The organism is Streptomyces sp. CRN 30, from assembly GCF_034105845.1.
Genome location: NZ_JAVRHI010000196.1, coordinates 1 through 56272, shown reverse-complemented (window position 1 = coordinate 56272; position 56272 = coordinate 1). Strand labels below are relative to the sequence as shown.

The 56272-nt window shown below is 71.9% G+C and carries 53 protein-coding genes and 3 pseudogenes (1 of these 56 cut by a window edge); 31 read left to right on the top strand and 25 right to left on the bottom strand.

All coding sequences use genetic code 11. The features are described from left to right. Window positions 1-25, top strand: the final stretch of a protein-coding gene (locus UW392_RS20755) for a RidA family protein (protein ID WP_320776547.1). The gene continues 383 nt to the left of window position 1, outside the view; the window shows 25 of its 408 coding nt (coding positions 384-408); its start codon lies off the left edge, out of view; the stop codon is at window positions 23-25. A 284-nt stretch (window positions 26-309) separates the two neighbouring features. Here the strand turns inward: UW392_RS20755 and UW392_RS20750 are convergent, their stop codons facing one another. The 6 genes and pseudogenes from UW392_RS20750 to UW392_RS20725 all read right to left on the bottom strand — a co-directional run. Then, window positions 310-711 carry a nuclear transport factor 2 family protein gene (locus UW392_RS20750; RefSeq protein WP_320776546.1) on the bottom strand — a complete coding sequence of 134 codons (402 nt, stop codon included), beginning with the start codon at window positions 709-711 and terminating at the stop codon, window positions 310-312. 5 nt (window positions 712-716) lie between these two features. Further along, the gene (locus UW392_RS20745; protein WP_320776545.1) at window positions 717-1415 is read right to left on the bottom strand and encodes an SDR family oxidoreductase; all 699 of its coding nucleotides are present in this window, start codon (window positions 1413-1415) and stop codon (window positions 717-719) included. Window positions 1416-2125: 710 nt separating this feature from the next. Next, window positions 2126-2494, bottom strand: a complete 369-nt coding sequence (locus UW392_RS20740) for a hypothetical protein (RefSeq protein WP_320776544.1) — start codon at window positions 2492-2494, stop codon at window positions 2126-2128. 241 nt (window positions 2495-2735) lie between these two features. Beyond that, window positions 2736-3848: a DNA alkylation repair protein gene (locus UW392_RS20735; protein WP_320776543.1), complete on the bottom strand. Its 1113-nt coding sequence runs from the start codon at window positions 3846-3848 to the stop codon at window positions 2736-2738. A gap of 11 nt (window positions 3849-3859) precedes the next feature. Then, window positions 3860-4162, bottom strand: coding sequence for a hypothetical protein (locus UW392_RS20730; RefSeq protein WP_320776542.1), 303 nt, complete (start codon window positions 4160-4162; stop codon window positions 3860-3862). A 167-nt stretch (window positions 4163-4329) separates the two neighbouring features. Beyond that, window positions 4330-4694: pseudogene (locus UW392_RS20725) on the bottom strand (NAD(P)-binding domain-containing protein); the annotation flags it as partial. A gap of 415 nt (window positions 4695-5109) precedes the next feature. On the opposite strand from UW392_RS20725, the pseudogene UW392_RS67030 reads away from it, so the two are divergent. The 5 genes and pseudogenes from UW392_RS67030 to UW392_RS20700 form a co-directional block, all read left to right on the top strand. Further along, window positions 5110-5157 (top strand): annotated as a pseudogene (locus tag UW392_RS67030) (hypothetical protein); the annotation flags it as partial. Between the two features lie 42 nt (window positions 5158-5199). Then, complete coding sequence (locus UW392_RS20715) at window positions 5200-5613, top strand: TetR family transcriptional regulator (protein ID WP_320776540.1); 414 nt, start codon at window positions 5200-5202, stop codon at window positions 5611-5613. Between the two features lie 60 nt (window positions 5614-5673). Next, the gene (locus tag UW392_RS20710; protein WP_320776539.1) at window positions 5674-6513 is read left to right on the top strand and encodes a helix-turn-helix transcriptional regulator; all 840 of its coding nucleotides are present in this window, start codon (window positions 5674-5676) and stop codon (window positions 6511-6513) included. A gap of 333 nt (window positions 6514-6846) precedes the next feature. Next, complete coding sequence (locus UW392_RS20705; RefSeq protein ID WP_320776538.1) at window positions 6847-7875, top strand: saccharopine dehydrogenase family protein; 1029 nt, start codon at window positions 6847-6849, stop codon at window positions 7873-7875. Window positions 7876-8499: 624 nt separating this feature from the next. Continuing rightward, a complete protein-coding gene (locus tag UW392_RS20700) occupies window positions 8500-9645 on the top strand; it encodes a hypothetical protein (protein WP_320776537.1) in 1146 nt (381 codons plus the stop codon). A 57-nt stretch (window positions 9646-9702) separates the two neighbouring features. Here UW392_RS20700 and UW392_RS20695 read toward each other — a convergent pair whose 3' ends face one another. Further along, entirely contained in the window at window positions 9703-10284 is a 582-nt protein-coding gene (locus tag UW392_RS20695; protein ID WP_320776536.1) for a hypothetical protein, read from the bottom strand. A 473-nt stretch (window positions 10285-10757) separates the two neighbouring features. Between UW392_RS20695 and UW392_RS20690 the strand changes: the two genes are divergently transcribed. Then, a complete protein-coding gene (locus UW392_RS20690) occupies window positions 10758-14030 on the top strand; it encodes a BTAD domain-containing putative transcriptional regulator (RefSeq protein ID WP_320776535.1) in 3273 nt (1090 codons plus the stop codon). A gap of 52 nt (window positions 14031-14082) precedes the next feature. On the opposite strand, the gene UW392_RS20685 is transcribed toward UW392_RS20690, so the two are convergent. Both UW392_RS20685 and UW392_RS20680 read right to left on the bottom strand, forming a co-directional pair. Further along, entirely contained in the window at window positions 14083-15807 is a 1725-nt protein-coding gene (locus tag UW392_RS20685; protein ID WP_320776534.1) for a bifunctional 3'-5' exonuclease/DNA polymerase, read from the bottom strand. Between the two features lie 108 nt (window positions 15808-15915). Continuing rightward, window positions 15916-16770 carry a Clp protease N-terminal domain-containing protein gene (locus tag UW392_RS20680; RefSeq protein WP_320776533.1) on the bottom strand — a complete coding sequence of 285 codons (855 nt, stop codon included), beginning with the start codon at window positions 16768-16770 and terminating at the stop codon, window positions 15916-15918. A gap of 92 nt (window positions 16771-16862) precedes the next feature. Between UW392_RS20680 and UW392_RS20675 the strand changes: the two genes are divergently transcribed. Next, on the top strand, window positions 16863-18089 hold the full coding sequence (locus tag UW392_RS20675) for a DUF2786 domain-containing protein (RefSeq protein ID WP_320776532.1): 1227 nt from the start codon (window positions 16863-16865) through the stop codon (window positions 18087-18089). A gap of 122 nt (window positions 18090-18211) precedes the next feature. On the opposite strand, the gene UW392_RS20670 is transcribed toward UW392_RS20675, so the two are convergent. Further along, on the bottom strand, window positions 18212-18778 hold the full coding sequence (locus UW392_RS20670; protein ID WP_320776531.1) for a DUF4232 domain-containing protein: 567 nt from the start codon (window positions 18776-18778) through the stop codon (window positions 18212-18214). A 302-nt stretch (window positions 18779-19080) separates the two neighbouring features. On the opposite strand from UW392_RS20670, the gene UW392_RS20665 reads away from it, so the two are divergent. Continuing rightward, on the top strand, window positions 19081-21399 hold the full coding sequence (locus UW392_RS20665) for an FUSC family protein (protein ID WP_320776530.1): 2319 nt from the start codon (window positions 19081-19083) through the stop codon (window positions 21397-21399). Here UW392_RS20665 and UW392_RS20660 read toward each other — a convergent pair. The 3 genes from UW392_RS20660 to rpmB form a co-directional block, all read right to left on the bottom strand. Then, window positions 21355-21915 carry a hypothetical protein gene (locus tag UW392_RS20660; protein ID WP_320776529.1) on the bottom strand — a complete coding sequence of 187 codons (561 nt, stop codon included), beginning with the start codon at window positions 21913-21915 and terminating at the stop codon, window positions 21355-21357. The genes UW392_RS20665 and UW392_RS20660 overlap by 45 nt on opposite strands. A gap of 120 nt (window positions 21916-22035) precedes the next feature. Further along, window positions 22036-22341 carry a 30S ribosomal protein S14 gene (gene rpsN, locus UW392_RS20655; RefSeq protein ID WP_320776528.1) on the bottom strand — a complete coding sequence of 102 codons (306 nt, stop codon included), beginning with the start codon at window positions 22339-22341 and terminating at the stop codon, window positions 22036-22038. 25 nt (window positions 22342-22366) lie between these two features. Continuing rightward, on the bottom strand, window positions 22367-22603 hold the full coding sequence (gene rpmB, locus UW392_RS20650) for a 50S ribosomal protein L28 (RefSeq protein WP_320776527.1): 237 nt from the start codon (window positions 22601-22603) through the stop codon (window positions 22367-22369). Between the two features lie 63 nt (window positions 22604-22666). Between rpmB and rpmG the strand changes: the two genes are divergently transcribed. From rpmG to UW392_RS20625, 5 genes are all read left to right on the top strand, one after another. After that, on the top strand, window positions 22667-22831 hold the full coding sequence (gene rpmG / locus UW392_RS20645) for a 50S ribosomal protein L33 (protein ID WP_030573688.1): 165 nt from the start codon (window positions 22667-22669) through the stop codon (window positions 22829-22831). Window positions 22832-22840: 9 nt separating this feature from the next. Then, window positions 22841-23089: a type B 50S ribosomal protein L31 gene (locus tag UW392_RS20640; protein ID WP_320776526.1), complete on the top strand. Its 249-nt coding sequence runs from the start codon at window positions 22841-22843 to the stop codon at window positions 23087-23089. 3 nt (window positions 23090-23092) lie between these two features. After that, window positions 23093-24307 carry a GTP-binding protein gene (locus tag UW392_RS20635; protein WP_320776525.1) on the top strand — a complete coding sequence of 405 codons (1215 nt, stop codon included), beginning with the start codon at window positions 23093-23095 and terminating at the stop codon, window positions 24305-24307. A 1-nt stretch (window position 24308) separates the two neighbouring features. Next, a complete protein-coding gene (rpsR, locus tag UW392_RS20630) occupies window positions 24309-24548 on the top strand; it encodes a 30S ribosomal protein S18 (protein WP_320776524.1) in 240 nt (79 codons plus the stop codon). A gap of 321 nt (window positions 24549-24869) precedes the next feature. After that, a complete protein-coding gene (locus tag UW392_RS20625; protein ID WP_320776523.1) occupies window positions 24870-25142 on the top strand; it encodes a DUF397 domain-containing protein in 273 nt (90 codons plus the stop codon). 91 nt (window positions 25143-25233) lie between these two features. Here UW392_RS20625 and UW392_RS20620 read toward each other — a convergent pair whose 3' ends face one another. Further along, entirely contained in the window at window positions 25234-25728 is a 495-nt protein-coding gene (locus tag UW392_RS20620) for an ATP-binding protein (RefSeq protein ID WP_320776522.1), read from the bottom strand. 355 nt (window positions 25729-26083) lie between these two features. Between UW392_RS20620 and UW392_RS20615 the strand changes: the two genes are divergently transcribed. The 6 genes from UW392_RS20615 to UW392_RS20590 all read left to right on the top strand — a co-directional run bounded on the left by UW392_RS20615 (window position 26084) and on the right by UW392_RS20590 (window position 31974). Further along, complete coding sequence (locus tag UW392_RS20615) at window positions 26084-26908, top strand: helix-turn-helix transcriptional regulator (protein ID WP_320776521.1); 825 nt, start codon at window positions 26084-26086, stop codon at window positions 26906-26908. Between the two features lie 135 nt (window positions 26909-27043). Beyond that, window positions 27044-28504 (top strand): aldehyde dehydrogenase family protein, encoded by a 1461-nt coding sequence (locus UW392_RS20610; RefSeq protein ID WP_320776520.1) that lies wholly within the window; start codon window positions 27044-27046, stop codon window positions 28502-28504. Window positions 28505-28594: 90 nt separating this feature from the next. Continuing rightward, window positions 28595-29143, top strand: coding sequence for a DinB family protein (locus UW392_RS20605; protein WP_320776519.1), 549 nt, complete (start codon window positions 28595-28597; stop codon window positions 29141-29143). 25 nt (window positions 29144-29168) lie between these two features. After that, complete coding sequence (locus tag UW392_RS20600) at window positions 29169-29810, top strand: PadR family transcriptional regulator (protein ID WP_320776518.1); 642 nt, start codon at window positions 29169-29171, stop codon at window positions 29808-29810. A gap of 80 nt (window positions 29811-29890) precedes the next feature. Next, window positions 29891-30652 (top strand): MerR family transcriptional regulator, encoded by a 762-nt coding sequence (locus UW392_RS20595; protein WP_320776517.1) that lies wholly within the window; start codon window positions 29891-29893, stop codon window positions 30650-30652. A 230-nt stretch (window positions 30653-30882) separates the two neighbouring features. Continuing rightward, a complete protein-coding gene (locus UW392_RS20590; protein ID WP_320776516.1) occupies window positions 30883-31974 on the top strand; it encodes a DedA family protein in 1092 nt (363 codons plus the stop codon). A gap of 9 nt (window positions 31975-31983) precedes the next feature. Here UW392_RS20590 and UW392_RS20585 read toward each other — a convergent pair whose 3' ends face one another. Further along, window positions 31984-33681, bottom strand: a complete 1698-nt coding sequence (locus UW392_RS20585; RefSeq protein ID WP_320776515.1) for a threonine/serine ThrE exporter family protein — start codon at window positions 33679-33681, stop codon at window positions 31984-31986. Window positions 33682-33809: 128 nt separating this feature from the next. Then, window positions 33810-34301 carry an inorganic diphosphatase gene (locus UW392_RS20580; protein WP_320776566.1) on the bottom strand — a complete coding sequence of 164 codons (492 nt, stop codon included), beginning with the start codon at window positions 34299-34301 and terminating at the stop codon, window positions 33810-33812. Between the two features lie 79 nt (window positions 34302-34380). Here UW392_RS20580 and dacB point away from each other — a divergent pair, with 79 nt between their 5' ends. The 6 genes from dacB (at window position 34381) to folE (ending at window position 42056) form a co-directional block, all read left to right on the top strand. Further along, on the top strand, window positions 34381-35931 hold the full coding sequence (gene dacB / locus UW392_RS20575) for a D-alanyl-D-alanine carboxypeptidase/D-alanyl-D-alanine-endopeptidase (protein ID WP_320776514.1): 1551 nt from the start codon (window positions 34381-34383) through the stop codon (window positions 35929-35931). Between the two features lie 93 nt (window positions 35932-36024). After that, window positions 36025-37149 carry a zinc-dependent metalloprotease gene (locus tag UW392_RS20570; RefSeq protein WP_320776513.1) on the top strand — a complete coding sequence of 375 codons (1125 nt, stop codon included), beginning with the start codon at window positions 36025-36027 and terminating at the stop codon, window positions 37147-37149. A 194-nt stretch (window positions 37150-37343) separates the two neighbouring features. Continuing rightward, window positions 37344-38426, top strand: coding sequence for a tRNA lysidine(34) synthetase TilS (gene tilS / locus UW392_RS20565; protein WP_320776512.1), 1083 nt, complete (start codon window positions 37344-37346; stop codon window positions 38424-38426). An 82-nt stretch (window positions 38427-38508) separates the two neighbouring features. Next, complete coding sequence (gene hpt / locus UW392_RS20560) at window positions 38509-39069, top strand: hypoxanthine phosphoribosyltransferase (protein ID WP_320776511.1); 561 nt, start codon at window positions 38509-38511, stop codon at window positions 39067-39069. A 211-nt stretch (window positions 39070-39280) separates the two neighbouring features. Continuing rightward, window positions 39281-41308, top strand: coding sequence for an ATP-dependent zinc metalloprotease FtsH (gene ftsH / locus UW392_RS20555; protein ID WP_320776510.1), 2028 nt, complete (start codon window positions 39281-39283; stop codon window positions 41306-41308). A 142-nt stretch (window positions 41309-41450) separates the two neighbouring features. Then, window positions 41451-42056, top strand: a complete 606-nt coding sequence (gene folE, locus UW392_RS20550) for a GTP cyclohydrolase I FolE (protein WP_320776509.1) — start codon at window positions 41451-41453, stop codon at window positions 42054-42056. 570 nt (window positions 42057-42626) lie between these two features. On the opposite strand, the gene UW392_RS20545 is transcribed toward folE, so the two are convergent. From UW392_RS20545 to UW392_RS20515, 7 genes and pseudogenes are all read right to left on the bottom strand, one after another. Beyond that, on the bottom strand, window positions 42627-43115 hold the full coding sequence (locus UW392_RS20545; RefSeq protein ID WP_320776508.1) for a DUF3180 domain-containing protein: 489 nt from the start codon (window positions 43113-43115) through the stop codon (window positions 42627-42629). A 74-nt stretch (window positions 43116-43189) separates the two neighbouring features. Continuing rightward, a complete protein-coding gene (folK, locus tag UW392_RS20540) occupies window positions 43190-43801 on the bottom strand; it encodes a 2-amino-4-hydroxy-6-hydroxymethyldihydropteridine diphosphokinase (protein WP_320776507.1) in 612 nt (203 codons plus the stop codon). After that, window positions 43798-44157 (bottom strand): dihydroneopterin aldolase, encoded by a 360-nt coding sequence (gene folB / locus UW392_RS20535; RefSeq protein ID WP_320776506.1) that lies wholly within the window; start codon window positions 44155-44157, stop codon window positions 43798-43800. Before folB ends, folK begins: the two co-directional genes overlap by 4 nt. 222 nt (window positions 44158-44379) lie before the next feature. Further along, on the bottom strand, window positions 44380-44886 hold the full coding sequence (locus tag UW392_RS20530) for a nuclear transport factor 2 family protein (protein WP_320776505.1): 507 nt from the start codon (window positions 44884-44886) through the stop codon (window positions 44380-44382). Next, entirely contained in the window at window positions 44883-45749 is an 867-nt protein-coding gene (gene folP / locus UW392_RS20525; protein WP_320776504.1) for a dihydropteroate synthase, read from the bottom strand. The genes UW392_RS20530 and folP overlap by 4 nt, the downstream gene beginning before the upstream one ends. A gap of 83 nt (window positions 45750-45832) precedes the next feature. Beyond that, a pseudogene (locus UW392_RS20520) lies at window positions 45833-46924 on the bottom strand (phosphatidylglycerol lysyltransferase domain-containing protein); the annotation flags it as partial. Between the two features lie 107 nt (window positions 46925-47031). After that, the gene (locus UW392_RS20515) at window positions 47032-48195 is read right to left on the bottom strand and encodes a betaine/proline/choline family ABC transporter ATP-binding protein (protein ID WP_320776503.1); all 1164 of its coding nucleotides are present in this window, start codon (window positions 48193-48195) and stop codon (window positions 47032-47034) included. A gap of 171 nt (window positions 48196-48366) precedes the next feature. Here UW392_RS20515 and UW392_RS20510 point away from each other — a divergent pair, with 171 nt between their 5' ends. From UW392_RS20510 to UW392_RS20495, 4 genes are all read left to right on the top strand, one after another. Continuing rightward, the gene (locus UW392_RS20510; RefSeq protein ID WP_320776502.1) at window positions 48367-49092 is read left to right on the top strand and encodes an ABC transporter permease; all 726 of its coding nucleotides are present in this window, start codon (window positions 48367-48369) and stop codon (window positions 49090-49092) included. Then, a complete protein-coding gene (locus UW392_RS20505; protein ID WP_320776501.1) occupies window positions 49089-49802 on the top strand; it encodes an ABC transporter permease in 714 nt (237 codons plus the stop codon). Before UW392_RS20510 ends, UW392_RS20505 begins: the two co-directional genes overlap by 4 nt. 62 nt (window positions 49803-49864) lie before the next feature. Then, window positions 49865-50872, top strand: coding sequence for an ABC transporter substrate-binding protein (locus UW392_RS20500; RefSeq protein WP_320776500.1), 1008 nt, complete (start codon window positions 49865-49867; stop codon window positions 50870-50872). Window positions 50873-51287: 415 nt separating this feature from the next. Beyond that, entirely contained in the window at window positions 51288-52793 is a 1506-nt protein-coding gene (locus tag UW392_RS20495; RefSeq protein ID WP_320776499.1) for a hypothetical protein, read from the top strand. Between the two features lie 96 nt (window positions 52794-52889). Here the strand turns inward: UW392_RS20495 and UW392_RS20490 are convergent, their stop codons facing one another. Both UW392_RS20490 and UW392_RS20485 read right to left on the bottom strand, forming a co-directional pair. Further along, on the bottom strand, window positions 52890-54284 hold the full coding sequence (locus tag UW392_RS20490; protein WP_320776498.1) for a PH domain-containing protein: 1395 nt from the start codon (window positions 54282-54284) through the stop codon (window positions 52890-52892). Window positions 54285-54319: 35 nt separating this feature from the next. Beyond that, on the bottom strand, window positions 54320-54874 hold the full coding sequence (locus UW392_RS20485; protein WP_320776497.1) for a PH domain-containing protein: 555 nt from the start codon (window positions 54872-54874) through the stop codon (window positions 54320-54322). A gap of 31 nt (window positions 54875-54905) precedes the next feature. Here UW392_RS20485 and UW392_RS20480 point away from each other — a divergent pair, with 31 nt between their 5' ends. After that, window positions 54906-56057, top strand: coding sequence for an NADH-quinone oxidoreductase subunit D (locus tag UW392_RS20480; protein ID WP_320776496.1), 1152 nt, complete (start codon window positions 54906-54908; stop codon window positions 56055-56057). Window positions 56058-56272 lie beyond the last annotated feature (215 nt).

Sequence of the window (56272 nt, the reverse complement as noted above, 5' to 3'; positions counted from 1 at the left end):
AGCGATGGCCGTCATCGCTGGGTGACCCCCTGCGTGAAGAGCCCCATCAGTCTGGATGCCGCACGTTCAGTCTGGTGGGGCTCTTCACGCTCGGAGACAACCGGGCGGGCACCGATCAGGTGACGCTGATGAAGGGCGGTGATCTCCATCTGTTTCCGAACGTCTCTCTCTTCCGGGTGCGCGCCGGGCCATCGTGGCCGGCAGCCGACGCGGGGCGTCCTGGCTTGCGCGGAACGGTTACCCGCGCAGGCCAGCACGGATGAACGGCGGGGGCTGGACAAAGCCCCCGGGCCATTCCCCGCAGCTGGATCAGGGGTCAACGAGTACCTCATGCCGGATCGTCGACCAGCGGCCGTCCTGCAGGGCGAACCGGTCGAGGTAACGCCCGGTGGCGGCGATGGTCTTGGGTTGCGGAGTGCTGGTCCCCGGCAACCCGATTCCGCTCAGCAGGACAAAGTAGCTCTCGGTCTCGACCTCCTGGCCCGCGATGTGTCGGAAGCGATGATTGGTCACCAGGTGCCGTATGGGTTGCGGACCGGACTCGATGAGCCGGGCGATGTCGGCCCCGATCACCTCCTGGGAGCCGGCGACGAAAGTCGCGTCCTGCAGCAGTGTGGAGAATGCGTTCCTGTCGCCGTCGTCGACGGCCCGGGCGCGGGCCAGGATCAGTTCCTGGATGGCCGCCCGGTCTTCTGCGGGGACGGTCGGCACCGGGTCTACCACGGCACAACACCCTCTCGGCTGAGGAAGATCCCGGTGGGCCCCTCGGAAGTGAGGGTGGCCAAGTGCACGATCGCCTCGGAACCCTCGGCGACGGTCTGGGTACCCATGTGGTTATTGATGTCGGTGTCGGTCGGGCCGGGGTCGGCGATGTTGATGCGGAAACGGGGGTACGCCTCGGCGTACTTGAGCGTGAGCATGTTGATGGCTGCCTTGCTCGGCTGATAGAAGGGCAGCGGGTTCGCATGCTCGATCGTGCTCGGGTCCACGGAACGGGTGAACGACCCCATGCTGCTGGAGACATTCACGATGCGCGGGGCCTGCGACTTCTCCAGCAGCGGCAGGAACGCACGCGTGGTGCGGAGCGTCCCAAGGAAGTTGGTCTGCATCACTCGCTCGGCGTGCTCGGCAGTCACCCCGAGCATGCTGGTGACACGCGGGCCCGGAATGCCGGCATTGTTGATGAGGACGTCAATGCTGCCCTCTTGGGCGAGAACATCCGCAGCCGCGGCCTCAACCGACTCCTGGCTGCTCACATCGATCTCGACGAAGCGCGCGCCGAGTTCGGCAGCGGCCGTCTCGCCCCGCTCCGGATCGCGAGCCCCGAGCAGAACGTGGTGGCCCAACTCGACGAGCTGGCGTGCAGTTTCATAGCCGATGCCCTTGTTGGCGCCGGTGATGAAGGTCGTGGTCATTTTGGTTCCTTGCGAGCGGTCTGCGGACAGAAGCCTGAACACCCAGACCAATGCCGATGGCTGGCATTGGCGCTTGCGGGAGCTGCCCCCGGAAGCCGGTGTTCACGGCGGCTTGTCTGACCCGGAGAGGCGGGTTGTTCTTCCTTCGCAGACAACGTTCGCCGCTCATGCACCTGCGTAGAAGGCTGTGCGAAAGGGGGTGTGCGACGCCCAGGAACGCAGTCGCGCCTTTGGGAGAACCCAGTTGAGGCCGGTTGGTATCGCGTGTGGTGCTCGCGTTCCCCCGGGCGTGACAGTCGTCAGTCGCTGTCGACGGCCCGCATCAGCGACTGGACTGCTCGCCGATCTGTGGTGGGAGGACGCGAGACGGAGCGATCAGCCTGTGTGATCGACGCGCCGGCTGGCGAGGCATCCATGTGGGCAGCGCGCGCAGATAGGCGTGCGCGTGTCAGAACCGCTGACCTGCGACGCTCCGTGAAGGGTGCAGCGTGTTCGGCTGCAGGAGACTTCCGCCGTGCGCGAGGAGCCTGACGTGCTGAAGCGTGAGCCGCCGGCTCGTCGCGCGAAGGCGGCGGCTTTCCTCGATCAGGTCCCGAACTGTCCGCCGCTGCTCACTAGCGAGTTCGCGGGTGCTCTCGCGCAACTTTTCCTGAGAGATATTGCCTTGATACGGCTGTTTGCGATTCAGACCGGATCGCACGCATCTGCTCTCAAGCGCTCATGCCGCGCAGGGTCCGCTCCAGACCGGCGTTGATGCGGTCCATGGTGGCTGCGTAGGCCTCGGGCATGTCGACGTCGAGGCGGTCGGCGAGGACGAAGACCCACCACAAGCATTCAGCCAGCTTGTGTTGCAGCTCAGCGTCTACATCTCCGTCGATGCCCCAGGTGCGCTCGGCGGCCAGAACCAGACGCCCGACGTAGGCGGCGTCATTGGTGAAGCCGACCGCGAGTTCCGGCAGGGTCCAGGTCCTGCCGAGAACACGCTGTTCGATCTTCTCGTACTGGGCCCGGACTTCCAGGGCCCTGTCGTCGGCCTCTCCAAGTCCAGCCTTGTTGTCGCGTGCCGGTGTCTCGCTCATCTGGGTTTCCTCTCGGATGGATTCCTGTGTCATCACCGACGCTAGAAGCAGATGCGGTCGGTATCGGTCCTGGTTTGCCCATGGGGCCGTCGGATGTGTCGGCATATGGGTGACAGTCTGCGCACGGCAACGCTCGGGGTGGTCATCGAGCGCCTCGGCGCGACGTCATTGGTATGGCCCCGTTGCGACGCGTGTCCTGGCCGGGGTTGCGATGAGCTCGGTGTGTCTCCCGCGCTGGAGGTCATGGCATGACCGGGGGTGTCAGTTCGAATGAGGCGCGGGGCGATTCGATCCCGTTGATCTGGAGGGAGACCGCATGCTGACCTGGGTAGTAGCGGCGTGTGGTGATCGGCCGGAAGGAGTGCTCGCGTGCCACCTGGATCTGTTCGTCCGGAGCCAGGGTGCGGGTGGTGAGTTTGAAGGTCTTGCCGCGCTGTTGCCCGTTGGCCTTGCGGTGGTGCACCACGTAGTCGACCGTGAGCCGCGCCGCGGCTTCACCGATGTTGCGGATCGACGCCGTGAAGCGGACCGTTCCGCCGAACGGGACGGTCTCCTTCTCCAGATGAGGTCCATCGACCTCCAGGGCTGCGGGAGCGAAGCCGAGCAGTTCCAGCGCACCGGGGTGCCCCCGCTTGACGAGGGTGCGCAGCCCGCGGCGCACCAGGCGTTCGGTGGTGGCCGCCGGGTGGTTCAGCCACCGGCGGGCTGCGTCGAGGACGACCTCGGGGTGGTCGCGGCTGAGGTCGTTGAGATGGTTGGCGACCGAGCGACGCACGTACTCGCTGTCGTCCCGGTAGAGGGCGTCCAGGACGGGCACGGTCGCTCCGGGACGGGCCAGGATGTCCGGGACCCGCATCGACCAGGGCAGGTAGGGGCGGGTTCCCTCTGAGGCGAGCCTGCGCACATCGGCGTCGGGCGAGCCGGTCCAGCCGCTGACGATGATGTCGAGGGCCCGGTCCAGATCGTGCCGGAGCAAGGTCCGGATGGCGAACTCCGAGGACAGGCGCCCGGTGAGGCTCGCGAGCAGGTCCATCGCGTCGTCGAAGGCCGCCGGCTCGTCTTCCTGGACGGCGCGGGCGGCGAGAGCGCTGGTGACCGGCCAGATCAGCCAGCCGGTGAACTGTGCGTCCTTCCGGGCGATGCGCACGGTGCGTGCCAGTGTTGCGTAGCTGCCCGGAAGGTCGGCGAGCAGCGCGTCGCGCAGCAGGTCGGCGCGCTCACGCAGGGACAGTGCGTCGATCTGCCGGGGTGCCGCGCGCAGCGCCGCGAGGTGGGCGTCCGGGGCGGCGGCGCGGATCGCGCGGGTGAGGCTCCGGGCGGTGTGGCGGCTGATGAGCTGGTCGGCGAAGGGCATGGGTGGGGTTCCTAGGCGACGTGCTGCAGGATGTTGGTGATCTGCCAGTCCACGCTGTCGTGGTCGATCGTGGCGTGGACCGGGGAGTCAGCCATCTCTCCGGTGATGCCGGCCGCTCCGGCGCGCGCGTGGGGCAGGCTGTCGTAGGCGACGATGTCGATGATGCGTCCGTCGTTGGTCTCGACGATGCGTCGCCACAGGAATCCGGGCCGGCGGTGGAGGTAGGCGTTGATGTCGGCGTTCGCCTCGACGAAGTCCTGGGCGGTGTGACCCGCGGCGGGACGCAGGGTGGTGATTTCCAGTGTCTCGGCCATGATGAGTTCCGTTCTCGTAGCGCGGTGTCGTTCGGCACCGGCGATGGTGGTCTGCCGGGTGTGGGGGCAAGCGGCAGTGGCTCGCTCCGGGGCCGGGGAGTCAGGCTCGTCTCTGCGGACGAGCGCGGTCGGACGTGGCCACCCAACGTGCTGACGGGAGCCTGGATCTGTGTGCGAACCACTCCCTTGCGCCGCTGGGTCGTTCGGGAGGCACAGAGGGCGTTCCCGCCATCAAGGATCATGTCGCCGCTCTCCAGGAGCGGGGCGAACTCGTCGATGACGACGTCCGTGGCGGCCCCGCCTGCACCATGATCACGAGCCGGCGTGGGCGCTGCAGCGCGTCCGCGAAGCCCTGCGCTGTTTCGGCCGGCACGAAGGTGCCCCCGTGGCCGAACTCCTCGACGAGGGACCGGGTCCGGGCCGCGGTCCGATTGTGGACGGCGACGGTGTAGCCGTGGCGCGCGAAGTCGCGGGCCAGATTGCGGCCCATCACCGCGAGTCCGGTGACGCCGATGTGCGCTTGCGCGTTCATGCTGATCTCTTCCTGTGCTGCCCGCGCGACGTGGAAGGAGTGGGGCTGACTGGGGCGGTGCCGATCAGCAGCCACTGTTCCGGGGCGTGACCCGTATCGTCGTAAGCCGCCCGCAGGCGAGGACCCACGTCGCCCGGTGATCCCTGGCCGCGGCCAGCCCGCGCCTGAGTCTTCCTCTGCTGCGCGGGGCCAGGAAGGTCGTGTGAACCTGGGTGTGCGGCACCCAGGTAGCGGTCCGGCCGAGGCTTGATCAGCGCATCGCAGGCCGTGGGCGGTGGCAGGGCCTCGCAGCCCACGGCCTCGCGCGCTCGACGGTCCTCCAGAGCGGGGCGCCCCGCCGCGCAGGAACAGTGGGCCCGTGACAGCGGGGCGGGGGCATGGCCCGTGATCCCGGTCAGTTGTTTACGCCGACGGCATCCACCATGTCGGCGTCGACCGCATCATCGCCGAGGCCCAGGTCGCCCGGGCCACCTTCTACCGGCACCTCCCCAGCAAGGAAGACCTCGTGCTCGCCCATGTCGAGCAGCGCGACCAGCAGATCAGGACGGCGATGACGGAGTCCTTCCGGACGACCGCGGACCCCGAAGCCCTGCTCATGAAGCTGACAGCCGGGATCGGCGAAGAGATCTGCGGCCCCGGCTTCAGAGGCTGCCCGTTCATCAACGCCGCCGCCGAGTACCCCGTCCCCGATCACCCCGTCCGGCAGGCCGTCCAGGCAGACCGGTCCTGGTTTCGTCAGACGGTCCACAACCTCGCCGCCGTCGCGGGCTGTCCGGACAGCGAGCACACCACCGCCGTGCAGGTACTGCTGCGGGACGGAGCGATGGCCGGGGGCAACCTGGACGTTCCCGGCTCCGTACGCGACCACCTGATACGGATGGGGCGTACCGTCCTGACAGAGAGGCACAGAGCCCAGTAGCACCGGCAGCACCGCCACCCCCTCGTCACGTCCTTTCCCCACCAGCCAGTAGGTCGGAAAATGCAGCAAGCACAGAACGAACTCGGCGACTTCCTCCGGTCGAACCGCGCCCGTACCGAGCCCGCCGACGTGGGCCTGCCGCCCGGCGGTGGTGCCCGCCGGGTGAAGGGTCTGCGCCGGGAAGAGGTGGCCGTCCTGGCCGGAGTGAGCGCCGACTACTACGCACGTCTGGAGCAGGGCCGTGAGCGGAACCCTTCGCCGCAGGTCATCGAGGCGGTCGGGCGGGCCATGCGGCTGACGCCGGATGCGCGCACCCATCTCTTCCGGCTTGCGGGTCTGCATCCGGCCCTCACCTCGGCCGCGGACCGCGACCTGGTTCACCCCTCGCTGCTCCACCTCCTGGATGCCTTCCCCGCGGCCGCCGCCTACGTGCTGAGCCCCGCCTTCGACGTCCTGGCGAAGAACGCCGTGGCCGCAGCTCTCCTCGCCCCCTTCGAGGGCACGCCGAACATGGTCCGCGTGCTGTTCCAGCACACCCGCGCGCGCGAGGTCTTCGTCGAGTGGCCCACGGTGGCGCGCGCCACGGTGCATGCGCTGCGGCTGCACGCGGGCAGGTTCCCCGACGACCCGGACATCACCGACCTCGTATCCGAGCTGTCCCGGACATCGGGAGAGTTCCGCACGCTGTGGCAGGAGAACGAGGTGGAGAACATGGCCCGAGCGTTCAAGGTGTTCGTGCTCCCCGAGATCGGCCGCATCGAACTGACCTATCAGACCTTTGACGTCCATGACGCTCCCGGACAGCAGCTCCTGGTCGGCGTTCCCGAGCCCGGCAGCGCCAGTGCCGCGGCGATCGAGTCTCTCCGGACGCCGGCCGGGCGGGACGTCGCCACCGCGTGATGCCCCATCGGCATACCAACGCCGGAGTGGCGCCGGCTCGCCTTGAGGTTGCCGATCACCTGCCGAACCAGCGCCCCCGTGAGGGGCTTCACCGCTCCTGCCGCTGAGGACTGCCTTCTGGTCTCAGCGCCTCGTGCACGGCGCCTGCCCGCCGCGATCAGCTTTCGGGTCGGCTCGATGCATCATCCGCCCCCTCCCCGAAACGGCGGCAAAAGACAAGGACCGTAGCTGTCCGGATCTGCTTCTAGCCTGAATGAGAGGCACACACCGCCGAGAGTCGAACCCCTCGGACGGACCCTCCCCTTCAGCCGTACATCTCACAGGAGCACCCCCATGGCAGCCACTCCCCGCCTGCTCGTCTACGGAGCCACCGGCTACACCGGCAAGCTCGTCGCGCAACACGCACAGCAGTCGGGACTTGACGTCGTCGTGGCAGGACGCAACCGCGAGCGCATCACCGCGCTGGGCGAAGAACTCGGCGTCGAAAGCCGAGCGTTCGCACTCGACGACCCGGAGATCCTGCGGGCCGCGCTCGACGACATCACCGTGGTCCTGAACGTCGCCGGCCCCTTCCGCCACACCGCGCGCCCGCTGATGGACGCCAGTATCAACGCACGGGTGCACTACCTCGACACCACCGCCGAGTACGACATCTTCGCCGCCGCACGCTCCCGGCACGCCCAGGCTCAGGCGGCCGGCGTGATGATCATGTCCGGTGCCGGGTGGGACGTCGTACCCAGCGACAGCGTGGCCACCCACACCGCCGCACGCGTCACCGACCCTGTCAGTCTCCGCCTCGCCCTCAAACTTCTCAGCGCCACCCCAGAGGAAGCGGCGGGCCTGAACCTCTTCTCCCGGGGCTCCATCATCAGCGCCACCGAAGGCATCGGTGACCTGGGCGTGCTCGTCCGCGCCGACGGCGACATCGTCGCCCTGAAGGAACCGAAGGTCGCCTCCTTCGACTTCGGTGACAGCGGCCCCGAGGAGGCCGTGTCCGCGTCCATGGGCGACCTGGTCACCAGCCACTTCGCCACCGGCATCCCCTCGATCGAGGTCTACGTGCAGGCCGGACAGCCGCTGCCCATCGACCTCGACCTCTCCGCACTGCCCGACGGCCCCACCGCCGAGGAACGGGAAGTGGGCCGTAGCAAGGTCGTCGCCGAGGTCACCGGCCGGGACGGCAGCGTGGCCCGCTCCCTCATCGACACGCCCACCGGCTACCGGTTCACCCAGCTGTCGTCCGTGGAAATCGCCCGCCGCGTGCTGGCCGGTTCCTTCACACCGGGGTTTCAGTCACCTTCCTCCGCCTACGGTCCCGAAATCGCTCTCGCGATCGCCGATACGCAGATCAAGGACCTCTAGCCCGGGCTCGCAGGCCGCCGTGCCTGGGCCCAGAGACGCGAGTTGCTCTTACCGCACCGGGATTCGAGGCACGCCGACGAAGCGGACAGCGAACTTGGCACAGAGGTGGAGTGACTCGCTGCTGCCCATGTCGGCCGCATGACCGGCCACCGGCAGGAGCCAGAGTGGCGACTGTGGGGCCCTGACAATCACGTCGGACGACACACCGCAATCGGTACCGGCCGCTGCATCAGCGCAAGCAGTTGGTCACTGACAGGCGCATGGGGCGATCTCCGGTGGACAGCCGGTGGACAGACGCCTTTGGAGGGGCCAGTACGAGGCCGCACGCGGCAGACTGACGCGCATCGCCTGATCAGCTAAGACGTCACCAGACGACACTGTGCGGCACCACCCGACATGAACGCTTTCGGTCTCGTAATGCGTAGGTCTCGGGTTCGAATCCCGAAGGCGGCTCCGATGGAGGCCAGGTCACATCTTCGGTGACCTGGCCTTTCCGCTGTCCGGACGGTGGGCCGGACGCGGGGCCGAGCCGGCGTGCGGTCGTGATGCGGATGTGATCACTGGCCCGTAGCCTCCGCTGGGTCGGCGTTCAGGGGGAACGCCGTAGGGGGCGGGGGACTTCACATGACCTATCGACGCGCGGTGCTGCCGGCCGTGACCGGCGGGCTGCTGGTCACGCTGCTTCTGTGGTGGGCGGGGGCGAGTGCGCAGGCGCTCACTCTGCCGGGAGCCGTCGACACGCTCGGCGGCCGGATCGTCGCCGATCTCCAGTACTGGCTCCTCCCCTGGTCGTACGACCCGCCCGCCTCGATGCGGTTCGCCGCCGAGAACGCGGGCGCGGCCGGGAGCGGTGGTGACGGGTACCCGGAGCTGTACCGCACGGCCATGCAGATACGGTTCGTCGCGGTCTTCGCCTTCTTCGTGCCCGGGGCGCTGCTCCTGGTCCGCAGGCTGCCGCCGGTGCGGGGCCGCATGCCGGCCACGACGCTCGCGGTGTGGGCCTGGGGCCTGGTGGCCGGCACCCTGGCGGCGACCGTCTCCGCACCCTGGATGATCGCCTCCCAGGGGCGCGGCAGCTACCGCTTCCTGCCCCAGCTGGCGGGCGCGGTCTCGTCGGGCCGGCAGGTCCTGGTGGTGGCCGCGCTGGTGGCGGCGGTGGGGACCGTGCTGGTGGCGCGGATCACCGCCAAGGGTGCGGGCCCGCTGCCGCGGCGGGACGTACCGGTGCGGGGCGCCCGCCTGGCCGCCTCCGCCGGAACCGCGGTGGTCGCGCTGTCCCTGGTGGTCCTGTCGTACCAGTCGGTCGCCGCCGCTCTGCAGACGGCTTTCGTGGGCAGCGGGTTCTTCGCCGAGCCCGGCGACCTGCTGCGCCAGTGGCTGTTGCTCGGTGGCTGGGCGGGCCCGGCGGGCGTGCCACTCGGTGACTGGCTCCTGGCGCGTGCCGTGGACGCGATTCCGCTCGTCGTGGTCTGGTGGTCGCTGCGGTGGCTGCCCGGCCTGCTCACCCGGCCGACCGTCCCGGCGATGGCGGTCTGCGCGGTCTGCGCGACCGTCCTCGGGCTACTGGTGAGCCAGCTGCTGCGGATGGCGACGGACGGAGGGAACCTGCGATGGGGGCTGACGTACCTGTCCGGTGACCTCGGTGGCGGCGTCCCCGCCGCCCTGACCTTCGGTCTGGTGGCGGGAGCCGTGGCGGCCGTGACACTGCGGCTGAGCGCGGGCCGTGCGGAAGGCGGCACGGCCCGGCGGGAAGCTGCCCGGCGGGCCTAAGGCACAGTGTCCGCGCGGCAGAGTGTCCGTGTGGCAGAGAGTCCGCGCGGCCGGGCGTCATGATGGCGGCGACTGCGCCGGGTGCCCGAGTGACTGCTCCACGGCGTCGAGCCGGCGTTCCTGGCGGCGGAGCGAGACGGGGGTCAGCAGGAGGAGCAGGGCACAGGCCAGCATCAGGACGGTGAGCCAGTATCGGCCGTCCAACGTGTTGAAGACCGTGTTCACCAACCACAGGCCGATCAGGAAGATGCGCAGCCAGCGGTACGGCTTCCCTCGTTGCCGGTCCAGCCCTTCCCGGTGCCGCGCCGCGAGATCGAGCAGCGCCGGCCGTAAGGCGGGATCGGCAGGCGCTCTTACGCGGCGTACCTCCCGTTCGAGCCAGAGGAAACGGCTGAGGCCGATCCCGAAGTGGCGCGCACGACGGCGGCTGTGCAGCAGGACCGTGGCGAGGACGACCGCCCCGATCAACACCATGGACGCGGCTCCCAGGATCCCGTAGAGCCAGCCGTCCGCACCGCCGTTCAGGACACCGACGACGAAGCCGCACAGCGCCGCCATCCCGAGGAGCTGGGCGGTCATGCGTAGCCAATAGCGCTGCATGTACGGGTGCTCGTCCTGCGCCTGCGGTGTGTCCGTCATCCCGATCGCCCCCCGGTGCTCACGTCGCTCGCGTCACTGGGGAGACCGCTTACCCTGCGGGTCACGGGTCATCGCGGTGCTGGCTGAGGAAAAGGCAGGACGTGCGGTGCGCGGCGCGGGACTCGACCTGGTGCGGCGCGGGGGCCGGCCGGACGGCCTCGGCGCAGCCGTCGAGGGCCTCGCGCCCCCGCGCGAGGTCCTCCCCCCTTTCGCCGACGCATGAGGTCCCCACCCCGTCGGCGCACAAGACACCGGTCGGTCACCTCTGCCGACCGGGGCTCGTGGACTCCCGGACCCGGCCGCGGCGGCGACACTCCCCCGAGCAACGCGTCACGCGCGCGCCGTCGGGCCGGATCCGATGAGGTGATCCCATCAGACGGCGCCAACGGATCGCTAACATGTGGCCAATGGGCGGCGGGCAGCCGTCATGGGGCACGGCCCGGAGGCCGGGCGGAGGAACTACGGGCGGTGCTATGCGGTACGGGCTGCGGTTCGGACTGCTGGGTCCGCCGGTGCTCTACGACGCCGACGGCGGCGTACGGCCGATCGGCAGCGGGAAGATGCGTGCCCTGCTGGTCGCGCTGCTGCTGGAACCCGGCCGCGCGGTCCCGGTCGAGTCGCTCAAGGACGCGCTGTGGGGCGGTGCGCCCCCGCCGTCCGCGCAGGCCTCGCTGCAGAACCACGTGACCAGGCTGCGGCGACTGCTGGACGACCCGGAACGGTTGCGGGCCGTGCCGCCCGGGTACCTGCTGCGCGTCGACGAGGGCGAGCTGGACGTAGGGGTCTTCCAAAGCCGGGTGGCGGCCGCGCGCTCCGCGCACGCGGGCCGGGACTGGGCGGGCACCGTGCGCGAGGGCGCGGGAGCGCTGGCGCTGTGGCGCGGGACTCCGCTCGGCGCGCTGCCGGAGAGTTTCGGTGGGCAGGCCTTCGTCCAACGGCTGGAGGAGGCGCGGCTGCTGGTTTTGGAGTGGCGGTACGAGGCGGAACTGGGACTGGCCGAGGACGCCGGGCGGGAGCGACTGGCGGCCCTCGCGCCGGAGTTGGCCGCCCTGGTGGCCGAGCACCCGCTGCGGGAGGCGTTCCACCGGCTGCACATGCTGGTGCTGCACCGCACCGGGCGTCAGGCCGAGGCGCTGGCCGTGCACCGCGACCTGCGCGCACGCCTCCTCGACGAACTGGGCGTGGAACCGGGGCCCGCGGTACGCGACGCCCATCTGAAGATCCTCCGGGAGGAGCGCGAGGGAAGGCGCACCAGGGAGCGAATGGGGAAGCGAGCCGGGGAGCGAACTGATGGGGCTCCCGGGGGCGTCGGCGGTTCCCGTACCGCCGAGAACCGCACCACCGGCTCCGACAGCGGCTTTGGACCCAGCGACCTCAACAGCTCCAGCAGCAGCAACTACTCCACCAGTTCCACCACTTCCACCGGTTCCACCTGTTCCACCACTTCCACTGGTTCCACCAGCTCCGACAGTCCCACACGGGCCGGCGCGCCTGGCGGCCGTCCGCGCCCCGCCCAGCTCCCGGCCGCCCCCGCGCACTTCACCGGCCGGGGCGACACGCTCGCCGCCCTGCGCCGCGCCCTGGGTGTCGGGACGGTGTCGGCCGACCGCTCCCCGGCGGTCGCCGTCGTCAGCGGCATGGCCGGCGTCGGCAAGAGCGCCCTTGCCCTGCACGTGGCCCATGAGCTGGCGGAGCACTTCCCCGACGGCCAGCTGTACGTCAACCTGCACGGCGCGACGCCCGGCATGACGCCCGTGAAGCCGGGCCAGGCGCTCACCACCCTGCTGCGCGACCTCGGTACCGAGCCGCGTCTGATCCCCGAACAGCAGGACGCGGCGGCCGCGTTGCTCCGCTCCACGCTGGCTCCGACCCGCACGCTGATGGTGCTCGACGACGCCGCGCACGCCGCGCAGGTACGGCCGTTGCTGCCCGGGGGCGCCGGATGCGCGGTGATCGTAACGAGCCGTTCCCCGCTCACCGCGCTGGACGGTGCCCGGCGCTTCCCGCTCGCGCCGCTGTCGGACGAGGACAGCGCGGCGTTACTGCGGGCGGTCTCCGGCCGCGACGGACTCGACGGCGCCCACCCGCTGGTCGAGCTCGCCGGCCGTCTCCCGCTCGCGCTGCGGGTCGTCGCGGCCCGTCTCGCCGCGCGCCGTGCGCTGACCCCGGACGCGCTCGCCGGACAACTGGCGGCTACGGCGGGGCGCCTGCACCACCTGGAGTACGACGACCTGAGCGTGCGCCGGTCCCTCGCCGTGGCCCACGACGCCCTGCGCGCCTCCGGCCGTGAGGCGGACCGGGACGCCGCCCTCGCCCTGCACCGCATCGGCGCGCTCGACGTCCCGGAGTACGGCGCGCCCTTGATCGCGCGTCTCCTCGGCACCGACGAGCGACGCGCGGAGGCGGCCCTCGACCGGCTCGTCGACGTGGCGCTGCTGGAGGAGACGACGTACGGCCGGTACGTCCCGCACGATCTGGTACGGGACTTCGCGCGAGAGCTCTCCGCCGACGGCGGCGGGAGCGACCACGTCGTCGCGGACGCCCTGCGCTGGTACGGCGACCGGGCGCGCCAGAGTCTGGTCGCGCTGCTGCCGCCCGGGTACGAGCGCGACGAACGGCTGCGGCGGACGGCCGGAGAGGTGCCCCCGGCCGACTCCCGCCCCTTCCCCTCGGCCGAGGCGGCCTTCGCCTGGGGCGACGAGGAACTGCCCACCGTCGTCGCCCTGGTGGAGCGGTGCGCGCGGACGGCCGTGACCCCCGCCCAGCCCGAGCCCGAGCCCGAGCGCGAGCCCGAACCCGTGAACCCCACCGATTCTGCGCGTACCGCCGGTCCCGGGCACCACACGGACCCCGTCGGCGTCGCGCCCCGGGCGCTGGTGCCCGCGCTGGTCCGCCACCTCTTCCCGTACCTGCAGCGCAGCGGCCGTCTCGCCGAGCTGGAGGTGCTGGGGCGGGCCGCCCTGGACGTGGCCCGGTCGGTGGGGGACGACGCGGCGGAAGCGTTCGCCCTGACCGACCGGGCGGGACTGCACTTCCTGTCCGGCCGGCTCACGGAGGCCCTCGCCCTCAACGACGAGGGGCTGGCGCTGTGGCGCGGGCTCGGCGCCGTCTCGTGCATCCGGCGCTGCCTCAACAACCGCGGTCTGCTGCTGGAGAGCCTCGGCCGGTACGAGGAGAGCGAGGAGACGCTGCGGCAGAGCCTGGAGCTGTCCCGGCAGCTGGGCGATCCGTACGGCCAGGCCGTGACCTTCAGCCACCTCGGCAATCTGCTCAAGCACACCGACGCGCGGGCCGCCGTCGAGCACCACCGGCGCAGCCTGGCGCTGGGCGAGGTCGCGGGCAGCGTCCTCCTGCGGCACACCGCGCACTGCAACATCGGGTACGTCCACCTCCGGCTCGGCGAGCCGGACCGCGCCGTGCGGAGCTTCGAGCAGGCCCTGGAGATCCTCGGGGACGACGAGGACTGGGGCGGGGAGTCCCAGACCCGGCTCGGGCTCGTCCGCGCCCTGCGCGCGCTGGACCGCACCGAGCGCGCGTCCGGCGAGTGCGCGCGGCTGCTGGAGCTCGCCGAACGGCGGGCCGACCAGTACATGGCGGGCCTCGCCCGGCACCAGCGGGGGCTGCTGCTGGCGGGGGAGGGGCGCGCCGGTGCGGCGTACGCGGAGTGGGAGGCGGCGCTGCGGGTGCTCGACGGGACGGACTCGCCGGTGGTGGGCAAGCTGAGGGAGCTGCTGGCGGACCGCTGAACCGGCGCGCGGTCCTGGCACCTCCCGCAGCCTCCCGCGGTCTCCCGCGCCTTCACTTGGCGTCCGCGTAGCACTCCACCACCGCCGTGGTGAACGGGAAGCGCACCGGCGTCGGGCCGAACGTCAGCCGTCCCGCCAGGCCGGCCGCCTTCTCGATCGCCCCGACCACCGACTCGGCCTCCTCCTCGGGGCAGTGCACGATCACCTCGTCGTGCTGGAAGAAGACCAGCTCGGCCGCCATGCCGGCCAGCTCGCGGCGGAGGGCGGCGAGGAGGAGCAGGGCCCAGTCGGCGGCGCTGCCCTGGACGACGAAGTTGCGGGCGAAGCGGCCCCGCGCGCGGGAGTCGGGCGAGGCGTATCCGGGCGTCCACTCGTCAGCGCCGGACTCGGCGCCGGACTCGGTGGCGGACACCTGGGCGAACCCCTCGCCCGGATCGTCCTGCGGAATGCCCGCTTCCTCCGCCACGGCCCCGGCTCCGGCCGCCGGTGGGCTCGTACGGCCCAGCCAGGTCCGTACGAGCCGGCCCTCCTCGCCCGCGCGGGCCGCGTCGTCGACGTACGCGACGGCCCGGGGGAAGCGGCGGCGGAGCGCGGCGAGGTTCTTCAGGCCGTCCCCCGACGTCTGCCCGTAGACCGCGCCGAGCACGGCCAGCTTCGCCTGCTCGCGGTCACCGGCGAACGCCCGGTCGGAGACCTCCTGGTACAGGTCGGTCGTACGGCCCGCGACCTCCATCAGCCCGGGGTCGCGCGAGATCGCCGCCAGCACGCGCGGCTCCATCTGGTCGGCGTCGGCCACGACCAGCCGCCAGCCGGGGTCGGCGACGCAGGCACGGCGGACCACCTTGGGGATCTGGAGCGCGCCCCCGCCGTTGGTGACCCAGCGTCCGGTGACCGTGCCGCCCGCGAGGAACTCGGGCCGGAACCGGCCGTCCCGCACCCAGTCCTGCAGCCACGACCAGCCGTGCGCGACCCAGATGCGGTACAGCCGCTTGTACTCCAGCAGGGGGCGCACGGCGGGGTGGTCGACGGACTCGATCTCCCAGCGGCGCGTGGACCGCACCTTGGTCCCGGTCTGCGCGAAGGCCTTGACCACGTCCGCGGGCAGCTCGGGCCGTACGCGTCTGCCGAACGCCCGGGACACCTCCTCGGCGAGCTCGGCCAGCCGCCGGGGCTCGCCGCCGCCCGCGTACCGCTCGCCGAGGAGTTCGTGCAGGACCTGGCGGTGCACGTCGGGGCTCCAGGGCAGTCCGGTGTGGTTCATCTCGGTGGCGACCAGGGTGCCGGCCGACTCGGCGGCGGTGAGCAGGCGCATGCGGTCGGGACGGTCGGTGGCCTCGTGGCGCCGCTGCTGGGCCGCGTACACCTCGACGAGGTCCGTGAGGGGCACGTGCAGGGGGCGGGGCTCGAAGAGGGAGGGCTGGGCGCCCGGATCGGCGGCGCGCTGGGGCGGATCCGGGGGGACCGGGGTGCCCCGCAGACGGGCGAGCGCGGCGGCGGCCGAGCGGGGCTCGCCGTGGCGTCCCTCGTGGCCGAGCAGCAGGTTCTCGGCGACCTCGACGTCGTAGCACCGCTCCACGCGCACCCCGGCGGCGAGCAGGCGAGGGTAGGTCCCGGCCGTCGTCCGCCACACCCAGCGGGTGACCTGCGGCCGGGTCCGCACGGCGGTGACGAGGTCCGGCTCGTGCCGTACGGGTCCCGCGAGCAGCCCGTCGGGGCCGAGGGGGGCCACGTCCACGCGCCCGTCCTCGGCCTCCACGAGAGCCCAGCGGTCGGCCATGGACGCGAGTCTGACAGGGGGGTCTGACAGTGCGGCCGGGCGCCGCGCCGGAGGGGCCGACGGTGCGGCCGGGCGCCGCGACCGCCGGCTCCTCGTCCTGCGCGCGTCTCAGGCGCCTTCCGAGCCCCTCGCACCCCCTGAGCCCCCCGAAATCCCCGATCCTTCCGAGCTTCCAGAGCTCTCCCGGTCCTCCGAGCTTCCAGAGCTCTCCCGGTCCTCCGAGCCCTCCGTCTCCCCCACGTCCTCGTTCTCGGTGATCGTCCGCAACGCCCCGGCGATGTTCTCCTCCGCCGCGTCCTTGCGCACACCGAGCCCGCTGAGCACCCCGTCGCCGTTCTCGAGTTCCAGCAGGGCGAGCAGGAGGTGCTCGGTGCCGATGTAGTTGTGGCCGAGCCGGAGGGCCTCGCGGAAGGTGAGTTCGAGCGCCTTCTTGGCGTCCGCGCTGTAGGGGATGAGCTCCGGCACCTCGGCGGCCGCCGGGGGCAGTGCGGCCGTCGCGGCGGCGCGTACCGCGTCCGGGGCGATCCCCTGCGCGGCGATCGCCTTGGCCGCGAGGGCCTCGGGCTCGCTGAGCAGGCCCAGCACGAGGTGGGCGGGGAGGCTCTCGGTACTGCCCGCGGCCTTGGCCTCGTTGTGCGCGGCCACGACCACGTTGCGGGCCCGCGGGGTGTAGCGGCTGAAACCCTGGCTGGGATCGAGGTCGGACTCGGCCTTCGGCACGAAACGCTTCTGCGCCGCCTGCCGGGTGACCCCCATGCTCCGGCCGATCTCCGTCCAGGACGCGCCCGAACGCCGGGCCTGGTCCACGAAGTGGCCGATCAGGTGATCCGCCACGTCGCCGAGGTGATCCGCCGCGATCACCGCGTCCTGGAGCTGGTCGAGGGGCTGTTCGTGCACCTTCTTGATGGCTTCGATGAGGTCGTCGAGGCGAATGGACGCCGTGACCAAGGGGTTCGTCGTCATGCGTCAACCGTAGGTTGACAGCACCGGGGCGTCAACCCTGGGTTGACACTTGACCGCTCGGCACCCTTACGAGGCCGTGGCACGATCGACGTGTGAGTACGACCAGCACCGCGGACAGCGCTTTCCGGGCCGCGCTGTACGCCGACACCGACGCCGCCCTGGACACGGGCGCCTCGCTGCTCGCGGCCGACCCGTCCGCCGACGCGGAGGTCGACCGCCGCGGCCGGGAGTTCGTCACCACGGCCTGGCGGCGCGGCTGGCAGCCTGCGGATGTCGTCCGCATCGTGCGGCGCGAGCTGGGCGAACCCCATGTACGCCTCGTCTCCCGGCTGATCCTCGAGGAACAGGAACACTCCCAGGGCGAGGGGCGCGGGCACGGTCCCCGCTGGGCCGCCCAGCTCGCGGAGCTGGCGGCGCCCGGCACGCCCGCGCCGCCGCGCACCGACCGCTTCTCGCACGCCACCGCCGTACTGGAGCTGTACCGCCTGCTGCTGCGCCTGCCCACCCTCGAACCGCTCGACGAGGCGCCGCCCCGCAAGCCCGCGCAGCGGCCGGACGGGGACACCCGCATGCTGTCCCGCATCCGCGCCCTGCTCGCCAAGGCCGAGGCCACCGGCTTCCCCGAGGAGGCGGAGGCGCTCAGCGCGAAGGCGCAGGAACTGATGGCGCGGCACAGCATCGACGAGGCGCTGCTGGCCGCCCGCGGGCACGGCGCGCACACGCCGGGCGCCTGCCGCATCGGAGTCGACCCGCCGTACGAGACCGCCAAGGCGGTGCTCCTGGACGCGGTCGCGCGCGCGAACCGCTGCCAGGCCGTGTGGAACGAAGCCCTCGGCTTCTCCACGGTCGTCGGTTTCGAATCCGACCTGACGGCGGTCGAACTCCTGCACACCTCCCTCCTCGTGCAGGCCACGACCGCGATGACGAAGGCGGAGGCGGCGGTGAGGGTTCCCCCTGGTCGAGCGGAGCCGAGAGCTCGGGGGAGGGCCGGTGGCAGGAAGCGTACGAAAACGTTCCGGCAGTCGTTCCTCGCGGCGTACGCGCACCGGATCGGCGACCGGCTGACGGCGGTCGCCGAGGCCCAGGCGGACGCATGCGCGAGCGAGGCCGAGGGAGAGGCCGGGGACGGACCCGGGCGGCGGCCGGAGCTGCTGCCCGTCCTCGCGGCCCGCGACCTGGCCGTGCACGAGCAGGTCACGAGGTTGTTCCCGGAGACGGTCACCACGCGCGTGCGCGGGGTGAATGACGCGGAGGGATGGCAGCAGGGCACCGAGGCGGCCGACCGCGCCCACCTCGCGTCCCGGCCCCGACTGCCGTGACCGGTGACCCTCCGCGGTGTCCGTGTCCAGCGGTCCCCCCGCGGTGTCCGTGTCCGGCGGCCCTCCGCGGTGTTCGTGTCCGGCAGTCCCCCGCGGTGTGGCCGCCACGCTCCGCGGTGCCCTCAGTCGCCCGCCGGCCGGAACGGACTCACCGTCATGTCCAGTTCCTCCGCTTCCTCCGTGGCCCCGGACCGCACGGCGACCTCGGCGTCCGGCCAGTCGTAGCCCTGCGCCGCGTCACTGCCGGGCAGCCGGAACTCCACCCGCTCCGGCCGGACGGACCGTTCCGCATCGCCCGCGGCCCCGCGCACGTAGGTGAGCGTGAAGGACGCCACCGCGCTCCCGTCCAGCGTCAGTTCCGGCTCCGCCGCGCCCTCCTCGACGCCGACCGTCCAGGAGGTGCCGCCGCTGTGGACATCGGTGGCGGGGACGCCCCGCAGCGTGCAGGGGTCACCGGTGTTCGTCAGGGTGACGGGGATGTTGCCCGTGTCCCCGGCGGCCGGTGCGGCGTTGCTGGGGCCGAAGTCGACGGAGAGCTGATCGGCCGCGCAGGCCGTCACCTCGGTGTCGGTGTCGGCACCGGTGCCGACGCTCGGTGCGGTGTCCTCGCCGCCCCCTCCGCCGCCGCAGGCGGTCAGGCTCAGGGCGGCCAGGAGGGCGGCGGTGACGGCGAAGGGCTTGGTGCGCATGGGTCCCCCCGGGACGGTGACGGCGTACTCGGTCGGCAGCGGATGCGAATGACGGCGGGTGAGCGGCCGTACGGAGGCGAGGCCTCACCCCGCCCTGCCTTCGGAGCCGCACACCGCGCGATGCCGCGCGACTCCGCACATGACGTCGCCTGACTTGGTGTGAAGCTCCACTGCGCACGACTCCGCACCGCACACGACTTCGCGCGCGAAGCTTCACACCACCCGGCGGAGCGGCCCACCGCGGGGTGGGTCGTCACCCCGTATGCCCCGATACCTCCCCTCGTGGCCGTACGCTGGGGTGGATGAGCTGGTTCCGGGCGCTGAAGGAGACCGGCCGCTCGGGGCTGACGGTGGAGCGCAAGCGTCTCGAACCGCTGGTCGCGGTGCGGGCCGCCGCAGGGCTGTCGATCATGATCGCGTTCGGTCTGCTGGCGTTCGGGCCGCTGGTCGCGGCGAGTTCCGCGTTCGGGGCGTTCCAGGCGGCGATGGCCACCTTCCAGCGCAGCTGGCGCCCGCGCCCCGAACTCGCCCTCGTCTCGGGCACGACCCTCGCCGTGTCGACCTTCCTCGGCTACGTCACGATCTCCCATCTGCCGCTGTTCCTCGCCCTGCTGATGGTGTGGACGTTCCTGGCGGGCCTGGCCTGGGCCGCCGGCCCCACCACCGGCCTGATCGCCTCCACGAACGTGGCCATCATGCTCATCACCGTCACCCTGCCGACCTCGGTGGCCCAGGCCGCGGGGCACGGTCTGATGATGATCGCGGGTGGCCTGGTGCAGGCGGCGCTGATCGTGCTCTTCCCCGTACGCCGCTGGGGCGCCCAGCGCGACGCGCTCGCCGACGCCCTGGCGGCCGAGGCCGACTACGCCCGCCGCCTCCGCCACGACCCGGTGGCCGGCTTCGACCCCGAACCCCTGATGGCGGCGCGGGACGCGGCCCGGCTGACGGCCCGCCAGGCCCGCACCCGGCCGGCCGAACTCGGCGGCTCCCGCCTCACCGCCGAGCGCATCCGGCCCGTCCTCGCCTCCCTCGCCGACCCGGCGATGGGCGTCGCGACGGTGGGCCCGGCACGCGACCGGGTCCGTGAACTCCTCGCCGCCGCGGCCACCGTCCTGGACGCCTCGGCCTCCGCCATCCGCCACGGCCGGGAGGTCGACGTCCCGCCGGCCGCCCTCGCCGCGCTCCGGACGCCGGACACGGGGGCGATCCTGCAGGGCCCGCCGGCCCGGGCGGCGACCCGGCTCGGCACCCTGCTGCAGGACGTGGTGGAGACGGCGGGCGGCTCGCACTCCGACGGCCCCCGCCCGCACGCGCGGTCCCTGCAGCGCCCCTCGCTCCTCGGACTGGTCCCCGTCACCCTGCGCGCCATGCGCGCCGAGCTGGGCCGGGACTCCCCGATCACCCGGCACGCCGCCCGCATCACCGCCGTGGCGGTCGCCGGCTACCTCGCCGGCAAGGCCCTGCCGCTCGGGCACGGTTACTGGGCCCCGCTGACCGCGGTCATGATCATGCGCCCGGACTTCTCGCAGACGTACAGCCGCGCGGTGGCCCGTTTCGGCGGCACGCTCATCGGCATCGCCCTGGCCACGGGCATCCTCCAGGTGGCGGACTCGGGCACGTACCTGTCGGGCGCCCTCGCGGTGCTGAGCGCGGGCCTGCTGTACCTCCTGATGCGCACCGGTCAGGTGGCGGCCCAGGCCTGCGTCGCCGCGTACGTGGTCTTCCTGCTCGGCATGGGCGGCGAGGCGTGGACGCAGACGGTGCCCGAACGGCTGCTGCTCACCCTCGTCGGCGGCCTGCTGGCGATGCTCGCGTACGCGGTCTACCCGGCCTGGGAGACCCCGCGGCTGCGCACGCGGCTCGCCGACTGGCTGGCCGCGACGGGGGCCTACGCCGCGGCCGTGTTCGACCGGTACGCCGACCCCGCGCGCCCCGCCGACGAGGTGCGCGCGGCCCTGCTCGCGAGCCGGGGCGCCCGCGCCGCCTGGCACACCGCGGTCGCCCGCGCCGGGGACGAGCCCGTACGCCACCGGGGCCTGTCCCGGACCGCCGCCGAGGAGGCCGAGGACGCGGTCGCCCACCTGGGCCGCGTCGCCATGCTGCTGGAGGCCCACCTGCCCGACCGGGACGCCCTGCCCACCCCGGCCGCCGCCCGGTTCGCCGGAACCCTGAACACCACGACGGAACGGGGCGCGAGGGCCGTACGCGAGCGCCGGGTCCCCCACTGGGACGAGGTGCGCAAGGCACTGGCGGCATGGGATAAGGAGGCCGTGCGCACCCAGGACGCACCGGAGCAGGTCACACCCGAGCAGCCCGCCCCCGAACAGGCCGCACCGGGCCCCGACGCCTTCGTACGACGCGGGGCGGGCCTCCTGCTGAAGGCGTTGGACGAACTCTCCGAAGCCCTGGACACCCAAGTACCGCCCATGACGGTGAACGGAACCGGCGAAACCGGCGGAAGCGGCGGAAGCGGCGGGACCAGCAGCACCGACGGCACCCCCAAGAACACCGACGACGAGCCGCGCCACCCGCAGGAATCCGCGACCCGTCGGCACCCCCCGGACCGGACGGCCTCCTCAGGACCCGAGCCCCGCCGCCGGCAGCCCCGACAGCAGCCCTGACGGCAGTCCCGACGGCAGGGTGCCCCCCTCCGCCTTCTGGAACGTCTCCGCGCCGATGCCGCCCTCCCACGTCACCGTGAGGCTTCCCGCGTCCACGGAGCCGACCGTGCCCTGGGCGCGGGCGTCGCTGCCGTCCGTGCACTTCAGGCGGATCGTCCCCGTACCGGCCTGCTCCTCGGCGGTGCCGCTGCACACGGCTCCGCCGCTCTCGAAGACCGCGGCCCGCTCACCGGTGACGATCAGTGCCACCGCCCTGCCGCCCGTCGTGGCCACCCAACTGCCCTCCAGCGCACCCCGCGGGCCGGCGGTCCCGGAGCCGTCGTCCGTGCCGCCCGTCTCCGTCACGCCGGGCGTCGGGGCCGACGAGGAGTTCTCTCCGGTCTCTCCGGTGGGGCCCGCGTCCCCGTCGCCGCTCCCGCCGCAGGCCGTCAGCGTGAGCGCGGCCGCCAGTCCGGTCGCCGCCGCCCCGATACGTGCCCGCCGGGGCGAGGGGGACGCCGTGGTCGCCGTGGTCACCGGGATCTCCCGAGGGTGAGGGTGGGTGGGGGCAGTGCGGTCGCCGCGGCGACAGCCGCAAGCTACCAAGGCGCCCCCGCCCCCGCCCCCACCACGCCCTCACCCTTCCTCGTCCCGACCTCACCAGGACGACTTGCGCACCCCCGGCAGGAACCCGGCGTGCGCCTGCCCCCGCAGGCTGACCCGGGACAGTCCGAAGGTTCGGAAGTAACCGCGCGGGCGGCCGTCCACCTGGTCCCGGTTGCGTACCCGCGTGGCGCTCGCGTCGCGGGGCTGGCGGCGCAGTTCGCGCTGCGCGGCCTCGCGCTCGGCCGCCGTGGCGGACGGACTGCGGATGATCTCCTTCAGTTCGGCGCGCCGGGCCGCGTACCGCTCGACGACCTCCCGCCGCTTCTCGTTCTTCGCGATCTTGCTCTTCTTCGCCATGGCCGTACTCCCGCTCCCGTTCGCCTCAGACCTTCACCCCGCGCGCGCGGATGCGCGCCACGGCCGCCTCGACGCCGATCGCGTCGACCGTCTTGATCCCCTTGGTGCTGAGCCGCAGCCGCACGTGCCGGCCCTCGCTCGGCAGCCAGTAGCGCTTGGACTGGATGTTGGGGTCGAAACGGCGCGAGGTGCGCCGGTGCGAGTGCGAAATGCGGTTGCCGAAGCCCGGCCGGGCCCCGGTCAGCATGCAGTGGGCGGACATGGGTGACGCACCTCTCTCGACTGGCTGATGTAAATGGAATTCATTTTCAGTAAGATAGCAGCCATGGCACGCAACGAACTCCGTCCGGTCATCAAGCTCCGGTCCACCGCCGGCACCGGCTACACCTACGTCACCCGGAAGAACCGGCGGAACGACCCGGACCGGATGACCCTGCGCAAGTACGACCCGGTCGCGGGCCGCCACGTCGACTTCCGAGAGGAGCGCTGAGGAACCGCCATGCGCAAGGGAATCCACCCGGCCTACGGCCCCGTCGTCTTCCGCGACCGCGCCGCGAACCACACCTTCCTCACCCGGTCGACCATGACGAGCGAGAAGACGATCGAGTGGGAGGACGGCAACACCTACCCCGTGGTCGACGTCGAGATCTCGAACGTCAGCCACCCCTTCTACACGGGTACCGCGCGCGTGCTGGACACGGCGGGCCGCGTCGAGCGGTTCGAGCAGCGGTACGGGAAGCGGAGCTGACCGGTGAGCGACAACGAGCTCTCCGTCGCGATCGTCGGCGGGCTGCACGCCGAAGCCCGCCGGGCCGTCGTCGAACGGCTGCTCGCCGAGGTCCCGGACAGTGTCGCGCTGCACCACGACCTCTCGACCGCCGCCGACGGCACGGTCCGGCGCACGGTCAGGGACCGCGCCGGGGTGACCGACAGCGGTGAGACCCCGCTGGTCAACGACTGCGCGTGCTGCGCGCTGCGCGAGGACCTGGTCCCCGAACTGGAGCGGCTCGCGGACGGCGGGCTCACCCGGCTCGCCGTCGTGGAGCTGTGGGACTCGGTGGAGCCGAGGGCGATGGCCGAGGTGGTGGCCGCGAGCGGGCTGACGGTCACCGCGGTCGTCACCGCGGTCGACCCGGCCCTGGTGCTGCCGTACCTCGCCGACGGCGACGAACTGGCCGACCGCGGACTCGCAGCCGCCGCCACCGACCAGCGCACGGTCGCCGACACCTTCGCCCGGCAGCTGGAGTACGCGCCCGTCCTCGCCGTCGCCGCATCGCCGGAGGCCGACGACGAGGACCGCGCCCTGCTCGCCCAACTCCATCCGACGGCCCGCCGGGTGCCCTTCCAGGGCGGCCACCCCGGGGACCCGGCGGGCGCTCCGGCGGCCGGCACCCCTTCCGCCCCTGCTCCCGCCTCCGCCTCCGTCCCCTCCCCGCTCGTCGAAGCCGCCTTCGCCGGGTTCGACGTCGAGGCCGCTGCCGCGGCCCAGCACCCGGCGTGCGCGCTGCTGCCCGTGGCGGCCGACGAGTGCGGGGTCGCGACCCTCGTCTGGCACGGGCGACGCCCCTTCCACCCCGAGCGGCTGTACGCGGCGCTGGAGGACCTGACCTGCGCGGCGGCGCGCAGCCGGGGACGGTTCTGGCTCGCCGACCGGCCGGACACGCTGCTGCACTGGGACGCGGCCGGCGGCGCCCTGTGCGTGGAGACGGCCGGCCCCTGGCTCGCCTCGCTGCCGGACGCGGCCTGGGAGATGGTGCCGCCGGTGCGCCGGGCCGCCGCGGCGCTCGACTGGGACCCGGAGCACGGGGACCGCTGCCAGCACCTGGTCTTCACCTCACCCGCGCTGGACCGGGAGGGGCTCGCCGGGCTGCTGGAGTCGTGCCTGCTCACCGACGCCGAGTACACCGCCGGCCGCGACGCCTGGGCGCGGCTCCCGCGCCCCTTCGACTCGTTCCTGGAGGTCTGACATGCCCCGCCGTACCGACCGGACGCCTGCCAGAAACCGGCCAAATCCGTTGGACGTGGCAGGGGTCACGTACATCGACTACAAGGACACCGATCTGCTGCGGAAGTTCATCTCCGACCGGGGCAAGATCCGCAGCCGCCGCGTCACCCGCGTATCCGCTCAGCAGCAGAGACTCCTCGCCCGCGCGATCAAGAACGCCCGTGAGATGGCGCTCCTGCCGTACGCGTCCCCGCCGCGCTAGCCCTTCGCCCACGCCGCGCGCGCCGTCACATCCCCCACCCGGGTCCCGGAGAGGCTCCTCACGTCTCTCCGGGACCTTCTTGCGCCCGTGACCAGGAATGTCGCACCGGAGGGAGTGAACGCAAGTGGAATGCCCGACGTCTCTACAGTGCAGGGCACAACCATGCGACCGTAAAGCTGTAGTCGGTGGACCACCCGGCGTGCACGTGCATATGGCCGTGCATCGGCTCATGCACGGGTACGTGAACGCAGCTATGATCCGAAGCAGTTGACCACTGCATCTATGGCCACTTCAGCCACTGCACCACCCGGGGAGCTACCTGTGGACCACGACGTGTACGGCGTGGACGACGTGTACAACGGCATGGCGGCGACGGATCTGACGGCCCACCACGACGTGGCCTGGCAGAAAAGCCGGCACAGCAACTCGCAGGGATCCTGTGTGGAGTTCGCGCGCCTGCCCGGCGGTGCCGTGGCCGTGCGCAACTCGCGCTTCCCCGACGGGCCCGCCCTCGTCTACACCCGCGCCGAGATCGAGGCCATGCTGCTCGGGGTCAAGGACGGCGAGTTCGACCACCTGGTCGCGGGCGGCTGAGGGCGGCGGCCACGGGTGAGGCGGGCGCGCCCCGCCGGTCCGGCCGGTGTGACACGCGTAGAACTCCGACGTCGAAGGGCGCCGCGGTGCCTCAACGGGTCGGCTCGGCCGCCTGCTCCGGGCCCAGCCGGAACATCGCCCAGACCACCTTGCCGTCGAGCGCCCCGGCCAGCGGGTGCCAGCCCCAGCTGTCGGCGAACGCGCCGACCAGGAAGAGGCCGCGCCCCGACTCCGCCGAGGAGTCCTCGGAGCCGTGGGTGACCGGGGTGTCGTGGCCCGGGTCGCGCACCGCGCACACCAGCCGTTCCGTCCACCGCATCAGGTGCAGCCGTACGTGCGGCAGGTGCCCCGCGGAGCACGGGGCGGCTCCGGGAAGCCCGTACCGCAGCGCGTTGGTGACCAGTTCGGAGACGACGAGACAGATGTCGTCGAAGCGGTCGCCCAGCTCCCAGAGGTCGAGCGTGCCGCGGGTGAAGTGCCGTGCCTCGCGCACCGCTTCGTAGTGGGCGGGCAGGGCGCAGGAGGCCGTGCGCGACACGGTCGCGGGATCGAGCGGGGGAAGTCCCTGCCGTAAGACTTCGAGCATGGTCGATCCGTTCGTTCCCATGCGAGGCACTCCCGGGGTCCGCGGTCGTGGCGATGCAGCGGTGGCGCGAGTCCATGGTTTCCGATGAGTAAGTCAGATGCAAGGGCAGATGCACGTGCACGTGACCGGTATGGTGCACGCCGTACCCCTTGCCGATGATTTTTTCTGCCGCCTTCTCGTCACTTGTTGTGCCCTGCCTGATCTTTTCCCGTGTCTCTCCTTCTGAGAGTTTCCGTTTCCGTAACCATCCGAGTGCGGATCGGAGTGGTTAGTGGCAGACTGCGGCCCCTGAAGACCTTGGGGAGGCTGACGGACCGTGGGCGCCGGTGAATCGAGCGGGTCAGTGGTGAGGCGGATGCTGCTGGGCTCGCATCTCAGGCGGTTGCGCGAGGGGCAGGGCATCACGCGCGAGAAGGCCGGCTACTCGATCCGCGCCTCGGAGTCGAAGATCAGCCGCATGGAGCTGGGCCGGGTGAGCTTCAAGGCCCGCGACGTCGAGGACCTGCTGACGCTGTACGGCGTGACGGACGACAAGGAGCGGACCTCCTTGCTCTCGCTGGCCAAGGAGGCCAACGTCGCGGGCTGGTGGCACAGTTACAGCGATGTCCTGCCCAGCTGGTTCCCGACCTATGTCGGCCTGGAGGGGGCGGCCCACCTCATCCGGGCGTACGAGGTCCAGTTCGTCCACGGTCTGCTGCAGACCGAGGCGTACGCCTACGCGGTGGTCTCCCGCGGCATGAAGGAGGGCGGCGAGGCCGACGTCGAACGACGGGTCGCGCTGCGTCTGGAGCGGCAGAAGTACCTGGTCGCCGAGCGTGCGCCGCAGTTCCACTGCATCCTCGACGAGGCCGCGCTGCGCCGCCCGTACGGCGGCCGGGAGGTGATGCGGGGGCAGCTCCAGCACCTCATCGACATATCGGAGCGGCCGAACGTACGGCTGCAGGTGATGCCGTTCGGCTTCGGCGGCCACTCCGGTGAGAGCGGCTCCTTCACCGTGCTCAGCTTCGCCGAGTCCGACCTGTCCGACGTCGTGTACCTGGAGCAGCTCACCAGCGCGCTCTACCTGGACAAACGCGAGGACGTCACCCAGTACGAGCGGGCGATGCGGCAGCTCCAGGAGGACAGCCCGTCCCCGGAGGAGAGCCGCGACCTGCTCCGGGGTCTGCTCCAGCTGTCCTGACGACAGGCGTGCACACTGGCCACAACCGACTCCTCAACCCCCGTTACTCGAACGTAGTATGACGGCCGATCACCGAGCGTCGTGATCGTGCCGTGAACGAGTGACCACCGTGGCCGCAAGGGATTGAGGGATCACATGTCGTCCTGCTTCACCGAACTGGCTCAGCAGTACATCGGCGGCGAGTGGCGGCCGGGCACCGGCTCGTGGGACATCATCGACTTCGATCCGTACAACGGCGAGAAGCTGGCCTCGATCACCATTGCCACGGCCGACGAGGTGGACGCCGCCTACCGGGCGGCACGGGACGCCCAGCGGGCCTGGGCGGACACCAGCCCGTACGCCCGCCGCGCCGTCCTCGAGAGAGCCCTGCGGCTCGTCGAGGAGCGGACGGACGAGATCACCGAGGTGATCGTCGCCGAGCTCGGCGGCACGCACACCAAGGCCGCCTTCGAACTGCACCTCGCCAAGGAGTTCCTGCGCGAGTCGGTCCAGCTGGCGCTGCGCCCCGAGGGCCGGATCCTCCCCTCGCCGGCCGACGGCAAGGAGAACCGCCTCTACCGGGTGCCCGTCGGTGTCGTGGGCGTCATCAGCCCGTTCAACTTCCCGTTCCTGCTGTCGCTGAAGTCCGTCGCGCCCGCCCTGGCCCTCGGCAACGGCGTGGTCCTCAAGCCGCACCAGAACACCCCGATCGCCGGCGGCGCGCTCGTCGCGAAGATCTTCGAGGACGCGGGGCTCCCGGGCGGCCTGCTCAACGTCGTGATCACCGACATCGCCGAGATAGGCGACGCGTTCATCGAGCACCCGATCCCGAAGGTCATCTCCTTCACCGGCTCCGACGCGGTCGGGCGGCACGTCGCCACCGTCTGCGCCGCGCACTTCAAGCGGTCGGTCCTCGAACTCGGCGGCAACAGCGCGCTGGTCGTCCTCGACGACGCCGACGTCGACTACGCGGTGGACGCGGCCGTCTTCAGCCGCTTCGTCCACCAGGGCCAGGTCTGCATGGCCGCGAACCGGGTCCTCGTCGACCGCTCGCTCGAGGCGGAGTTCACCGGGAAGTTCGTCACCAAGGTGAGGTCCCTCACGGTCGGCGACCCGCGTGACCCGCGGACGGTCATCGGCCCGGTCATCAACGCCTCCCAGGCGGAGGTGTTGTCGGGCGTCGTCGAGCAGGCGATCGCCGAGGGCGCCACCGCGCTGCTGCGCGGCACGACGACCGGGAACCTGGTCGAGCCGTCCGTCCTGACGGGCCTGCCCGCCGACTCCCCGCTGCTGCGGCAGGAGATCTTCGGCCCGGTCGCCCTTCTGGTCCCCTTCGACGGCGAGGAGGAGGCCGTGCGGATCGTCAACGACACCCCGTACGGGCTGAGCGGCGCCGTCCACACGGCGGACGTGGAGCGCGGGGTGCGCTTCGCCCGGCGGATCGACACCGGGATGTTCCACGTCAACGACGGCACGGTGCACGACGAGCCGATCGTCCCCTTCGGCGGCGAGAAGCGCTCCGGCCTCGGCCGGCTGAACGGCGGGGCGACGGCCGAGGCCTTCACCACGCAGAAGTGGATCTCGGTGCAGCACGGGCGGAGTGCGTTCCCTTTCTGAGGCGGACAGGATCTGACCCAGTGGGCCCGTAGCTTCACCGGTGTCCGGCGGAGCCGCCGGGCGCACGGACCCGGTGAAAGGCGGCCCGTCATGGTCACTCATGTCTCCCCCGAGGCGCACGGCGACGAGCGCGGGGCGCTGCTCGCGTTCCTGGCCGAGCAGCGCGGTGGCATCCGCCGGACCCTGCTCGGGCTGACCGAGGAGCAGGCCGCGAGCCGGCCCAGCGTGAGCGAGCTGTCCCTGGCCGGGCTGCTCAAGCACGTGATCGAGGTCGAGCAGGGCTGGGTGGCCATGGCCAAGGACGAGCGTCCGGCGGTCGAGCGGGAGCGGTCGGACCTGCTGGGCTCGTTCCGGCTGGAGGCGGACGACACGGTGGAGGCGCTCCTCGCGTACGGGGAGGAGGTCGCGGCCGCCACGGAGGAGTTCTTCCGCACGGTGCCCAGCCTCGACGACACCTTCCCGCTGCCCGAGGCCCCGTGGTTCCCGCCGGGGGAGCGGGTCTCGATGCGCTGGCTGGGCCTCCATCTCATCCGCGAGACCGCCCGGCACGCCGGGCACGCCGACATCGTGCGTGAGTCGCTGGACGGTGCCACCGCCTTCGCACTGGTGGCGAAGGAGCAGGGCACGTCCTGGGGCTGATCGTCAAGGGTCCTACGCTGGCCCCATGTCAGCGATCCGACTCCTGGTGCTCGGCGCGGTGCGCCAGCACGGGCGGGCCCACGGCTACCAGGTGCGCAACGACCTGGAGTACTGGGGCGCCAACGAGTGGTCCAACGCCAAGCCCGGCTCGATCTACCACGCCCTGAAGCAGATGGCGAGACAGGGACTGCTGCACGCCCACGAGATCGCGCCCTCCACCGTCGGCGGGCCGCCCCGCACCGAGTACGAGATCACCGCGTCGGGTGACCGGGAGTACTTCACGCTGCTGCGCGAGGCCCTCGTCGAGCGGGACCGGCACATCGACACGCTGTCCGCGGCGATCGGGTTCATGGTCGAGCTGGAGCGCGCCGAGGTGGTGCGCCTGCTGCGCGAGCGGCTGGACCGGCTGGCGCGGTGGCGCACCTCCGTCACGGAGTACTACACGCCCGAGGAGGGCCCGGAGTCGATCGGCCACATCGGCGAGATCATGAACATGTGGATGCACGCGTCCGACGGCGAGGCCGAGTGGACCCGCGGTCTCATCGCGCGCATCGAGGCCGGCGCGTACACCTTCGCGGGCGAGGGCGAGCCGTTCGTCGGCGTACTCGTGGAGGGCGAGGAGAACCCGTACGCGACGGGGGAGCGGCACCCGGGGGACGACCGCTGAACTCCTTCCGCGTGAGCGCTTGCACCTCACGCCACGTGAGGACCCAGCCTGGAGTGCGTACCGAGGAGGGAGCGGACGCCATGGGCTGGTCCGTGGGACAGGTCGCCGGTTTCGCCGGGGTGACGGTGCGCACGCTGCACCACTACGACGACATCGGGCTGCTGGTACCGAGTGAACGCACGTACGCCGGCCACCGGCGCTACACCGACGCGGACCTCGACCGGCTGCAGCGGATTCTGTTTTACCGGGAGCTCGGCTTCCCGCTCGACGAGGTCGCGGTCCTGCTCGACGACCCGGACGCGGACCAGCGTGCGCACCTGCGCCGCCAGCACGCACTGCTGACCGCCCGGATCGAGAAGCTGCAGCGGATGGCCGCGGCCGTGGAGCACGCCATGGAGGCACGCAGGATGGGCATCGAACTCACACCCGAGGAGAGGTTCGAGGTCTTCGGAGAGCACGATCCGGAGCAGTACCAGGAGGAGGTGCGGGAGCGCTGGGGGGACACGGACGCCTACCGGGAGTCGCAGCGCCGCACGGCCGCGTACACCAAGGAGGACTGGAAGCGCGTCGGTGAGCGGTTCGACGGGGTGCACGCGCGCGTGGCCGGCCTGATGGCCGAGGGGGCCGCCCCCGACTCGACGGAGGCCATGGACGCGGCGGAGGAGCACCGGCAGGTGATCACGGGCTCGTACTACGCGTGCGGCCACGAGATGCACACCGGCCTGGGTGAGATGTACGTCGCCGACCCGCGGTTCACGGCGACGTACGACGCGATCCGCCCGGGACTGGCCCGCTACCTGCGGGACGCGATCGTCGCGAACGCGGCCCGGCACGCGGACTGACGCCGGCCGCGGCCGGCCGGCACCGCTCGGATCCAAGTCGGTAAGGGGCGCCCGCTCTTGGGGGCGCCCCTTACACGTGCCCACAGGTGCGGCCGAGCCGCCGCACAGTGCATCCTGGGAGGGACGGTGGAACCTGGGGGTACCGGCTGCCGTTGATAGCTTTGGTCAGCCGTACACCGTACCCGCCTCGTGCCCATCTCATTCCCAGACATCCCACAGGAGCCCGGAACGTGACGACGCTCGCTCTCGGACCAAGCTGGTTGGATCCGAACTATCTGCTCGACACGTTCGGCATCTGGGGTCTGCTCGCCATCGTGTTCGCCGAGTCCGGCCTGCTCATCGGGTTCTTCCTGCCCGGTGACTCGCTGCTGTTCACCGCGGGCATGCTGATCACCTCCAAGACGCTGGACTTCCCGCTGTGGCTGGCCATCGTGCTGATCTGCGTCGCCGCGATCCTCGGTGACCAGGCGGGCTACATGTTCGGCAAGAAGGTGGGGCCGGCGATCTTCACCCGCCCCGACTCCCGCCTGTTCAAGCAGGAGAACGTGGTCAAGGGTCACGAGTTCTTCGAGAAGCACGGCCCCAAGTCGCTGATCCTGGCCCGCTTCGTGCCCATCGTGCGCACGTTCACGCCGATCATCGCCGGCGTCAGCGGGATGAAGTACCGCACGTTCCTGACCTACAACGTCGTCGGCGGCATCCTGTGGGGCGCGGGCGTCACCCTGCTCGGCTCCTGGCTCGGCAGCATCGCGTTCGTCCGCGAGAACATCGAGGCGATGCTGATCCTGATCGTCTTCCTGTCGGTGGTGCCGATCATCCTGGAGCTCTGGAAGGCCCGCAAGGAGAAGGCGAAGCAGCAGCAGGAGCAGCCCGCCGCCGTCCAGGTCCCGGGCGCGGTGCCGCCCGCCATGGACGACGCGACGACCCAGCTGCGCCGCATCCCCTCGGACGGGCGGAACGGCGACCAGGCGTACGACGGCCGGGCGCCGGGATACGGGCAGCAGTACGGCAACCAGCACGGGCAGGGCGCGTCCTACCCCCCGCCGCAGCCGTACGGCACGGAGCAGCAGGGCTACGGGCAGCAGCAGCCCCAGCCCCAGCCGTACGCACACCAGTACCCGCAGGGTCAGCAGTACCCGCAGGGCCAGGGTCAGCAGTACCCGCAGGATCAGGGCCACGGTCAGCAGTACCCCCGGAACCAGGGGCAGCAGTACCCGCAGGGTCAGAACCAGCAGTACCCCCAGGGTCAGAACCAGCAGTACCCGCAGGGTCAGGGCCAGGGATACCCGTACGGGCAGGAGCACCCGCGGAACCAGGGCTGAGCAGCGCGCTCAGAAACCGCGCGTCCGCTTCGCCGCGCGCCGTCCCGCCGCACTCGCCGCCCCCGGCATCCGCAGGAACAGCCGGGAGATCTCCGATCCCAGGTTCACCCCGATCGCGATGGCCATGGCGAGGGCGGCGGCCTTGGTGAGGCTCACCAGTCCCGCGTCGACGTGGTTCTGGGCGAACGCGAGCAGTCCGAAGTACGTCGCCGAACCGGGCAGCAGCGGCCCGATCGCCGCGGTCGTGTACGGCAGCGCCGACGCGAACCGGTAGCGGGACATCAGCTGCCCGAAGAGGCCCACCAGGCCCGCCGCCACGGCCGTCGAAGCCACCGGCGAGAAGCCCCCCGCGTAGTGCATCGCGCCGTACACCGACCAGGCCACGCCCCCGTTGAGCGTCACCGCGAGCACGGTGGAACGTTCCTGCTGGAGCAGCACCGCGAAGGCCAGCGACAGCAGCATCGACGCGCCGATCTGCCACAGCGGCCTGTTGGAGGAGCCGAGGGCCGCGTCCGGGTTGAGCTCGGCGCCGAACTTGACGCCGAAGTACAGGACCAGCAGCACGCCCACGACGATGCCGACGAACAGGTACAGGACCTCCAGCAGGCGCGCGGAGGCGGTGATGTAGAAGCCGGTCAGCCCGTCCTGCACCCCGGCCACCAGGGCCCGCCCGGGCAGCAGCGCGAAGAGCCCACCGGTGATCACCGCGGAGGCCTTCACGTCCACGTCGGCCAGTGTCAGCGCGACCCCGATCGCCGCCGGGGGCATCGCGGCCACCGAGAACTGGTAGAACTCCGGCAGTCCGCGCCCGGCGCACAGCCACGCCAGCCGGTCGCCGAGCATCGCGCCCAGCGCGGCCGCCACGAACACCACCAGGCCACCGCCGACGAGGACGGAGGCCGTGCCCGCGAGCAGCCCGGCGGCGGCGGTCAGCGCCCAGCCGGGGTAGGGGTGGCGGTTGCGGCGTATCTCCGCCAGCCGCCGGTAGGCCTCCTCCAGGGAGATCTGGCTGTCCGGGTCGCTCAGGTCGTCCACGAGCCGGTAGACGGCCGCCAGACGGGTGTAGTCGGTGCCGCGCCGGCGCACCGTCCGCGACGCCGACACCGGGTCCTCCACCAGGGACGGCTGGTGGGTGATGGAGAGCAGGGTGAAGGTGACGGTCGGCTCGCAGCGGTCGAGGCCGTAGGAGCGGCACACGGCGAACATCGCCGCCTCCACGTCCTCGGCGTTCTCACCGCCCGCGAGCAGCAGCTCGCCGATGCGCAGCGTCAGGTCGAGCACGCGGGGGACGGCCGGGCCGCCCTCCTCCGCCTTCTGCGGACGCTCCGGAGCGGGCCGCTCGGCCACCGGCATGCGCAGCATCGTGCGCATCCGGTCCTGCCAGGGCCCGTCCTTGGTCAGGCTGACCGCGGGGACGCCCTCCGCCGGGGTGAAGCCGGGCGCGTTGCGGGCGTCGTAGGTGCTCGGCGGGGTGAACGCCGACCGTTCGGGTTCGGCGCCGGACTGCGGTGGCGGAGCGAACCCCTGCGGTACGGCGAACTCCGACGTGACCTCGGACTCCGCGAACGTGCCCGCCACGTCGAGGCCGTCGGGGACCGCGAACTCCGAGGTCGTCGACGACTCCGCGTCGCCCTCCGGTCGGGCGAACGCGCTGCGCGCCTCGTCCGACCGGGGCTTGCGGTCCTCCGTCTCCGTCGTCCTCGTCACCCACTGCTCCCGACTACGTGCCCCCCGATCACCTACCTCCCGTACGCCTCAGTATGCGCACGAACGCGCGAACGGGCCGCGTCACCCCACGAGGGAGTCACACGGCCCGTCCGTCACGGGGCCGGAGGTCAGTGACCGCCCTGCTCCTTGGCGCGCTTGTACGAGCGCTCGATCTCGGCCTCCGCGTCGGTCCGGCCCACCCAGTTGGCGCCCTCGACGGACTTGCCGGGCTCCAGGTCCTTGTAGACCTCGAAGAAGTGCTGGATCTCCAGGCGGTCGAACTCGGACACGTGGTGGATGTCCCGCAGGTGCTCCACGCGCGGGTCGGAGGCCGGGACGCACAGCAGCTTGTCGTCGCCGCCGGCCTCGTCGGTCATCCGGAACATGCCGATCGCGCGGCACTTGATGAGGCATCCGGGGAACGTGGGCTCCTCCAGCAGGACCAGCGCGTCCAGCGGGTCCCCGTCCTCGCCGAGGGTGTTCTCGACGAAGCCGTAGTCGGCCGGGTAGCTGGTCGAGGTGAAGAGGCGACGGTCCAGGCGGATCCGACCGGTCTCGTGGTCCACCTCGTACTTGTTCCGCGAACCCTTCGGAATCTCGATCGTGACGTCGAACTCCACCGGTGGCTCCTCCATGATCAACACATAGTTCTGGTGATTAAGTGTCCCTCACGCAGGTGTGTGATCGCGAAAGGGGCTGGTGGTCGTGCCGGAGCCGAAGGGCTGGCGGGCCGCGAGGCCGCACGTGGTGCGGATCGCGCGCGCCGCGCGGTCACGCGCGGAACGCGTCACGCGGGTCGTCGCGGCCCGCTCCACCGGGTTCACGACCCTCCAGTTCGCCGCCGGTGCCGCCACCGCCGGCCTGCTGCTGGCGGCCGGGGCGGTCACCGTGGCCGGTCCCTGGGACTCCACCGGTCAGCGTACGGCGGAGCGGGACCGGGCCGCAGCGCGGGATCGGCAGGGTGGCACAGATCACGGGCCCGATTCCGGCTGGTCGCCCGGTACCGCTCAGGGGGCGCCCAAGCCCGCTCCGAGCGCCCCCTCCGTGCTGGCCGGCCTCGGCGGCTCGGGGTCCGCGCCCGGCGGGCGGGCCCTCGCCGGCCTCCTGGACCCCCTGCTCGACGACGAGGCGCTGGGCCCCCGCCACACGGCCGCGGTCGTCGACGTGGCGACCGGGAAGGTCCTGTACGGCAGGGGTGCGGACGACGCGTCGACCCCGGCGTCCACCACGAAGATCGCCACCGCCGCCGCCGCGCTCTCGGCGGCCGGGGCCGACCACCGCATCGAGACGCGCACCGTCCTCGCGCCCGGCTCCGACGAGGTCGTCCTCGTCGGCGGCGGCGACCCCACCCTGACCGCGCGCGAGGACGCGGAAGGGTACGCGAGCCTGCGCGAACTCGCCGACGAGACGGCCGCCGCGCTGCGGAAACGCCACCTGGACGAGATCACGCTCGCCTACGACACCTCCCTCTACGAGGGGCCGGCGCTGCACTCCATCGGCCCGAACCCGAACCTCGCCCGGGTCACGCCCCTCATGGTCGACGAGGCCCGCCTGGACGACTCCACCAGCGGTCCGGCCGACCGCGCCGCCGACCCGGCCGAGGACGCGGCGCAGCGGTTCGAGGAGCTCCTGGAGGACCGGGGCATCACGGCGCGCAGCGTCGACGAGGCGGAGGCCGCGAAGGGCGCGCGGATCCTGGGCTCCGTCTCCTCCCCGCCGTTGTCCGCCCTGGTCGAACGCATGCTGACCAGCAGCGACAACGACATCGCCGAGGCCCTGGCCCGCCAGACCGCCCTCGCCTCGGGCGAACCGGCGAGCTTCGCGGGCGCCGGCACCGCGATCCGCGACGAGCTGCGGGAACTCGGCCTCCCGCTGGACGGCGTCCGCTTCGCCGACGGCAGCGGACTGAGCCGCGACGACCGGATGACGGCGGACCTCCTCACCGCCCTCCTCGCCGAGGCCGCCTCCCCCCGCCGGCCCGGACTGCGCCCCGTCCTGACCGGCCTGCCGATCGCCGGCTTCACGGGTACCCTCCGCGACCGGTACGCCGACGAGACGTCCGGCACCGGCCTGGTACGTGCCAAGACGGGCACCCTGACCGGCGTCAACACCCTGGCGGGCACGGTCGTGGACGCGGACGGACGGCTGCTGGCCTTCGCCTTCCTGGCCACCGGGACGACGGACCCGACCGCCGCCCAGCAGACCCTGGACCGGGCGGCCTCGGCACTGGCGGGCTGCGGCTGCCGCTGAGAGCCTGTGTCACGTCCCCGCCGGTCGCGCCCCGGAGGGAGCCCGACCGCGTACGGCCTGCCCCAACCGGCGGCGCTCCCGTACGGTTGACGCATGACGAGCATCGGTGGTGCGGAGATGGTCGACTGGAATCTCGCGGTGGCGACCGCGACCCGGCTCGTGCGGCCGGGGCCCGAGGTGAGCCGTGACGAGGCCAGGGCCGTCGTCACGGAGTTGCGCCGGCACGCGAAGGCGTCGGAGGAACACGTCCGGGGATTCACCCGGATGGGTCCCGACGAGGCCGACGACACCCCGGTGCTCGTCGTCGACCGCCCGGGCTGGGTCCGGGCGAACGTCGCCGGGTTCCGCGAGGTGTTGAAACCGCTGCTGGACAAGATGCAGGAACGTCGCGGCAGCACCCCCGGCGGGGCGGTGCTCGGCGCAGTGGGCGGCAAGGTCACCGGCGTGGAACTCGGCATGCTGCTGTCGTTCCTGGCCTCCCGCGTCCTCGGCCAGTACGAGACCTTCGCCCCGCCGACGCGTGAACTCCCCGCGGGCAAGAACGGCGGGGGACGACTGCTCCTCGTCGCCCCCAACATCGTGAGCGTGGAACGCGAACTCGACGTCGACCCCCACGACTTCCGCCTCTGGGTGTGCCTGCACGAGGAGACGCACCGCACGCAGTTCACCGCGGTGCCCTGGCTGCGCGACCACCTGGAGGGCGAGGTCCAGTCGTTCCTGGGGGAGACCGAGGTCGACCCCATGACCGTCCTCGAACGCGTCCGTGAGGCCGCCCAGTCGTTCGTCGGGGGCCGCCCCGAGGGCGAGGAGGACGACGACGGCCGGTCCCTCGTGGAACTGGTGCAGACGCCCGCCCAGCGTGAGATCCTCGGCCGTCTCACCGCCGTCATGTCCCTCCTCGAGGGCCACGCCGACTTCGTGATGGACGGCGTGGGCCCGGCCGTGGTGCCCTCCGTCGGCGAGATCCGCGAGAAGTTCCAGCAGCGCCGCGCGCGCGGGGCGTCCCGGCTGGACCTCGCCCTGCGCAAGCTGCTCGGCATGGACGCCAAGCTCCGGCAGTACCGGGACGGGGAGCGGTTCGTCCGGGGCGTCGTCGACCAGGTCGGCATGGACGGCTTCAACCGCGTGTGGACCTCACCCAACACCCTCCCGACCAAGGCGGAGATCGCCAAACCGGCGGACTGGATCGCGCGGGTGCACAGCCGTCCGGAGGCGTGAACTCGGCGGCCGAGTCGTGCGACCGGTGCCACCCATGGCAGGGGAGCGCCCCTCCAATCACCCTTCCGAGGGAGCGTGAGCCATGGACATGCGTGCAATGCTCGGGGAACGGCCCGTCTCTGTCACCATCTACACACTCTGAGTGACCGAACTCGGGCTCACCCCCGACAACTTCATGTGAAGGGAACCGGACCATGGGTCCCCATCCAGCGGTCGCGGCGATACGCCTGGCGGTCCGCCGCGTCCTCCACGACATCCTCACCGCACATCCGCCCCTGCCCGTCGGCGCACCGCACGCGCCCCTCCAGGTTCCCCCGTACGACAGCGACCCGGGCCCCCGACCGCGTACCGGCGGCCGGCCGCTCCCGCCGCTGGTGTTCGTGGCCTGCTCCGGCGGTGCCGACTCCATGGCCCTCGCCTCCGCCCTCGCCTTCGAGGCCCCGAAGCTCGGCGTCCGGGCCGGCGGCATCACCGTCGACCACGGCCTCCAGCCCGGCTCCGACGCCCGCGCCGACGAGGTCGCCCAGCGCCTGCGGGAGCTCGGCCTCGACCCCGTGGAGGCCGTGCCGGTGACCGTCGGACGGGGGGCGGGCCCCGAGGCCGCCGCCCGGGACGCGCGCTACACCGCCCTGGACGCCGCCGCCGAACGCCACGGCGCCGCGGCGATCCTGCTCGGCCACACCCGCGACGACCAGGCCGAGACGGTCCTGCTCGGCCTCGCCCGCGGCTCCGGCATCCGCTCCCTGTCCGGCATGGCCGCGGTCTCCGGGGCCGGCGGCCGCTACCGGCGGCCCTTCCTCCAGCTCGACCGGCAGACCGCCCGCAAGGCCTGCCTGGTCCAGTCCCTCCCGGTCTGGGACGACCCGCACAACACCGACCCCGCCTACACCCGCTCCCGGCTGCGCCACGAGGGCCTGCCCGCCCTGGAGAAGGCGCTCGGCAAGGGCGTGGTGGAGGCCCTCGCCCGCACCGCCCAGCTCTCCCGGGACGACGCCGACGCCCTCGACACCTGGGCCCGCCAGGCGGCGGACTCCGTACGGGACGCGACGGGCCTGCTGGAGTGCGCCAAGCTGTACGCGCTGCCCCCCGCCGTACGCCGCCGTGTGCTGCGCCGCGCCGCCATCGACGCGGGCGCCCCGGCGGGCTCCCTCTTCGCCCGGCACATCGAGGAGGTCGACCGGCTGATCACCGGCTGGCGCGGTCAGGGGGCCATCAACCTGCCCGGCAAGGTCGTCGCCCGGCGGCAGGGTGGCAGACTGGTGATTCGGCAAGGCTGAGCAGACGCTTCCCGCGGGGAGCGCCCGGCACCTCCCCCAGGGGGCGGGCCGGCCGGCCGTACGTGCGGGACGACCGAAAGTGATGCGGGTGGACGCGAAAGACATGGGTGCCGACCTCGAGAAGGTGCTCCTCACCAAGGAAGAGATCGACGCGAAGCTGGCCGAGCTGGCCGCGAAGATCGACGCGGAGTACGCGGGCAAGGACCTGCTCATCGTCGGCGTCCTCAAGGGCGCGGTGATGGTGATGGCGGACCTCGCCCGGGCGCTGTCCACCCCCCTCACCATGGACTGGATGGCCGTCTCCTCCTACGGCGCGGGCACCCAGTCCTCCGGCGTCGTACGGATCCTCAAGGACCTCGACACCGACATCAAGGGCAAGCACGTCCTGATCGTCGAGGACATCATCGACTCCGGCCTGACCCTGTCCTGGCTGATCTCCAACCTCGGCTCCCGCGAGCCCGCCTCCCTCAAGGTGTGCACCCTGCTGCGCAAGCCGGAGGCGGCCAAGGTCGCGATCGACGTGGAATGGGTCGGATTCGACATCCCCAACGAATTCGTCGTGGGATACGGCCTCGACTACGCCGAGAAGTACCGCAACCTTCCGTTCGTCGGTACGCTCGCGCCTCACGTCTACGGGGGCTGAGACCCCGCGGGCAGGGCCCGGGAACCCTTGTGGCCCAAGCCCTGTAAGACGATCGGGAACCCCAGCGGGTTTCGCGCCGTTGGAGCATGCAGAGACGGGTTTGTCAGCCGTCCCGCGCGGCTTCGGGTGACAATGCTGGGGTACCGTCCGAAGAACAGCCTTTATCAAACTCACTATGGCAGGAGGGACGGGGCGGCACCGCTCCGTATGGATGGACGTGAAGCGATACTTCCGTGGGCCGGTCATGTGGATCGTGCTGGCCGTCCTTGCCGTGGTCGTGTTGATGCAGGTCGTCGGCTCGTCCGGCGGCTACAAGACGGTGGACACCGGCCAGGTCGTCCAGGCGATCAATGAGGACAAGGTCAAGTCGGCCAAGCTCACCACCGGCGACGAGCAGATCATCAAGGTCGAGCTCAAGGACGGCGAGAAGGTCAAGGACAGCTCCAAGATCCAGGCGAGCTACATCGACAACCAGGGTGTCGCCCTGGCCAACACGCTGCAGGACAAGTTCCAGAACAAGCAGATCGAGGACGGCTACACGGTCTCGCCCTCGAAGCAGAACCCCATCGTCGGCATCCTGCTCTCGCTGCTTCCGTTCGTCCTCATCGTGGTCGTCTTCCTCTTCCTGATGAACCAGATGCAGGGCGGCGGCTCCCGGGTCATGAACTTCGGGAAGTCCAAGGCCAAGCTCATCACCAAGGACACCCCGAAGACGACGTTCGCGGACGTCGCCGGATCGGACGAGGCCGTCGAGGAACTCCACGAGATCAAGGAGTTCCTCCAGGAGCCCGCCAAGTTCCAGGCCGTCGGCGCCAAGATTCCCAAGGGTGTGCTGCTGTACGGCCCGCCCGGCACCGGCAAGACCCTGCTCGCGCGTGCCGTCGCGGGTGAGGCCGGCGTTCCCTTCTACTCGATCTCGGGTTCCGACTTCGTCGAGATGTTCGTCGGTGTCGGTGCCTCCCGGGTCCGTGACCTCTTCGAGCAGGCCAAGGCCAACGCCCCGGCCATCGTCTTCGTCGACGAGATCGACGCGGTGGGCCGCCACCGCGGCGCCGGCCTCGGCGGCGGTCACGACGAGCGCGAGCAGACCCTGAACCAGCTGCTCGTCGAGATGGACGGTTTCGACGTCAAGGGCGGCGTGATCCTCATCGCCGCCACCAACCGCCCGGACATCCTCGACCCGGCGCTGCTGCGCCCGGGCCGCTTCGACCGGCAGATCGCGGTCGACCGTCCCGACATGCAGGGCCGTCTGGAGATCCTCAAGGTCCACCAGAAGGGCAAGCCGGTCGCCCCGGACGTCGACCTGTCCGCGGTCGCCCGTCGTACCCCGGGCTTCACCGGCGCGGACCTGTCGAACGTGCTGAACGAGGCGGCGCTGCTCACGGCCCGCAGCGACAAGAAGCTGATCGACAACCAGATGCTCGACGAGGCCATCGACCGCGTGGTCGCCGGTCCCCAGAAGCGCACCCGGATCATGTCGGACAAGGAGAAGAAGATCACCGCGTACCACGAGGGCGGACACGCCCTGGTCGCGGCGGCCTCACCGAACTCCGACCCGGTCCACAAGATCACCATCCTGTCCCGCGGCCGTGCCCTCGGCTACACGATGGTGCTCCCGGACGAGGACAAGTACTCGACCACGCGCAACGAGATGCTGGACCAGCTGGCCTACATGCTGGGCGGCCGCGCGGCCGAGGAGCTGGTCTTCCACGACCCGACCACGGGCGCCGCGAACGACATCGAGAAGGCCACGGCCACCGCCCGCGCGATGGTCACGCAGTACGGCATGACCGAGCGTCTCGGCGCGATCAAGTTCGGCGGCGACAACACCGAGCCGTTCCTCGGCCGGGAGATGGCGCACCAGCGCGACTACTCGGAAGAGGTCGCCGCGCTCGTCGACGAAGAGGTCAAGAAGCTCATCGAGACCGCGCACAACGAGGCGTGGGAGATCCTGGTCGAGAACCGCGACGTCCTCGACAACCTCGTCCTCGCCCTCCTGGAGAAGGAGACGCTGGGCAAGGAGGAGATCGCCGAGGTCTTCGCCCCGATCGTCAAGCGCCCGCCGCGGCCGGCGTGGACCGGCTCGTCCCGCCGTACTCCGTCCACCCGCCCGCCGGTGCTCTCCCCCAAGGAGCTCGCGCTGACGAACGGGGTGAACGGCGCGACGTCGGCGATCACCGGTGCCGCGGAGTCCGTCGCCTCTCCCGAGGCGTCCCCGGAGGACCGCCGGGAGAGCTGACCGCTCGCTCGTCGGATCCGACAGACCGGAATGAATGCCGCGCTTCCCAGGTTCTAGCCTGAGGAGCGCGGCATTCCGCATGACCGCAGGTGAGACGCGTTCACTCGTACGCGTCGGAAGGCACAGGAACGAGGCACCGCACATGACCGACCCCGTGACGCTGGACGGCGAAGGAACTATCGGCGAGTTCGACGAGAAGCGCGCCGAGAACGCCGTTCGCGAGCTGCTGATCGCGGTCGGGGAGGACCCGGACCGGGAGGGGCTGCGGGAGACGCCGGGGCGGGTCGCCCGGGCGTACCGGGAGCTCCTTGCGGGATTGCGGCAGGAGCCCGAGGACGTCCTGACGACGACGTTCGATCTGGGACACGATGAGATGGTCCTGGTGAAGGACATCGAGATCGTGTCGATGTGCGAGCATCATCTGCTGCCCTTCCACGGTGTCGCCCACATCGGATACATCCCGGCTGAGAGCGGCAAGATCACCGGCCTGTCGAAACTGGCACGCCTTGTCGAGGTGTTCGCCCGCCGGCCTCAGGTTCAGGAGCGGCTCACCACGCAGATCGCCGATTCACTCGTGCGCATCCTCGAAGCGCGCGGCGCGATCGTCGTCATCGAGGCCGAGCACATGTGTATGTCCGTGCGCGGTATCCGCAAGCCCGGCGCGAAGACCACGACATCGGCAGTGCGCGGCCAGCTCCGCGATGCCACGACCCGTGCCGAGGCGATGAGCCTGATACTGGCGCGCTGACCCGATTGTCGGTGGTGCCCGACAAGGTCCCGATCGGTGAGTGGATCGCTGATCAAGGAGGATGTTCGGACGACCGTTACGGAAGTCGGCACAGTGAAACTGCGCGAGGGCGTCGACGTCGCGACGGATCATGTGACCTTCACGGTCGCGCGGGGCCAGCTGCTGGGCGCCCGACGGCTGGGTTCATGCCGGGGATGCCGAGGGGGCGGTTCTGGCATGGACGGCGGCCAGGAAGCTGAACCGCGTGCGACTGGCCATCCGGACCGGCTATGACTGGTGGCCGAACGCTACGCGCTGTCCCTGACGAGGGCGACTGGGGTGCACGCCCGTCCGGAGTCCGCCACGCGCCCTTCCGGATACTTGCTGACAGCTGGCCGTCACGGGGCACGTTCCAGCCCGAACGGCACCCTGTGCACCTACGAGAGTCTGCCTGGACCCAGGTTCATGACGTACGGCATCGCAGAGCCGAGGGGCACAAGCCGTTCACCTCCTACAGCTACCGCCTCGCTTCACACCCATGTTTCCTGGTCAACGGTCACTTGGTCCGGCAACCCTGGTGATCCCGATGCGCTACGCCGCCCGCACCGTGCCCTCGCCGTCGCTGTCGTCGTCCTCCGGGAGCTTGCAGACGCGCTCCAGGAACAGGGCGGACGCTATGACGGCGAGGCCCGCGAGGACGGAGAAGCCCGCGTAGACGGCCTGGTCGCGGCGGGCGGGGACCTCCAGGGACTCCAGGAGGAAGGCGCCCACCCCGCCGTACACGCCGGCGGCCAGGGCCGCGACCAGCGCGCTGGCCTGGCCGAAGACGACCGCGCGGGCCGCGAGCATGGGGTCGACGCCCTGGGCGCCCGGGCGGCGTTCGCGCTGGGCCCTGAGCCGGGCGCGCAGCGAGAGCGCCGTGGCGAGCAGGACGACGGCGATCAGGGCCAGCACGACGGGCGCGGCGAGCGGAACGCTGGGCAGCGTGCCCAGGGAGCTCCACAGCCGGGCCCCGGCCCAGGACAGCACTCCGGCCACCACGAACACCGCGGCCAGCGTCCTGATGCGCAGCTCTCTCACGATGTCCTTTCGTCAGCGTCGTCCGACGTCGTCCGACGGCCGGTGAATGTTGCGGGTCCGGTAGACCTTAACGACTACTCGGGCAGCCGGAGTTCCAGGTCGGCGCGGGCCGTGACGCCGTCGTGGGTGAGGTCGGCGAGCAACCGGCCGACCGGGCCGTGACCGGGCAGCTGTGCCTCGGGGTCCACGTCGTGCCAGGGCGCGAGGACGAAGGCCCGCTCGTGCGCGCGCGGGTGGGGCAGCGTGAGGACGGGGTCGTCGGAGACCACGTCGGCGTAGGCGACGATGTCGACGTCCAGGGTGCGCGGCCCCCACCGCTCGTCCCGTACGCGGTGGAAGGCCTCCTCCACCGCGTGGGCGCGCTCCAGGAGCGAGTCGGGCGGCAGGGTCGTCTTCAGCAGGACGACCGCGTTGAAGTACGTGGGCTGGCTGCCCGGCTCGACGCCCCAGGGCTCGGTCTCGTACACCGGGGAGACCGCCTTGACGCGTACGCCGGGGGTGTCCTCCAGGGCGTCCACGGCACCCTGGAGGGTCTCCAGGCGGTTGCCCAGGTTGGCGCCGAGGGCGAGCACGGCGCGCTGGGGGTTGTGCAGGGTGCTGTCGGCGGCGTCCACCTTCTCGACGACGGAGGCGGGCACCGGCTGGACGGTCGGGTCGCTGGGACCTTCGGTGAAGGACGCGGTCATGCTCGGCTCCGGGTGATGGTGACGGTCACGTCGTCGAACGGCACGGTGATGGGGGCCTGCGGCTTGTGCACGCAGACCTCGACCTCCTGCACCTCTTCGTGGTTCAGGCACACCTGGGCGATGCGCTCGGCGAGCGTCTCGACGAGGTCGACGGGCTCGCCCTCGACGACGGCGACGACCTCCTCCGCCACGATGCCGTAGTGCACGGTCTTCGCCAGGTCGTCGTCGGCCGCGGCGGGCCGGGTGTCCAGGCCGAGGGTGAGGTCCACGACGAAGGTCTGGCCCTTCTCGCGTTCCTCCGGGAAGACACCGTGGTGCCCGCGGGCCTTCAGGCCGCGCAGCGCGACACGATCCACGCGAATCACTCCTGCAATCGTCGGGCTGTGCTGTCTCGGGGCCGGTTCCGGGCCCCGGCCGGGTGGGTGCCGGACGCCGTCGGTGCCCCGGCCCCACCGAATCTACCTGCGGGCACCGACAGTGCTTGCCCACGCGGGTCCGGGCCCGGTCATGGGCGGGCACGGTTCACCGGGTGTTTCCCCGGGTGAACGCTCCGGCCGGGCGGCGCGGAGCCGGTGCGGTCATCGGGCCGGCGTGTCGTCGTCCTCGTCGCCGTCGCTCTCGGCCAGGACGGGCGAGCCGTGGTGGGACCAGAGTTTCCAGCCGTCGTGGGTGCGCCGGAAGACGTTCGTGGCGACGACCAGCTGGCCGACGAGCGGGCCCGGCTCGTCGCCGTCCTCGGGGGGCGGGCCGCCGCTGAGGATGTTCTCGGTGCAGGTCACGAGGGCGGTGTCACCGGTGACGGACACATGGACGTCGGTGAGGAAGAACTGGATGTAGTCGGTGTTCGCCATGATCAGGGCGTACGACCGGAGCACCTCGCCGCGGCCGGTGAGGACCGGCCAGCCGGGGTGGACGCAGGAGATCACGCCGGTCTCCGCCGGGTCGTGGTACTGCTCGTCGACGCCGACGTCCGCGGGGACCAGCCAGAGCGCGGAGAGGGTCTCGAAGTCGCCGCGCTCGACCGCCTCGTAAAAGGCCCTGTTGGCCAGTTCGACCTGCTCGACGTCGGTGTGGGGCGCGCTCACCGCTCCATGGCCCCTTCCACGGCCCGCGCCACGCGCACGGCGTCGGCGGTGGCCCGTACCTCGTGGACGCGGACCGCCCAGGCGCCCCGATGGGCGGCGAGGGCGGAGACGGCGGCGGTGGCGGCGTCACGCTCGCGCGCGGGGGGCACGGCGCCCCCGGGGCCGGCCAGGACACGGCCGAGGAACCGTTTGCGCGAGGCGGCGACGAGGAGGGGGTGGCCGAGGGCGTGCAGGCGGTCCAGGCGGGCGAGGAGGGAGAGGTCGTGCTCGGCGTCCTTGGAGAAGCCGAGTCCGGGGTCCACGACGACGCGGTCGGGGGCTATGCCGCCCTCCACGACGGCCTCCACGCGCGCGTGCAGCTCGTCGACGACCTCCGCGACGACGTCCTCGTAGCTGCCCCTGGCGTTGCCGCCATCGAGGAAACCGCGCCAGTGCATGACGACGAAGGGGGCGCCCGCCGCGGCGACGACGGGGACCATCGCGGGGTCGGCCAGGCCCCCGCTGACGTCGTTGACGAGGGCGGCCCCGGCGGCCAGGGCCTGCTCGGCGACACAGGCGCGCATGGTGTCGACGGAGACGACGACGCCTTCGGCGGCCAGACCGCGGACGACGGGGACGACGCGCCGGAGCTCCTCCGCCTCGTCGACGCGGGTGGCGCCGGGGCGGGTGGACTCGCCGCCGACGTCCACCAGGTCGGCGCCCTCGGTGACGAGGTCCAGGCCGTGCTTCACGGCGGTGGTGGTGTCGAACCAGCGGCCGCCGTCGGAGAACGAGTCCGGGGTGACGTTGACGACGCCCATGACCGCGCAGCGGTCCCACGCGGGCAGTCCCGTCACGGGCTTGCGCTCGCTCTGCTTGCTCATGCGTCCAGCCTAGGCCCCGGGGCACGGGCCGGTCCGCCGGGACCGTACGCCGGGAGGTGACGCACGTCCGGCGGGGGGACGCCGAGGCCGGTCTCCCGGCTCCACACCTCGGCACCGGTCCGGGAGCAGCCCGTGACGGCGGGGGTCCAGGAGTGGGCCCGGGCCTCGTCCATGAAGCGTTCGATGGCGCCGGGCCAGGCCGCCACGTCACCGAGCGGGTCACCGTCGGCGAGCATGACGCCGTGCTCGACGCGGTAGGTGACGGCCGCCCTGCCGCTGGGGGAGAAGACGACCGCCGTGTCCCGCCGGCGGGCGGAGCCGTCGGGCGGGCCGTGGCCGCCGTACTCCTCCCGCAGGGCGCGCAGCCGGTCCTCGTCGTCCGGGGTGAGGTGCGCGGCGGGCCGTTCGGGGCGCAGGGTCAGGTGGAGCGTCGTGGCGGCGGTCAGCAGGCCCAGGACGGCGAGCAGCCGGCCGACCGTCCAGGACGCGCCGTCCGTGTAGTGGACCGGGCCCCGGAGGCCGAGCAGGCCGTACAGCACGTGCTCCAGACGGTCGGCGAGGCTCGGGGCGCCGACCATGTGATCGGTGCGGACGCCGACGGCGACCAGCCCGACGAGGATGGATCCGGCACCCATCAGCAGGAAGTTGGTGAGCGCGCGCCAGCGGCTGCGCGGGCCGGGCGGGGCCCGGAACCGGTCGCGGTGCCGCAGCAGCAGCGCGAGCAGCGCCACGGAGGCGAGGCCGCCGAGTGCTCCGAGGAACGACTGGCGGCAGGCGTACTGGGCGAGCGCGCCGGCCGGCAGCAGGAGCACGGCCGCGTGCCAGGCCCGGCGCCCGCGCCGCCGCAGTCCGTGCGCGAGGAACAGCAGGAGGACCCCGGCGCCGAGGGACAGGGCGGCCGCGAGCGGCCCGAGGGCGCCGGACGGGAGTTCGGCGAGGGCGTGGGGACGGCCTTCCCGGGGGAGCGGGAGGACGCCCGCGGCGATGTCCACGAGTCCCATGAGCGCGCAGGACCGGGCGACCAGGGCGGGGGCGGCGTCGGGGCGCGGTCCGCGCGGTCCGCGTGGTCCGCGTGGTCCGCGTGGGACACAGAGCGGCCGGCCGGACCGCCCCGCGATCCCGTCCGGCCGCCCCGGCGCCTCGCCCGGCGGCTGCCCGTTCATCCAGAGAGACATCGCATCCCGTGCTTCGGCGAAGGAGTGTCGAATCCGGTGCCAATCCGGCATCCGGCACCATTGCGCCCTCTAGGACGGTCTCTCGGGGACGGAGGTTCACTCCTCCTTCACAGCGCGCCGCCCACGGGGTCGCTGACCGTCTCCAGGCGCACGTCCGCGCGCGGGATGTCGCGTGCGTCCGCGGCCGTGGAGCGGCGCAGCGCCTCGTGCAGGCGGGAGGGGGTGAGGACGCCGAGGAAGCGGCCTTCGCCGGCGTCATCGATGACGGCTATCCAGCCGGCGTCGTGCTGCAGCATGGTCGCGAAGGCCTGCTTGAGGGGCGCGCCCACGGGCAGCCACGCCTCCATGCGGCGGGCGTGCTCCCGCACGGTGCCGGTCCGCACGCGCGCGTGCTCGGCGGAGATCCAGCCGTGCAGGTTGTCCTCCTCGTCCAGCACCACGGCCCAGCGTGCGTCCAGCTCCCTGGGCAGGGGGTCGTCGAGGTGCACCACGGGCGGCTGCTCCAGGTCGCCCTCCTCGATCGGCGTCACGGAGAGCCGCTTCAGGCCCCGGTCCGCGCCGACGAAGTCGGCCACGTACTCGTTCGCGGGCGCGCCCAGCACCGCGGACGGGGTGTCGAGCTGCTCGATGCGGCCGGACCCGTACACGGCGATGCGGTCGCCGAGCCGTACGGCCTCCTCGATGTCGTGGGTCACGAACAGGACCGTCTTGCGCACGGACTGCTGGAGTCTGAGGAACTCGTTCTGCAGCCGCTCGCGCACGACCGGGTCGACCGCGCCGAACGGTTCGTCCATGAGGAGGACGGGGGGGTCCGCGGCCAGCGCCCGGGCCACGCCGACCCGCTGGCGCTGCCCGCCGGACAGCTGGTCGGGATAGCGGTCGCCGTACACCGACGGGTCGAGGCCGACCAGGTCGAGCAGCTCGGCGGCGCGCTCGCGGGCTCTGGCCCGCTTGACGCCCAGCAGGTGCGGCACGGTCGCGGTGTTGTCGAGGACCGTCTTGTGCGGGAACAGGCCGACCTGCTGGATGACGTAGCCGATGCGGCGCCGCAGCTCCACCGGGTCGACGGCGGCGATGTCCTCGCCGTCGAGCAGGATGCGGCCGCTCGTGGGCTCGATGAGCCGGTTCACCATCTTCATCGTGGTGGTCTTGCCGCAGCCCGACGGGCCGACCAGCGTGATCAGCTCCCCTTCGGCGACCTCGAAGGACAGGTCGTCGACGGCCGTGGTGCCGTCCGCGTACCGCTTGGTGACGTGCTCGAACCGGATCATGACTCCCCATTGTGTCCCTCGCCGGCCGCGATCGCGTGAAGACGGTGTTGCGGCCGTGCGGTGGCTCTCGGTGATTGTCAGTGGCAGGGGCTAGGGTCACAGGCAAGTCAAGAACACGAGAACTGTTCGGTCCAGCCGCATGTGTTCGAGGTATGGGGGGAGGTGCGGCGGGTGAGCACTCGACAGAACTGTCTGGTGGAGAACCACTGGATCTGCGGGGAGTACGTCAGCACCCGGAGCCAGGAGCTGATCGACGCGACGGTGCAGCACGTGGGCATCACGGCCGCGTCGGTCGCGATCGGCGTGCTGGTCTCCTTCCCGCTGGCGCTGCTGGCCCGGCGGTGGCGCTCCGCCGCCGGTGCGGTCCTGGGAGTGACGACCGTGCTGTACACCATCCCGTCGCTGGCGATGTTCTCGCTGCTGCTGCCCCTGTTCGGGCTGTCGGCCACACTGGTGATCACCGGCCTGGTGCTGTACTCGCTGACGATCCTCGTACGCAACTTCCTCGCGGGCCTCCAGGCCGTCCCCGCGGAGGCCGTCGAGGCCGCGCGCGGGATGGGGTACGGGCCGCTGCGGCTGCTGTGGGAGGTCGAGCTGCCGCTCGCGCTGCCGGCGGTGCTCGCGGGCATCCGCATCGCCACGGTCTCCACGGTGGCGATGACGACGGTGGGCGCGATCGTCGACTACGGCGGGCTGGGCTCGCTGATCCTCGGCGGCCTCGACAGCACCTTCAAGGCGCAGGTGCTCACCGCGTCCGTCCTGTGCGTGGCGCTCGCCCTGGCCGCCGATCTGCTGCTGCTCGGGGTGCAGCGGCTGCTCACGCCGTGGACGCGGGCACAGCGGCCGGAGCGCGGTCGCGCCCGCGTCCGGGCGGAGAAGGTGGCGGAGCCGGCGTGAGCGCGATCTCGGGAGCCTGGGAGTGGCTCACCACGGACAGCAACTGGCAGGGCGAGTCGGGCGTCTGGCACCGGCTGGGCGAGCACCTGTACTTCACCGGGGCCACCCTCGTCGTCGCCTGCCTGATCGCCCTGCCGCTCGCGCTGTGGCTCGGTCACCTCGGCAAGGGCGGCACGCTCGCGGTGAACATCTCCAACGTCGGACGGGCGGTGCCCACGCTCGCCGTGCTGGTGCTGCTGACGCTCACCCCGCTGGGGGAGCACGGCGACCTGCCGACGCTGATCGCCCTGGTGCTGTTCGCCGTGCCGCCGCTGCTGACCAACGCCTACATCGGTATGCGCGAGGTGGACCGGTCGGTGGTGGAGGCGGCGCGCGGCATGGGCATGAGCGGCGGGCAGGTCTTCCGCCGGGTCGAGCTGCCGCTCGCGTACCCGCTGGTGATGACGGGGCTGCGCTCGGCGGCGGTGCAGGTGGTCGCCACGGCCACGCTCGCCGCGATGGCCGGTGAGGGCGGACTGGGGCGGATCATCACCGCCGGGTTCAACCTGCAGAACACCTCCCAGGTCGTGGCGGGCGCCTTCCTGGTGGCGCTGCTCGCGCTGCTGGTGGAGGGAGTGCTGGTGGTGGCGGGGCGGGTGGGCGACCCGTCGCCGGCCTCCCGGATACGGGCGCGTCGGCCGGGCCGCACAGCGTCCCGCATCTCGAAGTAATGGCCGTAATTACCGAAATTGCCGACGGTCCTGTTGACGGGCCGGGATTTTCTGGGGTGTCGATGAACAGCGGAACACGCGGTACGGGCAGAGCGGGCGGGCGTCACGGCGTACGCCGGGTGCGCCGGGCAGCGGTCGCGGCGATGGCCGTCGGGGCACTCACCGGCATGCTCGCGGCCTGTGGCGGGGACAGCCTCGAGGAGCAGGGGTCGGGTGACGCCTCGGGCGGCGCCAAGGGCGAGCTGGTGGTGGGCGCCGCGGGGTTCACCGAGGCGAAGGTGATGGGTGAGCTCTACAAGCAGCTGCTGGACGACGCCGGTTACGACGTGACCCTGCGGACCGTCGAGAACCGCGAGATCTACGCTCCCCAGCTGGAGAAGGGCGCCATCGACATCGTGCCCGAATACGCGGCGACCCTCGCCGAATTCCTCAACCTCGACGAGAACGGTCCGGACGCGGAGCCGGTCGCTTCCAGTGATGTCGACGCCACGGTCGACGCCCTGAGGAAACTCGCCGAGCCGCGGGGCCTGAAGGTGCTGCCGCCCGGAGAGGCCGTGGACCAGAACGCGTTCGCGGTGAGCCGGGAATTCGCCGAGGAGCACAACCTCAAGACGCTTTCCGATCTCGGTAAGTCGGGAGTCAAGGTCAAGATCGCGGCCGGTGACGAGTGCGAGACGCGGCCGTTCTGCGCACCGGGACTGGAGAAGACGTACGGCATCGACGTCGCCGGGATCGACCCCAAGGGCGTCGGGACGACACAGGCCAAGCAGGCCGTGAAGAACGGCACCGACCAGATGGTGCTCACCACCACCACGGACGCCACGCTCGACAACTTCGACCTCGTGCTGCTGGAGGACGACAAGAAGCTGCAGAACGCCGACAACCTGCTCCCCGTGGTCAACGCCGAGGAGGCGGGTGACCAGGAGATCGCCGACGTACTCGGCAAGCTGACCGAGACGCTCACCACGGACGATCTCGCGGAGCTGAACCGGAAGGTCGACGAGGAGCGCCAGAAGGAGGCCGATGTCGCCGCGGAGTACCTCGAGTCCAAGGGACTGACCGAGAAGTAGGCCGTCCCCCCGGCATGACCCGTGACCTGCGCGGGAAGTCCCCGGCGGTGGCGAGCGGACGTCCGGGGCCTTTTCCGGCCACGTGCCGGGCGCCCGCGCCGGGTATCCGCCGGACTTCCCGTGCGCACCCTCCGGATCAACGGTGTGCATGAACCGGCTCCTGCCTTCGGAAATGTGCCGGGGCCGGTGCATCGTCCGGCCGGACGGTTCCGCCGATGACTTCACGGGCCGTTCCGATATCGAATGCGCAAGCGCTTACAGATAACGATCCGTGCAGCTCGGGGTGGCTGTCGTCGCCCGAGACGACACGGCACCTTGGAGGTGGCTGTGTTTTTACCTTGCGGGGCACCATCATTCGCCTACGCGCGGTAAGTTTCTGGCCATGCCACGTGGACGTCATCGCCAATCACCGCCCTTGCACAGGCTGCTGCCGCTTTCGGCGATCGCCGGCGTCTCGGTCGTCTGCGCCCTGGGGCCCTGGTTCTTCTCGGAGCCGTACCTGCTCCGGGGGCTGGCCGCGGGTGCCGCGGCGACGGCGGTCGTGGGCGCGATCATCATGCGCCGCTGGGACGCACAGGCGGGCAAACGCGTCGCGGAGCTCACGCGCGCGCGGGCGAGCGACGAGTGGCGGTTCGAGGAGCAGGTCGCCGAGCTGGAGTCCGACCTGGACGAGTCACGCGGGCAGCGCCGGCGCCTGGAGGAGAAGCTGCGGGCCAAGCGGGCCGAGCTGGCGGGCCTGCGCAACGAGCACGCGGCTCTGCTGCGCCGGTACGCCACCGCGGAGTCGGAGCGCGCGTCCGCCCTGGAGAACCGCCGGCTGCTGGCCGTAGAGGCGTCCGCGGAGGCGTCCTCGCAGGCACCGTCCGCGGAGACGCCCGCGCCCCCGGCCACGGCACGTGCGCTCACCGCTGGAAGCCCGCTGGGCGAGAGCGCGCAGCGGACCGCGCCCGCTCCGGTGACTTCGCGGGACGGCGCCGGTGAGGGAGTCGTCGAGGACGGCGACGGGCAGGCCGGCACCGGCACGCGGCCGACCGCGCCCGGCATCTTCTCCCCGGCCGGCTCCGCGCTGTTCCTGCGCGCCGGCGCCGCGCTGAACCGCATGGGCGGGAGCGGCGCCGCCAAGGCCGCGAGCGCGGCCGGCACGGTGAACGGTGAGACGGCGAACGCCGAGACGGACGTCGTCGAGGCGGCCGCTGGGAAGGCGGCCACCGCCCAGGCGGCCACCGCGGAGCCGGACTTCACGGAGGAGGGCACCCCGCAGGCGGGCGGCGCCGGAGAAGGCGAGGCCGAGACCGAGGCGGCCGGGACGGTGCGCCCCGCGACGGCCGACGGACTGGGCCCCGCGGCGGCCGGTGAGCCCGCGGCCGTGGACGCATCCGCGGTGTCAGTGGGGTCCTCGGAGCTTTCGGGTTCCTCCGCGCCGTCGTTCTCCTCTGAGCGCCCCGACTCCGCCCAGGCCCACCGGGACGGCCCCACCGAACCGTCCCAGCCCACCGGGCCCACGTCCAGCGCGGCCGGCGACGGCTTCGTGGCCCCCGCGCCGGAACCGTCCGTGGCGGCGCCCGCGCTGCCGGACCGTTCCTCCGGTCACTTCACGGTGCCGACCGCGGTGGCCGTCGTACCGGCGGCTCCCCGACGGCGCCCGGCCGTCGAGGGCGGCTTCGACTTCTTCGGTACGCAGAAGGACTCGGCCGCCGTCGAGGACGTACAGGTCGCGGACGTACAGGTCGCGGACGTACAGAACGAGGACCTCGCGGACGTGGCCGGTGAGGAGGCGCTCGCGCTGCACAAGGCGGAGGGCGAGCCCGAGTTCAAGGCCGCGGACGAGAACGTGCGGGACGTCGGCCAGGTCATCGACCTGACGGCCCACGACGAGACCGAGCGGATCGACCTGGAGGGGCTGCGCAGCGCGGCTTCCTGACGGAGGCAGAAGTCGGACCACACTGCCACGTACGCCGAGGGGCGGCCGCCATCCGCGGCCGCCCCTCGGCGTACGTGCTCCCCCGGCCGGCCGGGATCAGGAGGCCATCCAGCGGTCCGGCCGCGCCTGCCCGCGCCCCGTCCTGGACCGGTCCGCCTGGGCCTGGAGCAGGTGTGCCGCCTCGTCCGCGTCCCGCAGCCGAGCGGTCACCGTCTTGTTGGCGCCGGTGTGCACACGCACGTCCGCGAGGCCCTTGAACCGCATCCAGGGCCCCTGTGCCAGCTGCACGCTCTGCACCTTCGCGTGCGGCACCAGCGCGACACTGCGCCGCAGCAGCCCGCGCCAGGAGATGAAGACGTGGTCGGTGACGGCGAGGCCGTAGCCGCGCCACCAGAAGGGCACGCACCACGCGGCGCGGCGCGGCGGCCGGGACGGCGCGGGCGGCACGGTCACCCCGGGCAGCACGCGCGCGACCATCGCCTCGGCCGTCCCGCGCGGCGCGACCGGCACCAGCACCGAGTTCGACGAGCCCGCCACGTCCAGTTCGACCCGCACCCAGTCGCGCCGTCGCCACAGCAGCGGCTCGACGATCCGTACGGTCTGCACCCGGCCGGGCGGCACCGTCTCGTGCGCGCGGTCCAGGAGTCCGTGGTCGATCCGTATCCCGTCCGGCGACTCGCCCACCGTCCAGTCGTACTCCCCGACGAACCGCCCCACACTGCTCGCGCCCGCCGCGCCGAGCAGCGGCAGCGCCACCGCGAGCACCGTCCACACGCTGTGCGTGACGAACCACAGCACCGTCGGTACGACGACGGCGGCGGTCAGCGTGCCCCAGGTGGCCCCGGTGAGGAGGAGGGACTTGGCGAGGATGCCCGGGGGTACGTTCAGCAGCCGGCGTACCGGTGCCTCGCCCACCTCGTGCGCGGTCTCGGGGGCGAGACCGGCCGCGCGGGCGAGGAGTTCGGCCCGCAGGGCGCGGGCGTGCGCCTCACCCAGATAGGCTAGTTCGTCCTTCTTGTCCGTTCCGATGACGTCGAGCCTGAGTTTGGCGACGCCCGCGACCCGGGCCAGCAGTGGCTGGGTCACGTCGATGGCCTGGATCCTTTCCAGCCGAATGTGCGCCGTCCGCCGGAAGAGCAGGCCGGTACGGATGCGCAGCTCCGTGGTGGTCACCGCGAAGTGGGTGAACCACCAGGTCAGGAAGCCGTACAGGGCGGCGGCCGGCACGAGGACCGCCAGTCCGACGAGCAGCGAGGTCGTGGTCAGCTTCGCCAGCTGCCGCTGCGCCTGGTCGAGGTCGTGCACCGCCCAGCCGATGAGCACGGCGACCGGCGCCCAGGCGCGCCGCAGCGGCGTGACGGGGTGCAGCCGGTGCTCGACCACCGCATCACCCGCGCGCGGGGCGTCGCCGTTCTCCGCGCCAGCGGCGTTCTCCGCGTTCTCCGCGTTCTCCGGCTTCTTCGGCTTCTCCGTGGGCACGGCGGACGGCATGTCCGACGGCGCACCCGACGGCGCACCCGGCGTGCTCACAGCCCCGCCGATCGGGCCTCGCCCAGCTCGGTGAGCCGGTCGCGCAATCGTTCCGCCTCCGCCGGATCGAGCCCCGGGATCCGGGCGTCCGTGGCGGCCGCGGCCGTGTGCAGCTGTACGCCGGCCAGCCCGAAGGACCGTTCCACCGGCCCGGACGTCACCTCGACCAGCTGCATCCGCCCGTACGGGACGACGGTCTCCTGGCGCCACAGCACGCCCCGGCTGATCAGCAGGTCGTCCGCGCGTTCGGCGTAGCGCCAGGACTGCCAGTTGCGGCCCAGCATCGGCCAGCCCGCCAGCAGCAGGCCCAGGGGCAGCAAGGCGAACAGCCCCCATCCGGGACCGGCCAGCAGGCCCGGCACCAGGGCGGCGGCGAGGGTCAGCGGCCCCAGCCACACCACCAGCAGCAGGCGGCGCATCCGCAGCAGACCACGCGGCAACCCGGTCCAGACGGGCTCGCCACCACCCGCCCGGGCCGGTGCCGTCACCGCCGCCGGCCCCGCGCCGTGCTCACCGTCGTGTCCCGCGTCGTCCATGGTCCCCGTCTCCATTCGGCCAGCCTACGTACGACAGACTGTTCCCATGACTCCTACGACGGAGACCACGGTCGGTATCGGCGGAGCCGCCGAGAGCACGGACATGGTGCTCAACATCGGGCCCCAGCATCCGTCCACCCACGGTGTGCTGCGGCTGAAGCTCGTGCTCGACGGCGAGCGCATCCAGCACGCGGAGCCGGTGATCGGCTACATGCACCGCGGCGCCGAGAAGCTGTTCGAGGCGCGCGACTACCGCCAGATCGTCATGCTCGCCAACCGCCACGACTGGCTCTCCGCGTTCTCCAACGAACTGGGCGTCGTCCTCGCTGTGGAGCGCATGCTCGGCATGGAGGTGCCGGCGCGCGCGGTATGGCTGCGCACCCTCCTCGCCGAGCTCAACCGGGTGCTGAACCACCTGATGTTCCTGGGGTCCTACCCGCTGGAGCTCGGCGGCATCACCCCGATGTTCCACGCGTTCCGGGAGCGCGAGGAGCTCCAGAACGTCATGGAGGAGATCTCCGGCGGGCGCATGCACTACATGTTCAACCGCGTGGGCGGTCTCAAGGAGGACCTCCCGGCCGGATGGACCTCCCGCGCGCGGGGGGCCGTCACCGCGGTGCGTTCGCGGATGGGCGTCTTCGACGACCTGGTGCTCGGCAACGAGATCTTCCGGGGACGGACGCGGGGCGTCGGCGTCCTGACGGCGGAGGCGGTGCACGCGTACGGGGTGAGCGGGCCGATCGCCCGTGCCTCCGGGGTCGACTTCGACCTGCGGCGCGACGAGCCGTACCTCGCCTACCCGGAACTGCGGGACGTCCTGCGGGTCGTCACCCGGGACGAGGGTGACTGCCTGGCCCGATTCGAGTGCCTGCTGGAGCAGACCCACAACGCGCTCGACCTCGCCGACGCCTGCCTCGACCGCTTCGCCGAGCTGCCGCCCGGGCCGGTCAACCAGCGCCTGCCCAAGGTCCTCAAGGCACCCGAGGGCCACACCTACGCCTGGACCGAGAACCCGCTCGGCATCAACGGCTACTACCTGGTCAGCAAGGGCGAGAAGACCCCGTACCGGCTGAAGCTGCGCTCGGCCTCGTACAACAACATCCAGGCGCTCACGGAACTGCTGCCGGGCACGCTGGTCTCGGACATGGTGGCGATCCTGGGCTCGCTGTTCTTCGTGGTGGGCGACATCGACAAGTAGGCCCACCGACGAGTAGGCCCGGCCAACTCCCCGCTAGGGCCTGTTGCGAAAGTCCCGCCTGCCGGGCGACGCCATGCACGCACTCTCGCCGCACCGGGCCCAGACCCGAGTACATCCAGTACGAGGGTCTGGGCCCGGCACGGCGAGAGCACGCACCTGACGCCGCCCGGCCCGCCCTTCGGGCGGACGACGGGACTTTCGCAACAGGCCCTAGA

Coding starts and splice junctions, on each gene's coding strand:
- rpmB (WP_320776527.1), bottom strand. CDS start 22,603: ATGTCCGCCCACTGCATGCTGACCGGGGCCCGGCCGGGCTTCGGCAAC.
- UW392_RS20705 (WP_320776538.1), top strand. CDS start 6,847: ATGGCAGCCACTCCCCGCCTGCTCGTCTACGGAGCCACCGGCTACACC.
- UW392_RS20740 (WP_320776544.1), bottom strand. CDS start 2,494: ATGAGCGAGACACCGGCACGCGACAACAAGGCTGGACTTGGAGAGGCC.
- UW392_RS20685 (WP_320776534.1), bottom strand. CDS start 15,807: ATGGCCGACCGCTGGGCTCTCGTGGAGGCCGAGGACGGGCGCGTGGAC.
- UW392_RS20670 (WP_320776531.1), bottom strand. CDS start 18,778: ATGCGCACCAAGCCCTTCGCCGTCACCGCCGCCCTCCTGGCCGCCCTG.
- UW392_RS20620 (WP_320776522.1), bottom strand. CDS start 25,728: ATGCTCGAAGTCTTACGGCAGGGACTTCCCCCGCTCGATCCCGCGACC.
- rpsN (WP_320776528.1), bottom strand. CDS start 22,341: ATGGCGAAGAAGAGCAAGATCGCGAAGAACGAGAAGCGGCGGGAGGTC.
- UW392_RS20490 (WP_320776498.1), bottom strand. CDS start 54,284: ATGCCGTCCGCCGTGCCCACGGAGAAGCCGAAGAAGCCGGAGAACGCG.
- UW392_RS20500 (WP_320776500.1), top strand. CDS start 49,865: ATGAACAGCGGAACACGCGGTACGGGCAGAGCGGGCGGGCGTCACGGC.
- rpmG (WP_030573688.1), top strand. CDS start 22,667: ATGGCACGCAACGAACTCCGTCCGGTCATCAAGCTCCGGTCCACCGCC.
- UW392_RS20485 (WP_320776497.1), bottom strand. CDS start 54,874: ATGGAGACGGGGACCATGGACGACGCGGGACACGACGGTGAGCACGGC.
- ftsH (WP_320776510.1), top strand. CDS start 39,281: ATGGACGTGAAGCGATACTTCCGTGGGCCGGTCATGTGGATCGTGCTG.
- folE (WP_320776509.1), top strand. CDS start 41,451: ATGACCGACCCCGTGACGCTGGACGGCGAAGGAACTATCGGCGAGTTC.
- UW392_RS20610 (WP_320776520.1), top strand. CDS start 27,044: ATGTCGTCCTGCTTCACCGAACTGGCTCAGCAGTACATCGGCGGCGAG.
- UW392_RS20710 (WP_320776539.1), top strand. CDS start 5,674: ATGCAGCAAGCACAGAACGAACTCGGCGACTTCCTCCGGTCGAACCGC.
- UW392_RS20595 (WP_320776517.1), top strand. CDS start 29,891: ATGGGCTGGTCCGTGGGACAGGTCGCCGGTTTCGCCGGGGTGACGGTG.
- UW392_RS20745 (WP_320776545.1), bottom strand. CDS start 1,415: ATGACCACGACCTTCATCACCGGCGCCAACAAGGGCATCGGCTATGAA.
- tilS (WP_320776512.1), top strand. CDS start 37,344: ATGGGTCCCCATCCAGCGGTCGCGGCGATACGCCTGGCGGTCCGCCGC.
- UW392_RS20515 (WP_320776503.1), bottom strand. CDS start 48,195: ATGATCCGGTTCGAGCACGTCACCAAGCGGTACGCGGACGGCACCACG.
- UW392_RS20690 (WP_320776535.1), top strand. CDS start 10,758: ATGCGGTACGGGCTGCGGTTCGGACTGCTGGGTCCGCCGGTGCTCTAC.
- UW392_RS20735 (WP_320776543.1), bottom strand. CDS start 3,848: ATGCCCTTCGCCGACCAGCTCATCAGCCGCCACACCGCCCGGAGCCTC.
- UW392_RS20570 (WP_320776513.1), top strand. CDS start 36,025: ATGACGAGCATCGGTGGTGCGGAGATGGTCGACTGGAATCTCGCGGTG.
- UW392_RS20680 (WP_320776533.1), bottom strand. CDS start 16,770: ATGACGACGAACCCCTTGGTCACGGCGTCCATTCGCCTCGACGACCTC.
- UW392_RS20615 (WP_320776521.1), top strand. CDS start 26,084: ATGCTGCTGGGCTCGCATCTCAGGCGGTTGCGCGAGGGGCAGGGCATC.
- UW392_RS20600 (WP_320776518.1), top strand. CDS start 29,169: ATGTCAGCGATCCGACTCCTGGTGCTCGGCGCGGTGCGCCAGCACGGG.
- UW392_RS20695 (WP_320776536.1), bottom strand. CDS start 10,284: ATGACGGACACACCGCAGGCGCAGGACGAGCACCCGTACATGCAGCGC.
- UW392_RS20665 (WP_320776530.1), top strand. CDS start 19,081: ATGAGCTGGTTCCGGGCGCTGAAGGAGACCGGCCGCTCGGGGCTGACG.
- folK (WP_320776507.1), bottom strand. CDS start 43,801: ATGACCGCGTCCTTCACCGAAGGTCCCAGCGACCCGACCGTCCAGCCG.
- UW392_RS20640 (WP_320776526.1), top strand. CDS start 22,841: ATGCGCAAGGGAATCCACCCGGCCTACGGCCCCGTCGTCTTCCGCGAC.
- rpsR (WP_320776524.1), top strand. CDS start 24,309: ATGCCCCGCCGTACCGACCGGACGCCTGCCAGAAACCGGCCAAATCCG.
- folP (WP_320776504.1), bottom strand. CDS start 45,749: ATGAGCAAGCAGAGCGAGCGCAAGCCCGTGACGGGACTGCCCGCGTGG.
- UW392_RS20730 (WP_320776542.1), bottom strand. CDS start 4,162: ATGGCCGAGACACTGGAAATCACCACCCTGCGTCCCGCCGCGGGTCAC.
- UW392_RS20700 (WP_320776537.1), top strand. CDS start 8,500: ATGACCTATCGACGCGCGGTGCTGCCGGCCGTGACCGGCGGGCTGCTG.
- UW392_RS20480 (WP_320776496.1), top strand. CDS start 54,906: ATGACTCCTACGACGGAGACCACGGTCGGTATCGGCGGAGCCGCCGAG.
- hpt (WP_320776511.1), top strand. CDS start 38,509: ATGCGGGTGGACGCGAAAGACATGGGTGCCGACCTCGAGAAGGTGCTC.
- UW392_RS20605 (WP_320776519.1), top strand. CDS start 28,595: ATGGTCACTCATGTCTCCCCCGAGGCGCACGGCGACGAGCGCGGGGCG.